The following is a 44598-nucleotide window of genomic DNA, read 5'->3' as shown; positions in this document are numbered from 1 at the left end:
AAGCGCTTCATACGCGCTCTGAAGCGTTACCGGCGCTGATCGTGGTAAATAATCGGGAAATCGCCACGCCTAGGAGCAATGGGCTGAAGCACGCAAGATAAGAAAGTGTTTTTACACACTCTGGGCCATCAGCGGACGCAGGGAGGACTTTCCGCAACCGGCCGTTCGATGCGGCACCGATGGCCTTCGCGCAGGGGTAGTGAATCCGCCAGGATTGACTTGCGCTGCCCTACCTCTCACTAGTGAGGGGCGGCAGCGCATCAAGCGGTGAGCGCACTCCGGCACCGCCAACTTTCAGCACATGCGTGTAAATCATCGTCGTAGAGACGTCGGAATGGCCGAGCAGATCCTGCACGGTTCGAATGTCGTAACCGCTGCGGAGCAAGGCCGTCGCGAACGAGTGGCGGAGGGTGTGCGGTGTGGCGGGCTTCGTGATGCCTGCTTGTTCTACGGCACGTTTGAAGGCGCGCTGAAAGGTCTGGTCATACATGTGATGGCGACGCACGACACCGCTCCGTGGATCGGTCGAATGCGTGTGCTGCGCAAAAACCCAGAACCACGGCCAGGAATGCCCGGCGCGCGGATACTTCCGCTCAAGGGCGTCGGGAAGCGCAACGCCGCTGCGGCCCTCGGCCTGGTCCTTCAGCCACCATGCCCGTGCACGCGACAGCTGCTCGCGCAGGCTGGGTGCCAAGCTCTCGGGTAACATCAAGGCCCGATCCTTGGAGCCCTTGCCCTCCCGCACGATGATCGTGCCGTGATCGAAATCCAGATCCTTGACCCGCAGTTGCAAACCCTCACTGATCCGCATGCCCGTTCCATACAGAAGCTGGGCGAACAAACGATGCTCGCCTTCCAGAAAACCGAGGATGCGAACCACTTCATCCGGGGTCAGCACCACCGGCAAGCGCCGCGACGGCCGAGGTCTTCCGATCTCCTGAAGCCAAGGCAGATCCACACACAGCACCTTGCCGTAGAAGAACAGCAAGGCCGCCAATGCCTGCCGATGCGTGGATGCCGAAACCTTACGCTCGTTTGCCAGCCAGGACAGAAATGCCTCGACTTCGCTGCTGCCCAAGGTTGCCGGGTGACGCACTCCGTGGAAACGGATGAAGGCACGAACCCAGTGGACATACGCCTGTTCGGTTCGTAAGCTGTAATGCAAGTAGCGTATGCGCTCGCGCAGTTGGTCCAGAACCTTGACCGAACGCAGCGGTGGTAACGGTGCAGTGCTGGTTTTCATGGCTTGTTATGACTGTTGTTTTGTACAGTCTATGCCTCGGGCATCCAAGCAGCAAGCGCGTTACGCCGTGGGTCGATGTGTGATATTATGGAGCAGTAACGATGTTACGCAGCTGGGCAGTCGCCCGAAAACAAAGTTAGACATTTAGAGCATTCCATCACATGAATAATCATTACTCATTTATTGGCGGCTCCGAGGGCTCTTGGCGAGTCACCAGTTGTGAAACACTCATTGGCATACCTCTTGAGATTGTGGAGAGGGTCAATGTAGTTAATATGCCCTCAACAAATTTGATCGAACGTGGCACCTGGGTGCTTCAAGGCTTTACAAGCAATGTTCGGTACGCCGAACGGCATGAGATCAATCAACTTCGCGCAAAACAGGAGGAATTAAACCGTCCTACGTCATCATGCGCTGCACTCATTCCCATAAAGAAAAGTCCAGAATGGTGGGCAATGTCACAAGAGGAACGGCGCGAAATTTTTGAAGCAAAGTCCCACCACACAGAAATTGGACTGGCTTATCTTCCAGAAATCGCAAGACAGCTACATCATTCTCGCGACCTCGGAGAGCCGTTTGACTTCTTAACCTGGTTCGAGTTTGCTCCGGAGCATACTGCAATATTCAACAAACTGTTGGCTCAGTTACGCTCATCAAAAGAGTGGGAATATGTCGAACGCGAGATAGATATCCGACTGGTGAAAAATGTCTAACAACAGGTTCAAATCGCTCGCTCCGCTCGCTGGGACGGGCTAAAGCCCGCCCCTTAACCAAACGTTGAACGACAGCTTTCCCAAAAGCTCTACGGCGGTTCAGGGTCGACACCGGTAATCGGATCGTTGCCGCACTGAACAGCGCCCCGTTCCAGGTCGCCTCCATTTATGCGGCTGAACCGAGGGAGAGCAGCTTTACGCCGTCTGGCCGCAGTTCGCCCTTGGGCGACACGTGCCGGTAGAGCGTCTGCCGGGTAATCCCGAGTTCTTCGCAGAGATCGCCCACCTTGGTTTCCGGTTGCCCCATGCTGGCCATCGCCAGGCGTAGCTTGGCGGCGGTCATCTTGAAGGGGCGCCCCCCTTTCCTGCCGCGAGCGCGCGCCGAGATAAGTCCAGCGACTGTTCGCTCGGAAATCAACTCACGCTCGAACTCGGCCAGCGCGGCAAAAATACCGAACACAAGCTTGCCGGCGGCAGTCGTCGTGTCGACCGCCGCACCGTGACCGGTCAGGACCTTCAGGCCCACGCTACGCGCAGTTAGGTCGTGCACGGTGTTGATCAGGTGGCGCAGATCACGGCCAAGCCGATCGAGCTTCCACACGATCAGCGTGTCCCCTTCACGAAGCGCCTTCAGGCAAGCAGCCAACCCTGGGCGATCATCGCGCCTGCCCGAGGCCAGATCCTCGTAAAGGTGCGCAAGGCTCACACCAGCGGCGATGAGCGCATCGCGTTGCAAATTGGTGGACTGGGATCCGTCCGCCTTCGATACCCGCATGTAGCCGATCAGCACCTTTTCACCCGTCACGTATACGTTCGATTATGTGACAGTGTGAGCCAGAAAGTTCTCGCCGTCAAAAACTGTCACTTAACCCGTCATTTAGTCTAAGACCTGCAAACGGCCATTCAGGCTCGTAATGTGACAAAAACTCCGGCGGGATGCCCTCCTTGGTGAACGTGGCGCGCAAACGTTCCAGGGATTCGGGGTCGCGTCGCCCGTAGGACGCCAGTGTGAACAGCAAGCGGGCCGTCTCCGGGTTGTGTCGCGCTTCAATGATGGCCTCATCGATGGCCTGGGCTGCTCGTTGCCAGTGGTTGATGGGTTCCGGCTTCGGCACCTTCGCCGGCAGGCCGTTGGTGAAACCAGTGTGCGGCTCCGTCTGAAACAGCGCGGCCTGTTCCCCGCGCGGGATCAGCGCCTTTGACTCGATCAGCGTGATGGCGGTGGCCGCCGCCTCCAGCATCTGCCACTGCACCGCCGGGGCCAGAATCTCGTAGGGACGCCACAGACTCTGCCCGGCGCGCAGCGGATGGCCGCAGCGCTCCCAGACATGGCGGATGCTCGCCGAGCAACTGCCGCAGTGCGAGAGCGGCGTGTTCAGCTCATCAAGCAGGGTGCGCAGCAGCCGGAACCACAAGCCGGCGTGGACACGCCGACGCGGCAGCTCCACAAAACCCGTCGTCAGCGCCTGCCAGGTGCGCCGGTCCATGCAGGCGATTGCGTCATCGGCAGGGCGCGGCGCAGCATCGGCGATTTCCCACTGAAGATACCGGCCGTGCATGCCCCAGTAGGACTCCAGCCAGCAGCCATGCTGCGGGCAGCTCAGCATCAAGGGGAGCTGCCAGACGAGTAGCACAGCTTGATTCGTTGGATCGTTCAGACACTGCGGACACGCCCGGCGAATCGTCTGGCTCGGTAGCCAGGCACGCCAGCGAGTGATGGACCGCACCTTGCGGGTGCGCTTGGGCAGGAGCACCGCGCATTGGAATGTATAGGTTTCCAAGGCTGCTGGTACCGAATCGTCGAGACTGTCGAGCAGCCACGGCACCCAGCCTGCAAGACTCATGCTGCGCAACCGCTCCAGCTCGACGCCACTGCGCTGGCAGAGCGCCGTCAGCAACGACAAGGATGGTGCGGTATCCAGGTCATCAAGTTGGCTGTGACCAAGATCGTGGGCCAGCAGCTCGTGCACGTCCATCTGGTAGCAGGCGGCGACCCGGTTGAGCCATGAGGACAGGGCTTCGCCTTCCTTGGGTGCCGGATGCAGCGGCCAGCGCGGCGCGGACTTCACATCAGTTCCCGCTCGAACTGTCGCCGCCGCTCACTGGGGCCGATGTAGTCGGCCATGCTGAGCGTGCGGTGGTTGATCGCTTCCTCGCCACTCTCCACGGCGGCGACGGCCGCCGCCACCAGCAGATGTGCAAGCTCGCCGATGGTGCCTTCGCTCCGGGTGAGCAGGTAGCTGTACCGGCTTGCAATCGAAAACGGCCGTGCTCGCAATCAGCGCAATTTCCGGCTCAGATTAACTGCGACTGACGGAGCCGTCTGGCTCAGATTATTTGCGAGCGAGCTTGCATTCAGCCGCGCCGGCTTGCATTCCATCGTTCCCTACTCACATTAACTGCAACTAGCCCCGTCTTTAGAGGTGGTAAAGATGCCGATGATGGCCATGGTGTTCTCCTTTCGGATTCATGGTCGCGCCCATCGCGTCCTTGTTGTGAGCCGATCGGCGGGTGAGGGCCGAACGCACTGCCAATGCAGCCGAAACGTAGAGAAGGACCTTGAGCTCCGAACAATTTGTTGCGCGAGAAAGCCGCTCGCCGGCGGGGAAAATGTTCGGTGGGAACGGTTGTGGGCCCAGGTCCGATCCCGCCAGGATTCACGACGACTCAAGGACGCATGGCTGACCGGCCGGACAGGAGTATTGGCCGACTCTAAACACCAGTCGTAGGCGCTGGAATCTCGCGACATGCGTAGCCCTTGCTTGGCGAAAAATATTCCCGATCGCCGAGCGCTCGATCTGACATTCGTCGTTCGGTATAGTAAAGAGTGCAGACCAGGCAGATAGGGGCGCCGGTAGCTTAAGGCCAAACCAGAGACGAGCCGCGCGAATGCTCGCCGAGGACCCGGTTTTCAAGCGCATGAGCTTATTTGACCGCGACGGAAACTTGGTCTCCTCAAGCCACGCGGATGAACCGCAAAAACTCCCTGCGGGTTGGCTGTCGCAACTGCGCGAACACACGGGTAGAAGTGCCCCGGCCAGGCGCGGAGGCTTCGATGAGCGCGGATCGGACATCTTGTCCTAACGGTCGACCCCGCCAGCGGGGGCTTCGTCAGCACCGCGCTGCAATTGCCGGCAGGGCTCTGGGACAACCATCTGCGTCTGGTCTGAAAGCGTTCAAGTATCGCAGCGGTACGCCGACATAAGGGGGCGAACGAACGGTCATTTGGCTGACCGCTCGCTCAATCTTGCGTATGACTCAAGCGCCCCCCTTTCGATACGAGACCGCCCAGATGCTCTTGAAAAAATCCCTGCGCGCTCAGCTGCTCACACTGATCGGCGGCAGCCTGTTGGTGATATTGCTGATCGCCTTCGCCAGTTTTTCCTTCTTGTCGGATGACATTTCCAAGTATCAACAACTACTCAAGGGTCCGATCGAAACGTCGCGCCTGATCGACGAAGCCAACGTGGAATTCAAAGTGCAGGTGCAGGAGTGGAAGAACGTCTTGCTGCGTGGCAAATCACCTGAAGCCTTGAGCAAGTACTGGCAAAGCTTCGAGAACCAGGAACGAAAGGTCCAGGACATCCTGGGCAGACTCGTTGAGCGAAGCGAGCACAACCCTGCCCTGTCAAAGCAGCTCCGCGACCTGCACGAGGAGCACCGGCGCCTCGGCGCCGCCTACCGCGCGGGCCGTGCGGCCTACATCGCCGGCGGAAACGATCCATTCGCCGGCGACGAGGCGGTTCAAGGCATCGACCGTGCCACCAGCGAACAGCTCAGTGGTTTGGTCATCCAGCAGCGCGATTCGGCGCTGCATCGTTCGGAAACCATCAGCGAAGCCGCAGATCGTAAAATAGTCGTCGGCTCGTTGGTAATGCTAGCCGCTGGCGTTTTCATCGCCTTGCTCAGCCTATGGTTGGTAAACCGCAATCTGATCGCCCCCATCCGTCACCTGATCGACCACATCGCCAAGCTCAGCCAGGGCGACTTTGCACAGCGCGTCGATGCGTCCCGTGCTGACGAATTGGGACGTCTGGCAGTTGCCGCGAATATCCTGCGTGACTTCCTTGCCGATACGTTCACCCTCCTGCAACGCAACACCTCGGACCTGGACAGCGCCAGTGGTGAATTGAGCGCCATCGCCGCACTGATGGGCCAAGGCACTCGCGAGCAGTTCTCGCGCACCGATCAGGTCGCTACCGCCATGCATGAAATGTCCGCTACGGCGCAGGAAGTCGCCCGTCACGCCGCCGAAGCCGCGCGTGCAGCGGATGCGGCCGATCATTCGGCGCAGCAGGGTGAGACCATGATGCGTTCGACTATCCAGACCATTACCCACATGCGCGGCGAGATCAGCAACACCGCCGAGGTAATACGCCGTCTGGAGACCGATAGCGGTCGCATTGGCAAGGTGCTGGAAGTTATTCGCGGCATCGCCGACCAGACCAATCTGCTGGCGCTAAACGCAGCCATCGAAGCCGCCCGCGCGGGCGATGCCGGACGCGGGTTTGCCGTCGTTGCCGACGAGGTGCGCACGCTGGCCAGGCGCACCGCCGACTCCACCGCTGAAATTCATCAGATTATCGACACGGTGCAGACCGGCGCGGTGGATGCGGTGCGTGCGATTGAAAATGGACAAACCCGCAGCAACGAAGGTGTCGAACAGGTTACGGAAGCGGGCAGCATGCTTCAGCGCATCACCCAAGAAGTCGAAGCGATCCGCGACATGAACCGTCAGATCGCTACCGCTGCCGAAGAGCAGACGTCCGTGGCGGAAGATATCTCGCGCAATCTGACCGAAATTACCGCCATCGCCACCACCAACCAGGACAATGTCGAGCGTACCGAGGCAGCCAGCCAGAACCTGCATACGCTGTCGGCCCAGCTCAGCGAAGTGACGCACCGCCTCGCGGGCTGACACAGGCTCTGCTCCGGCCCTAGATGATCGGTGTCACCACGTTGCTAGGTCCGACTCATCCGAGTTCGAGGGAGTTGGGGCAGGGCCGATCAACATGGCTTGTCTCGTGCTTGGTCGATTCGTTCCTGCATCGCCTGCATGACTTCTCGTGGGTGTACGACTTGGCGTTGGGGTCGTCGGCCTCACGGAGAGCTTCTTCGACCTCGCGGGTCATCCGCTCATATTCTTCTGGCCACAGCGCTTGCTCCATGCGCAGCGACGCCTGCCCCAGTAGGTGCAGACCGAACAGACGCATGTCATTGGTGGCGATGACGTGCTCTCGAATCCGCACCTGGATCACCTCATCGCCAGTTGATGCAGCTTCAACAGGTCGGTGCGCAGTTGCGGAGGCCCGCCGTCTGCGTTGTCACTCAATCGCCGCGCAGCTCGTCCACGGCATCGACTGCCCGCAGCAGTGCGGTGGTATCGAAACTCTCGGGAGTCAGTTCGTTCCAATCGTCGTCGGTGATGCTGATTGTCATGTAGCTTCTTTCCTTGTCCTGGGCAGACCCCGGCGTTACAGGCCAAGCTCGCTATGCGATCCGAGACGCACGAGTTGCAGCACGGCGTCATCCGGCTTGCGGTAAATCAACACCAGGTCGGGCTTGATGTGACAGTCCCGGTGGTCTTTCCAGTCGCCGGTGAGGGCGTGGTCACGGTGCTTCTCGGCCAGAGGCTGGTTATTCGCCAGGGCTGTGACGACGGCAATGAAATCGCTCGCCAGCGTCTGACGATGCGGGCCTTTGGCTTCGCGTTTATAATCGCGTTTGAACCGGCTGGTCTGTTCAATCGTCCGCATTCAGATCCGCCATCAGATCCTCGACGGAAGCGAACGACTTCAAGCCGCCACGGCGCGCTTCCTTCATCGCCTCGATGGTGGTGGCGTTCGGAATCAGCGGCTCGAACGGCAAGGCTTTCTCGCGGGCGACTCGGGTCAACATGATGCGGAAGGCGTCAGACACGGTGAGTCCCATCGCTGCCAGCACGACGGTCGCCTCTTCCTTGATGTGCTCGTCGATACGGGCACGGACTACAGCATTTGCGGACATGGTTTGATCCTCCAGATTGATGAGCTACATTGTAGCTCAATCCTTCCAGGAGTGCACCCAGCACACCTCGCCAGAGGCGTCTATCAAACGAAGGTTTATTGGACTGTCCGTACCATTGATGTTCACTTGTAGAAAGTGAGCCCATCGCGATGGAATACAGGATCGGTTGGTCAGGCTTTCAATGCCAGGATTCGGCGCGCACCGTTCAATACGATGAGGCCAACGACCGTACCAATCACCAAGTCTGGGTAGGGAGAGCCCGTCCACGCAACCAGCGCGCCGGCGACGATAACGCCAATGTTCGCGAGCACATCGTTGGCCGAAAAAATCCAGCTCGCTTTCATGTGTGCACCGCCTTCGCGATGGCCATAGATCATCAAGAGACAGCTGGCGTTTGCGACGAGTGCAACTAAGCCAATCCCCATCATCAGCATCGACTCAGGTTCGCTGCCATAGTGGAAGCGTCTAGCCACCTCCACGAGTACGCCCAGTGCCAACAGGATCTGAAAGAAACCCGCCAGGTGCGCAGCGCGAACTTGCAGCTGTGCACTGCGGCCGACGGCAAAGAGAGCCAAGCCATAGACGGCAGCATCCGCAAACATGTCCAGCGAGTCGGCAATAAGGCCCGTCGACTGAGCGATCAACCCTGCGCCCATCTCGATAACAAACATGGCAGCGTTGATGCCGAGCAAAATTTTCAGGGTGCTCGCCTCTTTCGACGCCGCTAATTCCTCATCAGCGCGATTGGTCGAGGCTGCTTCCTGACTAGCTGGTTGAGTCCCCAGTAGCGCTGCCCCTAGACCCAGGGACTCCAGCTTGGTAGTGATTGGGTCAACCGCCCCGTCATGGAAAGCGAGTACCTGCCTGCTGCTCAGATCAAAGGACAACGAACGAAGCTCAGGCAAGCTATTCAGCGCGAGCCGAATCATTCGCTCTTCCGAAGGGCAATCCATCTTGGGTACAGAAAAATGGCTGACCCAGGCTCCTTCGGTCGAGGGCGCGCTCGCTGCTTCAGCAGGCGCTGACACTGAACCGCAGCCACAGGATTTTTCACACGAGCTCATGATCCGCCTCTCCTATCAGGTTCAATTCTGGCAATTGAAAACCATATAGCAGGTATAGGGTCAAGCCTGGATATACTGGCTGTTTATCGAGGAGCAGCCTATGCGCATTGGTCAACTTGCACAGCTGACGGGAGCGGACATTCAGACCATTCGTTTCTATGAGCGCCAGGGCCTGCTTGCATCGCCCAATCGCCAGGCAAATGGCTACCGAGCCTACGAAGCGGATCATGTGGAGAAACTGCTGTTCATCCGCCGTTGCCGGTCCTTTGGCATGTCGTTGGACGAAATTGGTGTTTTGCAGAGCGTTCAAGCACAGCCGCAGCAACCGTGCGCGGCGGTCAATACGCTGCTTGATAGCCATATCGCCCAGGTCAGGGCCCAGATCGCATCCTTGCAAGCCCTGGAAAACCAGTTGGTGACGTTACGCAGCTGCTGCGATGACGAACGACAAAGCCTGGACTGCGGAATACTTTCGGGTCTAGTGGAGGGAGGCAAACGGCTTCCATAAGGCGCGCTAGAAAAGTGCCATTCGCTTCTGCTCAAAGCGTAGAGCTTGACCCTATAGCGGCTACAGGGTGTTCACTTGCACGATCGGCCCAGAATCATGGCCTTCCAACTGCTGCGCAAGTGAGTTCCAGATGAATACCGCCCTCCGCAATGCCATCGATGAAGCCTTTTTCCAGGCAAGGACAGCACTCCGTGAAAAGGCGCCAACCGAGGCATTCCCCTGGCTCGAGCGCGCCCACATCTTGAGCCAGCACATGCCCGTCCTGCATGCGCGGAGCCATTGGTTGATGCTAAGGGCTGGCTGGCAGTTGCGCGACTACCGGGAAATGTTCGGCCAAGCACCACGGATCATCGCTGCCGTGTTGTTCTCGAAGATCTGGGTACCGCTCGGCAATACCGGACGCGCGAGGATCAGTGCATTCGCGCCGATGCCCGTCTCACCCGGATTGCAGCGACTGTTTCAGGGAGCGAAACAATGAAATCGCCACTTGGAATGGCGCACCGTATCACTCCCGGGCTCTGGTGGACGCTATCGCTAGCCGTTGCCCTGGCCGACCAGGCGATCAAATATGTAATTGAGGGTTCGCTCTCGGTCGGCGCCGTGGTTCCTCTGACCCCAGTCTTCAATCTGGTCCATTTCTGGAATACCGGCGCAGCGTTCAGCTTCCTAGCTGACGCGGGCGGTTGGCAGCGCTACTTCTTCATTCTCCTCGCACTGGTTGTTTCGATTGGGCTCGCGTTGCTCTTGCGTAAGCCCAGGGCCAAGCTCGAAGCGCTGGGCTATAGCCTCATACTGGGAGGGGCAGTGGGGAATCTGATCGATCGCAGCTTCCGAGGCCATGTGATCGACTATCTGGATTTTTTCTGGCAATCCTGGCATTGGCCTGCATTCAACTTGGCGGACATCGGCATCGTGGGCGGTGCCGCCATGTTGCTCCTGAGCAGTGTGCTGAGTCCAAGCGCGGAACTGGACCGGGGCAGATAATGCGAAGCTCGGATGCCGCAGAAGTGGCTCGCTGGTCAGGCCATGCCTGGGTCGGCCCCGGTATCGGCGTCTTTCTCGGCCATGCCGCCCACCAGGATTGGCACCATCATCAAGCACATCAAATTGCAGTGGGGCTCGACGCCGCGATAACGGTTGAAACGCCGTTGGGTGGGCAATCTGGGGCTGCCATCTTGATTCCGGCAGGCTTGAAGCACCGGCTCAGTGCTGGGCATGTCCTGTCGATCTACCTGGATGTGCTGTCCGATGAGGCGCGTGCCTTGCGGGTGAGCGGAGCCGTGAGGCTGATGGAGATCGTAGCGGCCGATATTGCTGCGATGGTCGAGGCACTGAGGGCGTCGGGGCATTCGCCTGTCCAGTTGCAGGCGCAGGTACGTCGGCTGTTGCGGCTTGCCGATCCACCAATCCCTGATCCGCGCTTGACCAAGGTCACCGCAGCGCTGCGCGAAGGCCAAATGGGGCGTGAGGCAATGGCCGCGTTGGTGCATTTGTCACCCACGCGTTTTTCCCATTGGTTCGTGGAGCAAACCGGCCTGCCGTTGCGCAGCTATGTCAAATGGCTGCGCCTCACCCAAGCCCTGCAACACCTGGCCAAAGGGGGACGGCTGACCGAAGCCGCGCATGCGGCAGGTTTTTCCGACTCGGCGCATTTCTCCCGGACATTCAGGGCGCTGCTGGGCATCGATCCGTCCTCCGCCCTGGCTGCGGTCGATCTCCAGAAGTCATAGCTCTTTCGTTCAAGTCGAACGTCGTCCTCTGCACCTACCGTGAAGGCTCTCTACATAGGAGCTGAGCGATGTCCACTTCTCTTCGATTCGCCCTACGCTGGGGTTGTACGCCGGAATCCCAGAAATTTCCGTCAGCCCAGCTCCAGTCCCGCCACGAGCGCATCCAGGTCGATGAACTTGCCGTCAGTCTGGAAGGTGTAATGCCCGTTCAGCAGGATGTGCCGCCAGGCCGCTGGCGACATCTGCGTGATCAACGCCAGCGCCTTGGCATTGCCAGCTGCCTCGTACTTCGTCAGCAGCAGGGACAGGATCGCCGAGTTGTAGAAGATGATCGCGTTGCCGATCAGCCTGGCGCACTGGTTGCTGATCTCGATTTCGATGTCGGTGCGGCCGGTCAATTCCTTCTTCCCACCGACTTGGGCGATGGTCGAGCGTAGCTGGTGATAGGACTCAATGCGGTTCTGCGAGCGGTGAACATTACGCTCCAGTTGCGGGTCGCGCAGGTAGCGCAGTGTGTAGATACTGCGGATGAGCTTGTCGAACTCGAAGATTGCGCGCCGCGTCGGGTTCGGCGCCGTATAGGTGCACAGCTTGCGGATCAGCGTGCCCTGCGTCATTTCCTTCAGGCCCAGTGTGGCGACGATTCGGTCGATGTTCGCCTTCTCACCGACGATGAGTTGCCGGTCGATCTGGCCAGCCGGCCGGATCAGGCATTTCTCGTACAATGCCAGATCATCGGCGCAATACAGCTCCTGCAACTGGTCGTCGAGGTCGGTGAAGCGCGGCTCGAAACGAAGTCCGAACCAGTGCAGGATGGCGAAGTTGGCCTTGTTGATGCTGTGCATGTCGCCGGTGATCGCGCTCGGCACGATGTCCGACGTGTTGCGGTACCAGATGTCGAACACGTGGTGAGCCTCGTACTCGTGTGCGCCTATCAGGTAGCCGTTCAACGGCACGTGATTGCACAGCAGCGTGTAGGCGACGACGCCCTTGCCGCGGCCGAAATATTTGCGCGAGTAGCGCGCCTTCACAGTTGGTCGCTCGACGCCGAATTTCTGCCCATCAACGGCACCGTACAACGAATCGAGGTCGAACGAGTAATGCGGGAAGATCGGCAGTGCGGCGATGGCGTTGCTGATGCAATCGTTGGCCACATGTAGCGTCGCCTGGCGCAGGTACTGCTGGTAGGTACTCTCCAGGACGTGGTACGGGATGTCGCTGGTACGTGCCATAACCTGGTTGCCGTGGTTCATGGCTTGGGCAATGATCACCGCCATCAGACTGTCGGCGTCGGCTACCTTCTTCGCATAGCGTGGCTGCAATGGTGTCAGCGCCGACAGGAACTGGCACTGGCCGTTGACGAAGCGAAACACGTCGGCGACATCGCAGTATGGCAGTTGCTCGTAGAGAGCTTGCTCGCGCGCCTTCTGGTTCTCCCCCTTGGGCTTGCGCCAGGTCAGTCTCTGCGTGTCCTTGTCGTATTCCAGGTGCGTCAGCTTGCCCTGTTTCAGCTCGCGATTGAACGCCACCCATTGCGCACGCAACTCGGCCGCCAGTGCATCGAGCTGGGCACTGACCGGCTGCCGCAGGAAGGGGATGTCCATCTGCGCGAGCACGGCGGCTTTCTCGTCCATCGAAACCAACTCGTCGGACAAATGCCGGTGCTGCAAGCTGTCGTCAATGTAGAGCTCGCCCGCCTGGAAGCGTTTCCTGACCTGACGGTAAAGCCAGAATTCGTAACGATCGGCATGCAGGCCTGTCGGCGTGCCTTCGGCATCGAACATCAGCAGGTACGGACGCAAGCGTTTCGGCAGCGTTGCCGCCGGACATTCGTCGAGTGGCCGTTGTGATAGGCGCTGCTGCTTGGCGAACACGCTCTTGGCCCAAGTCAGCGCCGCGAGCCATGGGTTATCGGGGGCCGTGCCGGCGAAGTCGAGCGCGACGTACAGCGGCCGTAGATGGCGTCGAATGCGTTCGGCCAGGCCGTCCACCGCCTGCCAGTGCAGCGCCAGTTTGTTCAGTGGCTTGACGCTCATGCGCTGCGCCGTGTTTTGCAGCAATTCCCTGGACATGATTTTGTAGGCGCGTTGGCGCACCTCGCCGAACGGCGTCGGATCGGCCACGCTGTCGTCCACGTACAGCGACAGCAGGCGGCCAACCTGCGGCGTTTCCTGATGGCGTCGCAGCTGTTCGGCGACAAAGGACTGTTTCGCACCCGTGCGGCTCTCGTCCTCAAGTTTTTTCATGTGGAAGGCCATCGCGTCGACCAGGTTGTCGGTGAGCTGCCGGTAACGTACCCAGGCATAGCACAGCAGGTAGAGCCGGGTCTGCTCCGCCTTCAGGTGGCGCAGGTCATGGACGGTATAGAAGTTCGCCAGGCTCGCGTAGTACAGCAGGTTCTGCTGCGAGATGCCGAGCTTGGGCAGCAGCGCCTTGGCGATCCCGTGCAAGGACTTCAGCGTGGCGCGCTTCTCGCGCTCCCCTGCCATCTGACGCCAGCCGAAATCTTTAGCGTCCTGCTTGAGCGCTGCCAGTTGAGACAGGGTGTCGTCACGCACCAGGAGCTGGCCCAGCGCAGCTTTGGCCGATTCGTCCAACACTTCTGCCAGCAAGCCGCCCAAGCGCCTGCGTTCGGTGGACAGGGCTTCACTGACCAGCTCTTGTAAGGTGGTGTGGCCGGGCCGGATGATTTTGTGCTCGCTGAGCCAAACGATCAGTTCGGCGGCCACGAATCCTGGCATTACGTCGCGCCGCACGATCTGTTCAGCCTGCTGTGCCAGTTGCGGCAGGAAGCTAGCCGCCCACGACCGGTAGCCGAACAGTTCGGCGATCTGACCCCTCTGGCTGTAGTGCTCATGCTTGGTGATCGCCTTGCGTTCGAACGCTTCGCCGTGGAAATAGCGACTCAGCACGAAGGCGCAATCGTCCTCGACCTCATGCCAATCGAAGCGGAAGAAAGCATGCTTGGCCTTGAAGTAGCCGATCTGCAAGACGCAATAGACTTGGGCCTGCAGGCTAGGCCGGCTGCTGGCGAACGCCAGTTCAGATTCGGCCAACGCCAGGTATTCCAGCCGCTGAGCATCGTCGAAGTCCGGTAGGCGGTACAAGGCTTCCTGCTCTGCGTCAGAAAAGACGGTGAGTAGCTTATTCTTGTTGCTCATCGACCGTCCTTCCCGCACCACGCCAACCTGCTCGCGTCAATGTTTCGATCAACGTAGTGCGCTTGACATTGAAGTTGCGGCACACCGCCGCCTTAGACATGCCGCCATCGAGCGCGGCGACGATGGCGTCCAGCTTCTCACCAGTGATCGCCTGCGGCCGGCCGCCGATCCGGCCGCGTTTGCGTGCGGCGGCCAAGCCCGCGACGACGCGCTCCTGAATCAAGGCGCGCTCGTACTGCGCGAGCGCACCGAACACCTGGAACAGGAATTCGCCCGAGGGCGTCGTAGTGTCCAGGTTCTCTGTCAGCGAGCGGAACGCCACCCGCTTGTCCTTGAGCGAAGTCACAATGGCGAGCAGGTGCGACAGCGAGCGACCGAGCCGGTCGAGTTTCCACACCACCAGCACATCGCCGGCTCGAACGAACTCAAGCGCCCGCGCCAAGCCGGCACGGTCATCCTTCGCGCCAGAGGCACGATCCTCAAACAGGTGACGCGGATCGACGCCGGCGGCGAGCAGCGCGTCGCGCTGCAAGTCCGTGCTCTGGCGGTCGGAGTCCGACGACACGCGCATGTAGCCAACCAACATAGGCGGATAACCATCAAAAACAGGTTTCCGCATAATAGTGAATAGCGATAGAGTTTTCCGTACATTTTTGAGGGGGTGTTGCACAGGTAGCACAGCGGCGGCTGACAGCCTGTCGCAAAACAAATGTTTTACGACACCTCCTTGAGGTTGCCGCGTTTACATCATTACCTGAACAGGTATAAAATTCCGTCATGACAAACAAAGAAAAACCGCTCGAATGGATCGCGAGCAGCCACAAGGATTTGATGGCGTTGCCGTCCGACGTGCGTCGCCGTTTCGGTTACGCGCTCTCGTTGGCGCAGATAGGCGATCAGGATGACGCAGCAAAGGTGCTCAAGGGGTTCGGTGGTGCCGGCGTGCTGGAGGTCGTCGAAGACGATGCCGGCGGCACCTATCGAGCGGTATACACGGTCAAGTTTGCGGAAGCGGTGTTCGTCCTGCACTGCTTCCAGAAGAAGAGCAAGAGCGGAATCGCCACGCCAAAGGCCGACATGGACATCATCCGCGCTCGGCTGAAGGTGGCCGAGGTATTGGCACAGGAGCTACGAAATGCAAAAACGAATCATTGAAGGCGTCGAGGTTCAGCGCAGCTCGGGCAACGTCTTTGCCGACCTTGGACTGCCTGACGCTGAAAAGCTCAAGATCAAGACCGGCCTGGTGGTCGAGATCAGGAGGGCCATGCGCGCCCTTGGGCTGACTCAACAAGCGGCGGCCAAACGCATGGGCATCCCGCAACCGAAGGTGTCGGGCATGATGCGCGGCGACTTCACCAATCTATCCGAACGCAAGCTGATGGATTGTCTGAATCGCCTCGGCTACGACATCGAAATCAAGGTACGGCCAGCAGCCGAGCCGATCGGGCATCTAACGCTCGCAACCGCTTAATCGGAGCTCTCCTGATGGCAGCCCGCATCACCGACGACGAATGGGACGAACTGACTCCCGAGAATTTCGATACCACGGCACTGCTGCGTGCAGTCGATGCCGTGGACGTGCTGCGCGGCGATTTGAATGACAGCGCAGACGGCGCACCTCCGCAACTGCGCACCGACCTGTTGAAGCTGCATCAACTGGCAATGGCCGCGTTCAACGAGGGATCACGCAGCCGAGTGGCTGAGCTATTTGATCTCGCCGTGGATCTTCAGGATCAGGTTGATCATCTGATGACCTCGCTGGAACAAGTGCAAGAAACCCTGTCCCGGTTGACGGCGCTCTACCCAGAAAGCCTGTCCTGAATGTTCTTGGAGACAACCACATCATGAGCCGCAGCCGCCGCAAAACGCCCATCGTTGGGCACACGACCTGCCGTAGCGAGCGCGAGGACAAGAAACTCTGGCATCAGCGCTGGCGAACCCACGAGCGCACCGCGCTGGCCAGCGCGTCGCCGGAAGCTCTATGCGCCCATCTGCCTCTACTGGAAAACCAGGTCAGCAACGTCTGGTCGATGGGTAAGGATGGCCGCTCCTACTGGCCCATCAAGCGCCAGGCCGCCACGGCGGATCGCATTGCCAACCACAAGGGACGCAATCCGCAAGAGCGCGCCTCCCTGAAAAAGCGTCTGCTGCGCAAGTGGATGAGCAAATGAACCTGTCCACCATCGAGGCGCTGGCTATCGCTTGGGCGCGAATCGCTGAAGAAGCAGAACTCCCAGCCGGCTACGAGGGCACGGCGACGCCAGAGGCGCATCGGGCCTGCGAGGTGATCCAGGAGCGGATTCGAGAGCACGTCGTCGCCACCAATGACATGCGGCTGTTCGGCCTGCTGCACCTGCTTGGGCAGGCGTCGCTGCGCATGGAGCAAGCGCTGTGGCCGGAAGAATATGCGCGGATGACCCGCGAGGTCGAGGAAGCTCTCCGAGAGGCCGACGACCCCAACGCCAAGTCGTACACCCACGAAGAAGTCATGCAGGCGATGCAGGAACGCATCGACCGAGCGCGAGACAAAGCCATGTTGATCGGCTGACGGAAATTTCGGCGGTTCCGGCTGATCCAAGAATCTTGGCGTGACCTTACCTCCGCTCTACCGCTGGGTGCCAGCCTCGGCGCACGCCTAACCACCCAACTCAGAAAGGAAAATAAGTTGGTAAAACGCATTCCCGTATCCGAGCTTCGTCTCGGCATGTACATCCACAAGCTCGCCGGCTCTTGGGTTCGACACCCATTCTGGCGCGGCAGCTTCCTGCTGACCGAGCCTCAGGATCTCTCTGCCATTCGAGAATGTGGCGTCGGGGAGGTCTGGGTCGACTTGGCCAAAAGCCAAGTCGACCCAGAGAGCCCAGAGAGCCCAGAGCCCAGAGCCCAGAGCCCAGAGCCCAGAGCCCAGAGCCCAGAGAATTGTCGGAGGAGCAATCTCTGCCGTCTAGTCCACTAAGCAAGAAAAGTGACGGCGCAACCTCAATGGAGAGCGAAATGTGTTATGCACGGAAACTCTGTCTTGCGGCCAAGTCCCAAGTCATGGACATGTTCCAGGAAGCCCGGCTTGGCAAGGCCGTCGACCCAAGCACGACGTTGCCGCTGGTCGGAGAAATCGCTGCCTCGGTGCTGCGCCAACCTCATGCCCTCATCAGCGTCGCACGCATCAAAACGCACGACGATTACACCTACCTGCACTCGGTTGCCGTCTGCGCCCTGATGCTATCGCTGGCCCGGCATCTCGATCTAGACGAGGAGCAAACGCGCCTGGCTGGCATCGGCGGACTGATGCACGACCTAGGCAAGGCCGCGATGCCGCTGGAAGTGCTTAACAAACCAGGCAAGCTCACCGATGCCGAGTTCGCCATCATGAAGCGCCACCCTGTGGAGGGCGCAAAGATGCTGCGCGCAGGCGGGGCCGAGCCCGGGGTGGTGGACATTGCCCTGCACCATCACGAGAAGATCGACGGAACCGGCTACCCGGATCGCTTGGCCGGTGACGCCATTTCACTCCTGGCCCGCATGGGCGCAATCTGCGACGTCTATGATGCCGTGACGTCGGAGCGAGCCTACAAAAAGCCGTGGGACCCGTCCGCGGCGATGCGGCAGATGGCCAAGTGGGAGGGCCATTTCGACAAACGCATCTTCCACGCCTTCGTCAAGGCCGTGGGCATCTACCCCGTCGGCTCCTTGGTTCGCCTGTCCTCTCAGCGTCTGGCCGTTGTCGTTGAGCCGGGAATGGAATCACTGCTGACTCCCAAGGTTCGCGTGTTCTTCTCGCTACGCTCGAGAGAGCCGATCCCGATGCAGACCATCGACCTGGCGGCCACGAGTTGCAAGGACAGTATCACTGGCCCCGAAGACCCGACGCTCTGGAACTTCAAGAACCTCGACGACTTGTGGATGGAATAGCCCCCACAAAACGACGGCCCCGTGAGGGAGCCGTTGAACATCGTCGAGCGATGCCCGTCCAGGGAGGGATGGCCGAGCTCGATTCTCCAGAAGGTAGCTGGTGACACGAGTGTTGAGCCCACCCAACTAGGGTGACGGAAATTTCTGGGGTTCCGGCTTACATCCCCTGTTACAGTCATGGAGCAAAGTAGTCGGCAAGCGCACACGAGTGTAGCTCACGCAGAGGAAGCAGCTACAGCTCTTGATGGAATTGGCCAACGCGTTAACGAAATTACCGACATGAACGCGCAAATAGCGACTGCGGTCGAGCAGCAGGGAGCAGTAAGTGAAGACATAAACCGCAGTATTATCAATATACGCGATGCTGCTGATACCAATGTACAGACCGGGCAGAATAATTTGCAAAGTGCGAAATCTGTCGTTCAGTTAACTAGCGCTCTGAGCGAACTGGCAAAACAGTTTTGGGAAAAACGAGGATAACGCTTTTCAGTATCTCGACAGGGATAACTTACTTTACCATCGGTTATCCCTTTTAGCCGCACAAATTTTAGCCATGGCTTTTCAGGAAGTCAGGGCTATCAGAATGGCCTTAGAAAGCCTAGTCAAAGAGCTGTCACGAGAACACCGTTAGCTTAGCGTACGATTTTTTCCGAATTCTGCGGTTCCCCCTGATTGAGAACGGTGACGACATCCGGGCCCTGGCCGAAATCTGCCGGCAGACCGGCGTTTTCGAGCATAGCCACGCAAAGTTCGCCGAATTCAAGCAGCACCTGGAGGATTCAACACCTCCTGAAGAACGGCTCGTCAAATCGTGGGCGTGGCTGCTTGACCGGATTGTCCATTCGCCGACCACTCTGCACATGCGGGGAGCCGTTCGCCTATGCGTGCCACTGGTTGCGCTCTACCTACCCCCTGAATGACTTCAGGTCGAAACTCGCATAGCTAGGGAAATGAGGCGATTATTCGCGCCATTTTGAAGCGACTCGGGGAGGTTTGGGTTATTTCGAGATCGCGATACAAAGACTTCGAGCTGCGCTTTCAGTCGGTAAAAGCGTCTGAAATAACAACCCGCCAAGGAATACGGCAGGTACGATCTCCAACAAATCCAAGGAGAAATTTTCCGCCATGACTCATTCAGTGGTCAACATCGACCACCTCAAACAGCAGGTACTCCCTGAGTTGTTTGCTTTCCCGGCTCGCCTCGGCGAGTACGGGGGCGTAGCGGATAGCTCTGCCAAAATCGATCAACTATCAGATCTCATGGAGAGCGGGTCGGCGGCAGCGCTTGCGGCCAAAATCGCAGAAATCCTCTCGAAAATGGCCGACGCCTCGCCGGAGCAGATTACCCGGAAGCCGACCTGGTTCGAGAAGGTTCTGGGCGGAGCCGTGGAAAAGCAGGTTCGCTATCAAGTCGCCCGGTCAACACTGGAACAGCTACTGGCCGAAGCTGAAGGACACGCCCAAGGTGTACGCGATACGGTCAGTGCCATCAGCAGAATGATCGTTGCCCACGCCGAAGAGGCGGAAGCACTGAAAGTGTTCATCCAGGCCGGGCGCGAATTCCTCGAAGAGAACCCTCTCATCGGGACGGTAGCGGAGGGGGAGATCGAGTTTGATCGGCCGCGAGAGCGGCTGGCGCGAAAGCTCGCCAACTTGGCAACACTTCTGGCCTCACACGAACTGAGCGTTAGCCAGATGAAGCTGAGCCGCGCCCAAGCCCTCGACATGCTCGATCGCTTCCGAGAGACAGTCACCGTACTGGTTCCAGTATGGCGGCAACACACCCTTACCCTGATCACCACCAAACACATGAGCCCGGCGATGGTCGAGGCTGCCAGCAAGGCGCATCAGGCGCTGATGGCCAGCCTGTCTGAAAGCCTGAATGGCGTGAAGCACTGAGGAGCAAAACATGCAGCAGGAAATTACCGTGACAGATCTCGCCACTACCAACACCGAGCTTACCCCAGCTGGGCTTCAGGCTCTCGGTCTCCAGGAACAGGACATCCCCCAGATCAAGGCTGTAGCGGCACTGATCCAGGCAGAAAACCCGCTCTCGGTTTCTCAGTTCGGCAGGGAAGTGGCAGAACACACGTCCTCCTACGCCGACAGCTTGCTCGACCAGGTTCGTAACAGCGACCTGGACGATGCCGGCGCAAAGCTGAGCGAGGTGGTTGCCGTCGCGCAGTCGCTCAATGTCAGCGCGCTTTCCAATCGCCGTTCGCGCATCCCTGTCATCGGCCCGCTGATTGACAAAGTAACCCTGCGCGGCAAGTCCGTCATGGGTCAGTTCGACACCACGCGAGAGCAAATTGAAAAGCTCGTTGCTGAAGTCGACCAAACACAAGCGGGCATTTCTGCTCGGAATACCGGCCTCGAGTCCATGTTCGTTGCGGTACGCGAGGAGCATCGCCTGCTTGGCATCCACATTGCCGCCGGTAAGCAGCGCCTTGCGGAGCTACAGATGCAGGTTTCTCAGCTTCGGGCGAACATCGGGAACGACCCGGCCCGCTTGCAGCAAGTTGCGGATCTGGATGCACTGATCTCCAACCTCGACAAGCGTATTGGCGACCTCACGGCGCTCCAGCAGTCCGCGATGCAGAGCCTCCCGACGATTCGGATGATTCAAGCGAATAACCAGATGCTGGTGGACAAGTTCCACACCATCCGGGAAATCACTGTGCCGGCTTGGAAGCGCCAATTCATGCTGGCTTTGACGCTGAACGAGCAGCGGAACGCCGTCCAGCTGGCCACCAAAATCGACGACACCACCAACGATCTCCTCAAACGCAACGCCGAGCTGCTGCACCGCAACTCCGTAGAGACGGCCAAAGCTAACCAGCGGTTGGTAATCGACGTGGACACCTTGCAGAAGGTCCAGGCCACGCTGATCCAGACCGTCGAAGACGTAATCAAAATCCAGCGTGAGGGCGTAGCTCAACGCAAGGCCGCAGAGAAAGAGATCCAGGGCATGCGTCTCGATCTCCAGAAGCGCCTGGGCAGGACTGATGAAGTGAAGGAGCTTCACTGATGACCGAACCAGTCCAACTTTTCCGGTTGCGGGTCGACGGCCTCGTTTCGAAGGAAAACATTCCCTTAGCGCAGCTATCGAGTCTCTTGAATGACTATGGCGTCGTGGAGGACAGTACCTTGAATAGGCTGATGGCTGGCCAGACCGAGCGCGTTCTCGGTCAAGAGCTGGAACTGTCCAGGCAGACTCCAGAGGTTGACCCGCAGTTGTACACGCTGCTTGTTGATGGAAAAGTCGCCGCGAAGGACGTTCCTGATGCAGAGCTCGACAAGCTCCTCGCTAATTACGGTGCTCGTAGAAAGGAAATATCTCGTGGTCTCGTTGCAGGCAAGACACAGCGTGTGCTCGGTCAGGATCTGAAGCTATTACGGCAGCCGGTTGGGCAAACGGTACATGTCACCGCCAAGCACGAACAAGCCTCAAACGAAGCGAAAGCAGAGCCGACAGCGCAGAAGACACATCGAGCCCAACCCGAACCAGCTTTGCCGGCAAAAGCGCCGACGCCTTTTGACGCGCCCCTCCAGGAACTGATCTCGCGGGCGAAGAAGCTACGCAAAGGCACGCTCATCTACGGTGGTACCGCCCTGGGTTTGGCGGTATTCGGGGGCGTATTTTACGCGCTGGGTATCGCCGCAGAGCCAACAACGGCTATTGACCAGATCCTGGTTCCTGATGCGATCGCCAAGGCCTTCCAAGCATCGGGCCACGAGGGCGGCGGTATTGGCGGGTTGATGGGGGTCGAATCAGCCGTCGACTCGATCCTCAATAGCACAGCTCTCAAAATGATCAGCGCGGTTGCAATGATTGCGGGTGTAGGCCTTGCGGTTATTACCGGACGCTTGTTCAACATCGTTCCCGCCGTCATGGTCGGCATGATGCCGCACATCATGGGAGCGTTTCTGGGGATACTAGATCCGGGCACGGCAAGCACGGCAAGCAAGCCCAGCGAGTTTTATTCCGCGGTTGAGTCTAAGAACCTACCGACGCTTCAGCGTCTGCTCAGCTCCAGAGAGGATCTGGACGAGGTGGCCAGGGCGTATGTGCTAGCCCAAGCATCTGTTGCCGGCGGCAGCTCCTCGAAGTGGGTTGTTCTGACAGCGAAAAATCTGCGAGAGGGAAAAATTAAGGGCGACTTTTCCGTGCCGGCCGGCATTGCCTACGCCATCGAGGCAACTGCGCTTGGCCCAGAAAGCCCGTCTCTTTCTGATCGAGCCGAACAGCATCGCCAGAGTGCCTTGGCCGAGGCAAGCGACTGGAAGCGCAACAGCTTCTGGGCACTTCTCCTGGCAGGGTTGTTTGGTGTCATTGCCACGGGCCATGAATCGATCGCGCAAATTATCTTTCGCAGGGTTCGTCGCATTGGCGAGCTTCTTACCCCGCTGCGGTAGCTACTGCGAGCAGCGCTCAAACCCAAGCCTTGCTTGGGTTTTTTTTCCCCTGAATAGCCTGGAATCACCCTTGTTTTAAGGAAAAGACCGTGAAATCGATCCTCATGATGTTTTTGGCCATGCAGATGGCCACGTCTCACTTCGCTCTTGCCTCCGCACCTACGACCTTCGAGCAGGCCAAGGTTGAGCTACGCCAGAAGGTCTACTACGACCGCAACACCAGCGAAGCCGGCGATCTTTACTGTGGGTGCGACTGGAAGTGGGTAGGGCGATCCGGAGGCCGTGTGGACTTCGCCTCGTGCGGGTACGAAGTCCGCGCTCAGGAGAATCGCGCGCAGCGCATCGAATGGGAGCACGTCTTGCCAGCATACGCCTTCGGCAGCCAGCGGCAGTGTTGGCAGAACGGGGGGCGCAAGAACTGCATCGATACCGATCCGGTATTTCGCAAAATGGAAGCCGACATGCACAACCTTGCGGTGAGTGTTGGCGAGGTCAATGCTGACCGAAGCAATTTTCGCTATGGCGTTTTACCCTCAACACCGATGCAATACGGCGCTTGCCCGACCAGAACAGATTTTCAGCAGCGCGTGACTGAGCCTCGCGACCAGGTGAAGGGCGCGGTAGCCCGAATCTACTTCTACATGCACGACCGTTACGGGCTATCGATGTCCAGAGCACAACAGCAGTTGCTGATGGCCTGGGATCGTCAATACCCGGTGAGCGCGTGGGAACAGGAGCGTGACCGGCGGATCGCCAGAGTAATGGGGCATAGCAACCCATTCGTAACAGGTGAAAGATCCTGGAATCTCGGTATGCGAGTGAAGGGAGCGGGCACAATGGCACAGGCCATTCGGAGCGAACCAGTTCAGCACCAGGTATCTGGTGGATACGCCTCCAGCTCGCTTTCGCCGGTGATTGGCAACCGCAATAGCAATGTTTACCACCTGCCAGTGGGCTGTCCGAGCTATGAAAAAGTCGGAACGCGCAACCGGGTAGAGTTTGCGAGCGCTGCGGACGCCGAAGCTGCGGGTTTCAAACGGGCCGGAAACTGCCGATAAGGGCCGTTCGGAGGGGATATGCGGTTTTGTAGCCTTCAGGGCCAGGTTAACCCTTCCTGAGCCTCCAGGGCGCTGTGCGGTCGTTACAGCCCGTGCTGACGGGAAGCGTGAGGTGAGGGAGCGAGTTTTGCGTGCCTGGCCGGGTGTATCGTGAAGATCTCCCGGCCGGCCTCGATGATCAATCAACGGTCTGATGCTGTTTCGTTTTTGCAGTGTGCTGGGCCGGTACCGGACCAGAATGGGCTGGCGTAGTGGCCAAGGTGTGAGTAATCACCGAGCCGCTTTTGTTCGCCAGGTTCTTTGCCAGAGACTCGCGGACAACTTCCATCGTGAGTATTCGCGAGGTGGCAATCGCAGCTTTGAGGGGCTGGCCAGCTGCAACCAGTACCTCAACCATGTCCAGGGCCGTATTCACGCCGGCTTCAATTCGTTTCTCAACGCCATCAATCATCATCTTCTCGATCTCCATTTCAGGCAGCTGGCGGAATGCAAGCGGCCTCAGCAGAGCGTACGTGGTTCACCAGCTATTTGGGTAGAGCATCAAAGCGCGAGGCTAAAGGACGCATCCTAATTATTAGGCTGCTACCGAATTTAACATAACAAAGATTATAAGAAGTCTAAGCTGTTGTTTATAAAGGGTAAGTCTACTGATCAACGACGCCTTTTACTGACTCTCGGTACGTCGATAGCACCTCAGGTGTCTCTGGCGCGCCGGGCTCCTGAGCAACTGGGTCCGCAGTGGATGAGGCTACGAAAAAGCGCCCCCCAGGGAGTGCCGGCAACCGTTGCTTTACGTCTGGTCGTTTTGCTGATCGCGAGTCTCTATCGAAGTTCTTGAGGCCAACGATCCTTGCAGCGGGTTGCCCATCGAGTACGAAGAATGGAAGGTTGGCATGCAGCATTGCGTCATACCGGCTGCGCTCGGAAAACCACAGCATGGCCCGCGGATGCGGAGCGATGGGCTTTGGCACATCCAGCATATCGGTTTCAGCCATATTCGCAATGCTGCGCAGATCGATCCACTGGGGGCTATTCACCACCGGCTCGCCGGTGGCCATAGATTTTTCATGGGCCTCGGCGAGCAGCACCTCACGGACGTGGCCAACAGTGACACGCTCTTTTCCTGAGGTGTGACCGGCCCAGGTGAATGTGATCTGTCTTGGGGCAGCATCAAAAACCTGGATTGCGCGCTTCAGCTGGTTGAGGGAGAAATTTTTCCCCAGGGCCTGGCGCATGATGTGGGAACGGCGGCTGACGGCAACGTTGCGAAACACTCGCTCAGCCTCGATCGCATCCACCAGCTCGCTCTTGCAGCGGTTCACCGCCCTGCCCTCATCGAGTATCGATCCGGAGAGGATAAAGTACCCCGGCAAACGCAGCACGGTACCTGGAGCCTGGCCGAGATCGCGCTCAAACTCGCGTAACGCCTCTACAGCGGCCTTGATCGCGTCAGTTCCTGTCAGTACCTGGACGTTAATTCGAGATGGCGTCCTCTGTTCAGTGAGGAGCGGGATGCGCCATATCATCCCGCCGACAACCAATGCGGGCCACTTCTCATTGAAAGCCTCAACGGTTTCGACCAAGCGCTCGTAAGCGGAGACAATTGCGTCAGTCATCTAGGATTCCTCATAATACCACCCCTTCACTACGGCTATACCGTATGCCCTCCTCCCCCTCCGCTCCATGTTAACCAGGAGCGACGCCGAGGGTGCGAAAACGATCTCGCGATTGAAGGGGTGGTATTATCGAGTATCCCAAAATCCGCTCATAAAAAAACCCGTTCGAAACGGGCTTTTTTTGCTACGTGTCAGCTCAACGAATTTGGACTGCCTCAAGGGACAACAGATCCTCAATGTGATCGGCTGCATCGGCCCGCAAACGGCTCTCCAACCTTTCTCGACTGATGTGTTCAGTTTCGCTCGGCTCAACGAGCAAGACTACATAGCCTTGATCACGCAGCTGCTGAAGCAAAGCTGCCTGGCCTGTAGAAATTGGCATGAGAATATCTCCTGTGATTAGCGGGTTGGTTTCAAGAGTCGAAGCAGCCAACTGAAGACGCTTTTCCGCTTCGGTTTCCATGTCTGCCACACCCCGTTCATAGGGCCTGAAGCCGTCAAATCATCATGAAGCCGAAGTAGGAACCTGGTGATGCTCTTGCACTCCGCGCAGTGGCCACTCGCTTCTATCGTGAAACACCGCTGCGCCGGTCGGGTAACAGCTCCTCTCAGATGCTCATCCGGGATGGGCTGGTTGCAGCCGCGGCACTCGCCGACGAACTCATGCCAGGCTGTTTTATTCTCAAAGCAAACAGGTAGCTGGCTGGCAATGCTCGGCATCGCTAGCAGGTCCAGATCCCGCTGGGTTGGCTTTTTCTGACTCATCTACGCTCCATCGGCAACCTAATGGTCAAATCCGATCCTAGTACGAGCCCCGGATAACCCAATGATCGAGGAGCACTACGCGGCAGCAGCCTGTTTCTTTCTGAAAACCATCGGGGTATTTGGCTTGCGGCCGTCACGCCGGTCGACGAACTCTTTCATGATCTCCAACATCGTCGAGTTGACAGCCAGAACCCGCATAGCACGCGTACACGCGACGTAGAGGAGGTTCATTTCATCAATCCATGGTTCCTTTTCGTTGTCCGGATTGAATGGATCGAAGGTGAAGTCCTCAGCCAGTTGCACAGCATCCCATTCCAAGCCCTTCGAGCGATGCGCGGTGCTGAGAGTGATGGTGGCTTCAAGCTCATCGGTGACAGCATTGCGCCGCAGCTTGGCAAACAACTCCGGAAGATCCGCGCTGTACTGCTCGATGATCTTGATAGAACGGTTCATCTCGGGGTCTTGGCTTTCATCGGCAATCTGCTTGTAGAGATCGTAATCAGGATATTCCTGGAGGAGTTTTTTCCCCTTCACTCGGTCACGCCACCCCTTTGATAGAGCATGTAGGTCTTCAATATCCTGGAGGTTGTAACCATCGATCCCCCCAACCCAGTAGATCTTTGCACCGGCCTCTACATTGGCCAGCGCCGTCTCGATCACTCCAACTACCGTGCGGCAGAGTACGGTTCGATGTTCAAGGTCAGCTGGTAATGCCTTAGAAACACGAGTCTCGCCGCCAAGCCCAGCCAGTTGGCGGGATTCGCCCTTGAACGCGAGAACCATGTTGGCCACGTGCGCAACGGCAGACCCGAATCGAAACGACTGAGTGAGGTAATGGACTTCCGCTTTGTCGAGCCAGGTTGCATTGAGAGCATCTACAGCCCCCCTGAAACGGTAGAGCATCTGATGGCCATCACCACAGACGACTACACCCATACCGTATGCCGCCTGCTGCGCAAGCACACCAGCAATCACTGGATTGATGTCCTGTGCCTCATCTCCAAGCGCAATATCGTAACGGTCCCGCAAGTTCGGTTTCGACAGGGCCCAGAGCTTGAGGTACCCGTCGTGCGTAATATTCACAGCCTCGTTATGGATGTCGCACATTTGCAACCAAAGCTGCCTGGCTCCTTCTACGATGCTGCCGGCGGCGCGCTTCATTCGCTCCGTTTTGAGCTTGTTGACGGGGCAGTGACATAGCTCGATGTCGTCATCCGCGCTGGCCAAATAATTGTTCAGCGTCTCTTGCACGCTGCGCACCAATTCCCAGTTCTGAGAGCCGATAATCCTTGCGATGTCGGTCAGGCGCAGGTTGCTCGTAAGCTTGTGTCTGTACTTCGATCCGATCGACGCATAAGCCAAGCCGTGGGCTGTTTTGCACGTCACGTTCGGCGGAAATTTTTGCTTGGCAGCAATCTCGACGCTTTTGTTGTAGCAGAGGTAGAGCAGACGGCATTGAGGCCGAGCCTTGGCATAGCCAACAAGCGTAGTGGTCTTTCCTGTTCCAGCAAAAGCCACCAGCTTGACGATACGGGCCAACGAGTTAATCGCTGGCTCCTGTTCGTGGGTGAAGTTCATCCCTTGGATCTCCGTTCTGATATGGCTCCATGGTTGCATAGCCACGCACAAACCCAAGCGGGGGGCTGCTAGCTCTGTCCTCTTCAGGATTTGGGTTTTTCTGTAGAGCTGGCAATGTCTTCTCACACCCGGAATCAGAGCAGCAACCATGACTTACGACGAGACCCTTTCTTCCTATCAGCGTCATCTTGAAGCCAATCCAGGGAAAGCATTGCAAATCGGCGACGATTGCTACGCGGTGCTGATCAACGGAACCTTGAGAGGGGCATACCCCACCCTGGATGGGACTGTTGATCTCGGGACAACCTTCGACTTTAATCGCGAAGCTTGGGATGCCGAATGCGAGTGCTGGGACGGTGATGTTTCTGGCATGCAAACAGCATTCTGCGTAGCCACTCCCACCCTCGTTGATCTTCCGCCACCTCACGCCGGAAATAGGACGCCCTGCCTGGGAGGAAAAGAATGCTAGGGTTCGCCACCAATCTGATGCCGAACAAAGACAGGGGAGTTCCGTTTGGGATTTACGGGTCTGCTGGCAGGATGAGCGCATATCAAGGGAGCCGTAGCTTATGACAGCCATCCAACTTTTCCAGCAGCGCCAATCGGAGCCGGTCTGCACCGATCTGATTCAGATGATTCGTGAGGGCATGATTCGCCGGCTCAAGCGATTTGTTGTAGAGCCTTACGATGACGGTATCACCTGGGGAATTCAGACAGTCGCCATAGCAACACCAGATGCTGATGACGGCGACCAGTTTCCTGTTGTGATTGTCGACCTTCACGAAGATGACCAGGCTGCAATGTCGTTTGCTTTGAGCGTCTTCGACGCGCTCAAAACCGCTGGCCGAGCAACAGGCGAGGATGTATGCCAATGGCGGCGAAGCCTCTTCACGCTTGTGCCTAATTACTGAGCCCTGCACGCTCCAGACCGGGCTAAGAAAAACCCGCCATTAAGGCGGGTTTTTTGTGGGAGCGGCACTTAAAGGGCGGCAAATGACGACATGGGCGGGAAAAAGCACCGGCGACACTGCTCACAAAGGCACAAACGGTCGTAAGATGACGACGCATGCTAATCAGGTTGATCTTCTTCCTCCGCCGAAACAGCGAACAGCAGTCCAGCTTCCTGAGCTTCAGCCAACTCGCCCAGGGGCTTAGTGACCAGCCATTCGCTTTCTTCGGCAGGGTCATACTCAGGAAGCGGTGGAAGATCCTCAGGGTCAAGTTCCAGATTAAGCGGGAGCTGTGCGAGATCACAGAAGGTGAATTTGATAGCGATCACCTTCCGCCCTTCCCTTCTCAACTCGTAGCTGACATCCAGATTGCTCTTTGTCTTCAGCTCCTCAACTGCCGGATCTATGACCCTCTGGCGGAGGTTATTGAATCGTTGATAGGCATCCGACAAGCCAAGGGCTACCCGCAAGGCTTCAACCTCGATGTAGGCCCATCCAGTCTTCCGAAATTGCATCAACATCTCGAACAGCCGGAATGAATGGCTCGAGTCCAGGCAGGCTACCCGCCGTAGATCATAGCTAGTCACTTTGCTGTACAGCATCGTGAGATAGGGCATGACATGAATGGTGAACGACAACTCAACGCGACCTTCACCATCCAGGTATTTGGCCCGATCAACCCAGCGCTTCCGCTCCATGCCGGACCCGTCAAAGGTCTTGATGTCGCGCTCGTACAGCTCATCAGCTGCCACTTTCATCTGCTCATAGGCATGCCGGAGCTGGACGCCGTAGATATCCGAATAGTCCACGGCCGACACGGACACCTTTTTCGGCATGGGCCTTCGTGGATCGAGCTTGCTGATAGCCGCGAGGATCAACCGCTGCTCGTTGAGGGTCAGCCGGTACGACGCGGTAATCAGCGTATTGGATTTCGTGACCCGGAGCGGCTTAGGTTCCGGTTTGGTAGGTTTGGGTAAATTGGACATGTCTGGCCCTACGATTAATAACGGAACCCTACAGAGAGATTCCTCTGTAGTCGATACCCAGGAGTCGTCTAATCTCTAACCCCCCAGTAACCATGGGCCTTACAGCCAACCACCTATTCAGATAGCTCGACGGTACATGGATCTGTAGTCGATAGGTGGAAGCCGTAATCTGTAGTCGATTGGCCTCCCGTCCGGCGCGTACACAGCCGTAATCTGTAGTCGATGGTGCGCGATACCTTCGATCCGCAGCCGTAATCTGTAGTCGATAGCAAAGAATTGGATGCCACTGCTGCCTGGTAACGCCCGTCCAGGCATAGCCGTAATCTGTAGTCGTATCGGGCGGATGGCTGTTACAGCAGCCGTAATCTGTAGTCGATAGGTTCAGATGAGGACTGGGAAGACTATTTATTGGCGATTCAACGCGGGCATGGGGCAGCACAGGGATAAACGTCAAATAAACGACGAAATCATGCAAATATCTATTAAAATCAATGAGTTATAGTTTTTTTGGCGAAGCCTTAGCCCACGCTGGCAAATTCAGAGCACAAAATGGCTTGAAATCGAGCCATGAAAAATCAAACTCGTGCTACGTGGGCCACCCAACAGCCGGAATCTGTAGTCGTTAGGCGCAACCCAGGCCCTCCTATCCGGCCTGTGGATAACGGCCGGAATCTGTAGTCGCATCAGCCGGAATCTGTAGTCGCATCAGCCGGAATCCATAGTCGCAATGCCGGAATCTGTAGTCGCAATGCCGTAATTTGTAGTCGATGGTCCTCTGGAGGCCCCGTGGCACAAGGGCTCCAGCCTTCTAAAAACAAGAGAACAACAAGAGAAAAACAGTTAAAAGGCTTTTAAAACTGGAAAGCTAATTTTTCTGAAGGTTGAGAAGCAAAGGCCAAAACCGAAGCCAAAAGCAGACTCAGAATCCGAAGGCCGTTTTTCCGACGACAATTCGGTTCGAAAGCAGCACACCCACCAGGTCGGCGAGGAGAAAATGATCCCAACCGAACACGACCTGGAGGAACCCAATGAATACTGCCGCTTTCGCGGGCGTCGCAGCTTATCTGCTCAGCATGGCTGCTATAGCGCCGGAGCCGGTAAGCCTAGCTGTAGGCGTTACGACGATCGTAGACGTCCAGCAGCACTACACCATCATCGACAAGATTGGTACTTCCTACACCGGCGGGCCGGTACTGAACCTTTCAGAGTGGGAGGTCAATCTCGAGGGCGTCAGTGACATTCAACTGGCCTTTAATGCTGAAGGGGTCCTGGATGTAGCTACGGTAAAAGCTGACAAGCTCCATCTGGAGGAGGTGCTAAATGGCTTCAGGAACCAACTGCAAATCAGCACTGATGAATCCGGCCTTGGCTTTGAAAACGTGACCTTCTTATCTGGCTCCACCGAGGTGGTTGTCGAATCGCATCCACTGGACACTCAGTTCACTGTCAACTACATCAGCGCCGACTTCAAACGCGCACGCACCCAAGCTCAAAAACAGTACGCCTAACCAGATCACAGAACTGCCCTCCTCTCTTCATGCAAAATCCAGTTCGCGTCTAACCATAAAATCTAGCCCTAAACCCGAACTGATAGGCACAAAAACCAGCCTTCAGTTCGGGATAAGCAGCGTAAAAAACACCCCTACCATGATTTAGCCTTGAAAATACGGCTTTACGTATTATCATCCACCCTGTATTCAGCAAATGCAGGGATTGTCATGCAGCAGTCAAGCGAGCAGTTTGAAGAAGAAACGGTCAACTACACCGACTTCGACGCCCTCCTCTATCCCCCCCAGTTCGCGGCCGACTGCTTCGGCCTTACAACCCGGCGCCTCAAGGATATTGAAGACGAAAACGGCATCGAGATTCGGCGGGTTCCGCGAGGAACCGTCACATCCAGGGCTTACACGCTTCGCGACATTTTTGACATCGCCGCGCTTCGACGAGCGAAAGGCTACACAAAGGGATTGCCCCGGCAGATTGTTATCTCGACGTTCGTGCAGAAAGGCGGCACTGGAAAGACGACAACCTCGGTCAACTTTGCTGTATATCTTCAGCTCGCGGGTCTGCGGGTGCTTTGCGTTGATAACGATCCTCAAGGCGATTCGTCCAGCGTGTTTGGCTACGATCCAGATCTCGCACTATCAGATCTCGAGGCAATGGGAATACCTGCCGATCGCTATGTCGCCGGCCACTTTGGTAGCCTCCTGAGTCCCGATCTCCGGGTGAGATGTTTTGATCCGATGACTTTCGAGGAAGTGGTCAAGAAGCCATTCGGTGAAAACGGGCCACACCTGATTCCTGCCGATGCATACCTTGAAGACCTGGCCGTCGCACTCGATGCCGAAAATAACATGGACTTCTGGTACGCCGGGTGGCTTGAGCGGGCGCGTAGCGGAGAAATCCCAGGTGTCGATATCTCCTCTTATGATGTGATTCTGTTCGACAACGCGCCTACCGCCTCCAGGCTCACCAAGAACTCTATCGTTGCCAGCGACTTTGTGCTCTGCCCCGTGCGGATGGACAAATTTTCGTTCCGGGCTCTGATGCGGCTTAACGACTGGATGGTCCGATTTGCGAAAGCGTATCGCCGCTCTCCAGGAGTGCTCGCTATTCCTACGATGTTCATCCGCAACCGCAAACGCATCCTCAGTAACCTGGTTGTCCTGAATGATCTTTTCCCTGGTCGGGTATCAGAGGAAAAACTCTATTACTCCGAGGATTACGGAAAAGCACTTGATCAAGGCGTTCCCCTGCTTGTCTGGAAAGGTGCGTCTTCCAAAACGATTGACTCGATGCGCAGCGTGTTTGGTGAAGCGCTGAAACGAATACGCGATCTGGCCGCGCAGTGATTGAGGTGGTGCTCGGAGCACCAGGGTCGTTAGATTTGAGTGGTGCTCGGAGCACCACCAGCGAAAATCAGAAAATAATGGTGCTCGGAGCACCACTTAAATCTTGAGAATTGAGTGGTGCTCGGAGCACCACCACTAGGTTTCGGAGGAAATATGGCCAAGTCGGAGGATTACCCAGGTCAAAAAAAGACCCCCCCTCAATGGGTCACTGGAGTTCGCCCACCCGCGGAAATTGCTGAGCCTAATCTCAGGGTCTCCGTTGCAGACATGCTCGCCGCACAACGGGCAGAACAGGAGGTCAGTGCGCCAAGTCCGGCCGCAGTGTTAGCTCCAGCACCAGGTCATAATGATGAGGCTGTTGCCGCAAGTGACAGCGGCGTTCTTGCTGAGGTGAAGGTCGATTCGATTCGGGTATCTCCGTTTCAACCTCGTTTGACCTTCAGCGAAGCAGCTATTGAGGATCTAGCGAACTCGATCGCCTCTGTTGGACTGGTAAAGCCGTTGACGGTCCGCCCTGTCGGGGATGGAGTTTATGAGTTGATCGGCGGCGAGCGCCGTTGGCGTGCTCACAAGCTGCTGGGCAGGGAAACCGTGACCGCCTATGTACGCTCCGTTACGGATGCAATGGCGAAGATTCTGGCCCTAACCGACAACGAGGGACAGGAAGCTCTGACCGAGTATGAGCGCGGCCGTTCTTATGCCGCGATCATGCGAGCAGGGGAGGAAAGCTCGATTCGTGCTCTCGCGCGCAGGGTAGGGGTCAACCATTCGATAGTTAGCAGGTGTCTTCTCCTAATGGATCTGCCAGAGGAAGTGCGAGCAATACTCGACACGAATCCGGGGCTTATCGGCGGGAAATGGGCAAAGGACTTCATTGAATTCAGTCGTACCGAGCCGGCGCTGCTTCTGCAAGCAGTTACCTCTATGCGCGATCATCAATGGACGCAGGAGCATGCCCTACGATGGTTAGCGAAGGAGCTTGCCTCGCGTGATCAGCAGAAGACGCCGGGCAAGTTCACCGATAAAGAAATCAGTGGGATAGGCAAGGTTCGTGTAGATGGGAAAAAAGTCGAGTTTCGATGCGAGAAAACGGTAGATGCGAAGCGGCTGGCGGAACAATTTGAGGCTTTCTTGAAGACCATTGATCGCTCCCTGATTACAAGCGAATGATTATCAGTAGTGTCGTAATGAATTATTTCAGACGCGAAACTGGTTAGAAAACGCGAACACGAAGGCGAAATGCCATGACAGAATATGGTTTTCAGACTTCGAGATAGGGATATATGGCAACCGCAGTCGCGCAACCAGAGCTCAGGGTGCAACCGCAGACACGATTCACCACGCTCGCACAGCTGTCAAAGATTGAGCCTGAGCATTTGCTCGGCCTGAGCCGTATCGAGCTGTTTTCTGTGATTTCAGAGCACTGGCTGAAGTGTTCGGCCCCAGCGCGGATTCACATGTTGAGCAGCGAAGATCGGTTCATCCGAGGCGAGGCGCGGGCTCAAAACAAAGCACTAAGCGTCACGCAAATTTGCGCAGACCAAGCGCCAGGGGTTATCTATGAGCAATTCAACCAAACACCGTATCTCGCTGGCGTATGAGCACGAAGGTGAGGTGCGGCAGGCTTCAGCTGAGCTGAACCTAACGAAGACCAGCATCATCTTTAGCGGACTCCCGAGCATAAAATTCAAGGTCTCCCTGAGCGATCCTGAACAGGTCATATTGCAGTTGCCGACAGACCGCAAAGGAAAAAAACCAACGGTGTCTTGCGACATCTCCTCGATTCCTGAGCTGGAAGCGGCGATGGCAGAGGTGCGCAGGCAAGGCTGGCTCAGGCCGAAGGTGTCGGTGAGTGAGTGCGAATGAACCGTGGCCGATGCCTAGATCCGAGCTCGATCCGATCGGAGTCGATATTCAGGACGCGCACAAGCTCATTCGCTTCCCTGGTTGCTTGAGCGCGCGCGGAGAGTAGGGCGAGCGCCATGGGCTTAGCTCAGAAGCTCAAAGGTTGGCTATCCACGGGCCATCCCATACTCCGGACGGGAAATGATCTACATAGATCTCCGCGATAACCTATGCTTTTACCACCGCCAGTTCGCTTTCCTTCTGTAGGAACGGGTCGGCTTAGCGGCGCTCAGAAAAGCTCAAAAAACATCAAATTAATGAAACTTATCACGCCTTAAATGGTCTGTGATGGCCTAATGTTTGCTGTAGACATGGCCCTAGCTTATGCTGTGCTGTGAGACAACTTTTTATAGGTGTTGCCGTCCTGCAACCAGTTTACGAGCTGAAAAGATGACGAACCTTTGACGCCGTTTTTGTGTAGTGATGCAGGACTGTATATTTATACACTGATTAGCATGCAGCCTTTGCCTTGACAGAAAATACCGAGATTCAGCCATGATCACAAAGATGCCGCCTCATGTAGTCAGAAGCTTTCCCTACTGGGAGACGCCACCAGAGCCGGGCCAGGATTTACATGAATTGAAATGGGGTGTCATGGAAGTCCTTTCAGACAAGTCGCTTAGATTCGTTGACACAAAACCAGATCAGGAAGCTCTCGAGGAATTAATAAGCCAACTTCAAGAGAAGATTTAATATTGATTTAGATTTGTTTTACTGGCTTCTGTAGATCACAACCCCTGCTTAAACGGCAGGGTTTTTTTTGCGCGAATGTCGACGCCGGGCCAACAAGGTGGCCGCAAATTCAGACGCAAAAGCGACCTGAAAAGGCGTCATTTATTTATGTGTTTGACATATCGTTCCTTGATAAAACCTGGAGCGAGAAGCTGCTTATGCAAAGCTATGATTTGGAGTTTCACGACTACGCTCAGCTATTTCCGCTAATTATCGGTGATGACTACCAAGCCCTGCTTGAAGATATCGATACCAACGGACAGCGTGCCCCGATCGTTCTCCATGAAGGCAAGATCCTTGATGGGCGTAACCGATATCGCGTTTGCAAGGATCTGCTGATCGAACCCCAAACAGAGGAATACACTGGAGATGATGCGCTGGGTTACGTCCTCTCTCTGAACCTCTATCGCCGGCAGCTCACCGTGGCACAACGGGCTTTGATCGCTGCCGAGTTGTCCTCGCTGCGTGGGTGCAGCGCTATCACTGTTGACCTGGAGAAGGCAGCCGGGCAGGAGTTGGAAGCCGCAAAGATGGCTATTGAGGAGGCAGCCAAAGTCCTGGGTATCAGCCCACGCTCTGTGTCTTCTGCCTGCAAGGTTGTCCGGGACGGCACCCAAGAGCTGTTGGATGCTGTCAAATCTGGTGAAGTGAGCGTATCCGCAGCGGAACAGGTGGCTAAGCTCGAAAAAGAGGCTCAGCAAGAGTTGTGTAGCCGCGGGCCTAAGGCAATACGTAAGGCCGCGAAGGACATGAGAGAGGAGGGCAGAGCGAAACCTACGTTGTCCAATAAGTCACTTCCGCCCCCAGAAAAAAGCAGTGACCTGCCACCGCCGGTGCCGCTTGACGATGATGAAGATGCTGATTCAGCACACGAAGTGCCGGCTAACCAAATAGCCGCGATCGAGCAAGAGTCGGACATTTTCTATACCTCGGAGAGAAAGCCAGCGGCTCAGCTACTGTTCGAAATGGCTGATGCAGGAATGCAGTTCGGTCGAGAAGCTGAGGGCGTTGCCGACGACATCATGAATGAGGTTGAGGAAGGCCTCGATCTTCAGTTCCTTGCGTTTGTTGTGGACGTAGCAAAGAGGCTGGAGAATCGGGTGAAGGCAAAAATGCAGGCCAGATACGCTGAGGAGACGTGAGGGTTGGGATTTTTTGGAAGGGTGATTTCATAGGTTAAAGCCCGAACAGAAAAGGAGTACCCCACATGCAAACACCTCAGGAAGACACCGTAATGGATTTTGGCCCGAACCTCTTCGGTGGCGAGGGTGGCTCCGCGTCCAATTCTTCCGCTGATGATTCAGGTGCTACGAACGACGCTCCAGATGGGGCGGCGAGTATTTCTCAGCAGATGGCTAAAGGTTGCACCGAAGAGGAGACAGCCGAGGCCGCCGGCGGCCAGGCGGGAGGTGACGATGCTCCCTCGAGCAGCAATGGTGCATCTGGCGTGAATACTGAGAAGGCAGCCACTCAAACCAAGGCAGGGAAGTCCGAAGTAGGCACCAAAGCCTTGTCCAGTGCGAAAGCGGCCGTGAAGGTTTTCGAAAGCATCAATGGGTTCGACGAACAAAGCGCGACTCAGCGTACCGTTGTTCGCGATCTGATGCTGAAGCAGTCCGAAGCCATGGAACTCAAGCTCCAGGGCAAGAAACCCCCTGAGGGTGAAGACTTTGATGCCATTGCTAAGCAGCTCCGGCGCGAGAACAACCGCCTCGACTCCCTGCTTGAAGGAAAGGAATCACTGTTCGGCAAGGCCCGGAAAGCCGCCGAAATTGCGATCGAAAACATGCAGGGCGTAATTGCCGAAATCAACCGCTTGGAGGAGGAGGGTTAGCCCTCCTGGACGACATGAACAAGAAACTCTTCGCCAACATTCAGTTTTATGCCTTCTGGCCTTCCGCCGGATTCCTTGCAGGCTATGCATTCCTTGCAACGGCAGGCATGATTTAACCAGCAGCTCTAGCAAGCCTGGCGCATCTCGTCACGGCTCAGGCCATGAAACCAAAACCAAGGAGACAAGATGTCCCTCATCACCGAGTACCGAGCCACAGAGGAAGCCATCAAGGAGCTTCAGGACCGACTGGAGAAGCTGAGCGGAAATGAAGCCCTTTTGAAGGAGATGGAGTTCGAGGAAAAGCTACGATCCTTGATGTCTGAGTATGGCAAGAACCTGCGTGACATCATCGCGATTCTTGACCCGGACTATCGCAAGCAGGTTTCCCATCAGCCTGGCAAACCTCGTGCCCAACGAGCAGTCAAGATCTATCGGAACCCCAACACGGGTGAGATCGTTGAGACCAAGGGCGGCAACCAGAAGACGCTCAAGGAATGGAAGCAACAGCATGGAGCTGATGTAGTCGAGACATGGCGAACCCAGTGAGCCGGCGCTTGCGCTGAGCTTCCAGAATAGAAGGCCGGTGATCCCGGCCTTTTTTATGTGCGCCCAGCATGGGCGCAATCTTGTGGGTGAAAGTCCCGCCGTAAGCTGACCACAGCGAACGAAGTGAAGCGCAACTGCATGAGGGCGACCGAGTGTGGGGAGGAAGCGTGAATCGAAACCGCGAGCCGATGTACAAGAACCGGATACAAGGCGAAGCCGACCAGGGCGAGCGGGCATAAAACCGCGAAGCTCTTGTGGTCAAGGGTCAGGCAGCGTAAATCCGGCGGTTGTGCGGTGAAGGATTGCGTTCTTACCTGGGGAGATCTCGCCTTGTGCCTGAAAGGGCGACGGCGCGAGTCGGAGCGAGAAGTCAGCAGAGGCCGTAGTAGTCTTTTTTTTTTTGACGAAGGGCCGAACGAGAGAAAGCGTCATAGGCCATGTTGATGCGAAAGACCGGAAGTCAGATGCCTGCCAAACGCGGGGCGGACGGAGATAACGAGCGGTGAAACCGTGAGAAATCCTGTCAGCGACGAGGTCAATCGCCCGCAAAATGAACCCGATAACGCAGGACAAGGGCTGCTGGAACGGGCCTTTGCGAGAGAAAACCTGAAACGGGCGTGGAAACGGGTCAAGGCCAACAAAGGTGCAGCGGGAGTCGACGGTCTGGATATTGATCAGACGGCCGAGTACCTGCTGACCCAATGGGCGGGGATTCGTGAACAGCTTCTTTCAGGAGTCTACCGGCCCAGTCCGGTACGGCGTGTGGTCATTCCCAAACCTGACGGCGGTCAACGCGAGTTGGGTATCCCAACGGTCACCGACCGTTTGATCCAACAAGCGTTGCTGCAAGCCTTGCAGCCATTACTCGATCCGACCTTCAGTGAACACAGCTACGGCTTCCGTCCGGGACGCTGTGCGCAGGACGCCGTTTTAGCGGCTCAGCGCTATGTCTCTTCAGGACGTAAAGTGGTGGTGGATGTTGATCTGGAGAAGTTCTTCGACCGGGTCGATCACGACATCTTGATGGATCGTTTGCGCAAACGGATTACGGATCAGGCGGTTATCCGGCTGATTCGCGCCTATCTGGATGCGGGAACGCTGATCAATGGCGTGGTCGAGAAAAGCCGCTGCGGGGCGCCGCAAGGCGGCCCACTGTCGCCGTTGTTGGCGAACGTGCTGCTGGACGAAGTGGATCGGGAGCTTGAACGCCGAGGCCATTGTTTCGTGCGCTATGCCGACGATGCGAACGTGTATGTGCGCAGTCAGAAGGCGGGGCAGCGGGTAATGGCCCTGCTGAGGCGGCTGTACGAAAAGCTGCACTTGAGCGTCAACGAGAGCAAGAGTGCAGTGACGAGCGCGTTTGGTCGCAAGTTTCTGGGCTATGAGTTGTGGTCAGCCCGAAGTGAAGTCAAGCGCGCGGTCTCTTATAAGGCGCAGAAACAGTTCAAGCAGCGTATCCGCTGGCTTACCCGGCGCTCCTGCGGGCGTAGCTTGCAACAGGTCGCAGATAATCTTCGGCCTTATCTTTTGGGCTGGAAAGCCTACTTCACGTTGTCGCAAACACCGGCAGTCTGGCGCAAGCTGGACGAATGGATACGACATCGACTGAGAGCGATCCAGCTCAGGCAGTGGAAGCGTGGCCCTACGATCTATCGAGAGCTGCGGACACTGGGGGCGAGCCAGCAGGTGGCGCAGAGGGTGGCCAGTAACTCTCATCGCTGGTGGCGTAATAGCCGTTTTGAGTTGAATCGTGTACTGAATATTGCGTGGTTCGACAGGCTGGGATTGGCGCGCCTCTCATAACCTCAATCTCTCGAACCGCCCGGTGCGGACCCGCATGCCGGGTGATGTGGCAGGGGAGCGGCCTATGAAGGCCGTCCCCTATGCCGATGAGCTCGATTTGCCCACGGGAATTTGGGTTTTTCCAATTGAATGAGAACTTGAAATGGAGGTAAATAACTATCAACGGAGGATCAGATGGAAAGCACTGAAAACGTCGATGAGCGCCTGTTGGCCGCGGTTATGGATGAAGCGCAAACAGACTTCAGCATAGCCAGTATTGCAGTTGAGAAGATCCGTCAGGGAGCTGAAAGCATCGCTGCCGGCATGCACGGTCGCAACCATGTAAAGGCGTCATTCGAGCATTATGACGGTACACCGATGTCGCCTGAAGAAGCTTTGGCTCACCAGTGTGTTCATGCAGCAAGTATCGGAAAATCCCTCGGCCAGGAATTTCTTCTGAAGGCACCTGCTGCCCTCCTGGAGCAATTCTCCGCCGTTGCAGGGAACCGAAACGTTGCTGACAGTGGGGCAATGCTCGCCGGCCTGCTGCATGGGTTCATGATTGCCTTTGCCACGAGGGAGACGGAGGATAGAGCGCTGAAGGCACTACTGGAGGTAGCTCGGATCTGCGACGAGGCAAACAATATTCGAGGCACCACCTTCGGCCAAGCCAGCGAATAAGCTGGCTGTTACTCGGGCGCTCCTAGCAGAGCGCCCATCATCTCCTCCATCAGGCAGCCGGCTGGACCTTGGCCGGGTCAGACCCCGGATTAGGGGGCATCTCCGAAACTTCCGACACTTTACCCCTCACCTGGGGAGCATTGGCGGCAAGAAATCTACCCCAATCCTCCATCAGAGCGCGACGTTTATCCAGCAAGTCACCTCGGTTATATGCTGCTTCGACCTTACTGTTGAGGGTGTGTGCGAGAGCCATCTCGCAAACCTCTCGCTGGTGATCGGTTTCTTCCGCGGCCCACGTCCGAAAAGTAGATCTGAACCCATGCGGTACCACTCCATCGACCTTGAGCTGATCGAGCACCCTTGCCATTGCGTTGCCGGGAATCGGGCCTGTGCGCCAGGAGTTGAGAAATATCCATTTGGCATGCTTTCCGACCTGCTGCCGTAGCACCTCGATCATTTGGTCCGTAAGTGGTACCCGGTGAGCCTTGCCCGCTTTCATGCGTCCTGCCGGGATCAACCAGATTTTCTCCTCCCAATCTATTTCTGCCCACTGGGCCCCACTCACCTCCTGGTTACGTGTTGCTGTCAGAATTGCGAACTCAACAGCACGAGCTGCTGCACCATCCAGCGAGTCGAGCCTGGCCAGCAGCTCGGCCGTTCGTGAAGGTGTCGGAGACGGGAAGGGGACTACCGTATGCGATTGCTTGGGCAAGAGCTTGTCGAGGTGACCGCGCCACCGTGCGGGGTTTTCGCCTTGCCGAAGCTTCAGTGCCTTGGCTGCATCGAGCACGAGCTCAATGCGATTCCGGATGCGGTTCGCAGTAACCGGGATCTTGCTCCAGATCGGCGTCAGCACATCCAGGATATCGTCCGTGTCGACCTCGGCTATCCGAAATCCGCCTATGACAGGGTAGACATGCTTCGTGAGGGAATTCTGCCATTGCTGGTGATGCTTCTTGGACCAGCTCGAGGAATGCGTGCGTATGTACCTTTCTGCCGACGCCCGAAATGTGTGGCTCGTTGTGGCTCGCGATGCTTTGGCAGCTTTGGCCTTCGCGCGTTCAGCGGCTGGATCAACGCCGCGTGCGATATCGAGTCGGTACTTGTCAGCCTCCAGTCGTGCGTCTCTGAGGCTCAAGGCAGGAAACGTACCCAGGGCAAGATCGTGCCGTTGCTTCGCAAGCATATAGCGAAAGACCCAGCTCTTCCGCAGGGTAGCTGATACACGAAGAATCAACCCCCTTCCGTCCTGGTAGGAGCCGGGCTGGTCGACATCCTTGACGAACTTAGGGGTTAGTTTGCTCATGAGGTGCCCCCCCGGTCACCGGGCCGTTCCTTTCATCCGCCGGCACATCATCCTGAAAAGCGAGAGAAATGTTCTCCGGCCGAATGAGGTGAGGACACGCAAGCTCGTACCTACCATCTGAAACGAGGTGTAAACCTGAGCGATCGACGGCAAGAACGGAAATCGCTCCAGGCTCGTCATCGAGCGCTTCACCAAGCCAGTTACTGAGTGCGTCCTCTACTGCCAGCATCGACCCGAAGAAATAGACCATTTCCTTGGCCTCACCGAGTAGCGCGGAGCGAGGCCCAATCTGCGGCCGTAAGCCATCACGAAATATGGACTCGAGATGACGGGTTGGCGTGACGTGATAAATCTCACCAGAAATCGGCTCGCTTTGAGCGTGCTCATTCGAATCATGGGTTTTCACTACGGATTCCTCGCGGCTCGTTGGTTCGCAGGCGCTGATACTGCGATCGCGCCAGATCTCGCCGGAATGTAGGAGGATAAGGTATCCCCATACAAAACGGCTACAGGCCACAACCTATAAGGGATTCTAGAAAACCCAAATATTACGTCCCACACCATAGCCCACAGTTGCTATCGAGCAGAATGACCCTTCCAAGCAGGTGAGGCCGACCGACGAGAGCATCAGTATCTGGACCAGGTGAGGTTGGGGAGAGGAGAGGGGGAGTCGCCCACCCGGCAGCAGGTCTGAATCCTCGGCCGGGTTGTTGCCTGATCAGATTGAATGGATGGCTTCTGAGCCGCCAATTTCAACCATGGTCAATAGCCCGTTTTCAAAAACACCACCAGTATCAATATATCGAACATTCCCTAAATCAAGGACGGCAGCGACTTTCCGTGTGGCCTACAAAGATCCTGTCGATACCAGCAACGGGGATGGTTGTTTGATTTGCATGTCGAGACCTACGCCACATTGCTTCCGTGGCATGGTAGTTCCTATAAGAGTCGCCTAACTCACCTGTCAGAGCCTCTTCGAAGCGCGACCAACTTAGGCATGTGCATTCAGCATGAACAATTCCAAACTTTTCGCCGTTGCGGCCTTCGACCTGAATAGCGATGGGTAGACCATGTAAAGCAAGCCCTATGGACTTCTGCTCGTCAGAGGTAAGGGAATAAAACCATTCTCCACCGTACTTACGGTGTCCAACTGGTTCGGTATCTAGTCCGCCTTCAACACACCAGTAGTCATGATTCCCCATAACAGACTTGAACCAAGGCTTCTTCAACCAGTCATCAACTTGGTGTGATTCTGGCCCTCTATCAACTAAATCGCCTACCGAAAATAGTCTGTCTGAATATTCGTCAAATCCTACCGAAGATAACAGTTTCGATAGCTTGCTGAATTCACCATGAATATCGCCAACCACGAAATCACGCCCAAAAATATTTGCTCCATACTTCGCGTAATAGCCATTGGCGCTCACGCTGACCGGGGCATGAATTGCAGAAAGATGAGGGAATTTGGGCATCATAATAGGCTCGCGATACGCTGGAATTGTTGGCATACAGACCATTTTCGGAACGGATAGCGCCTAGATGGATAAAGGGTTCTTGCGTTGCTCAACGAAGTACGCAACCTCTTGAGATATTCGCTTTGTTTCAGCGTCATACTCATCGTTGATAGCAACAGCCCGATCCCCGCCAAGTTCGCTAATCAAGCGTTGAGCTTCTTGAGAAACCGCACTTTGCCTGTTCAGGAAGTTCGGGTCTATGACGTTCATATTGTAGGAACCGCCAATTCGCATAGCGACTTGAGCCCCTTGGGCCTCGCACATTACGAATCCGATCTTTTCATACGCCTCTACGAGTGTTGGAAAGCAGCTCAGCGCTATGTCGGTGAAGCGTGGTTTTAGGCTGGCAATCATCGCAGTCATAATTCCCTGATTGCGGTGGGCTGAATCGACACAAATATAATTGATGCCACAAGCAGTTGCGGAGTCGTTAGCACGGGTTAGGGTCATAAAACCTATAATAGTTGATGCGGAATTTACAGCGATTACTAATTCTGAATTGATCATCAGGCTAATTGCTGGGTCTAGTTGAAGTTGGATGTCAGTCAGCATCCACGCACGAACTACGCCGAACATCGGGTGGGTAGTGCTTATTGGTCGGTTGACCAAATCCTGGCTATAGCGATAGGCCATACGCAAGATTTCTTCTTTCTGCGAATCACCTAGGGAATCTCCGAACAAGTTTTCAAATGTGCTGAAATACGCCTGACCACCTGATCCGAGCCGCCTATGAGCCAGATGAGCTTTTCCGATTTCGAATACGCCGGCAAGCGCAAGCAGACACGCCGCGAACGCTTCCTCGCCGAGATGGATCAGGTCGTGCCCTGGACGGGTCTGCTGGGCCTGATCGAGCCGTTCTACCCCAAGGCCGGTGGCGGCAGAAAACCCTATCCTCTGGAAACCATGCTGCGTATTCATCTGTTGCAGAATTGGTTTTCCCTGAGCGATCCGACCATGGAAGAAGCGCTCTACGAAATCACGCCCATGCGCCAGTTTGCACGTTTGACCTTGAGCGCCCCGATACCTGAAGACACCACGATCATGAATTTCCGGCACTTATTGGAAAAGCATCAGCTTGCACCTGCAATCCTCGCGGTCATCAATGGTTATTTGCAGGACAAAGGCATGTCTCTGCGTCAGGGCACTATCGTCGATGCCACCATTATTCATGCTCCCAGTTCGACTAAAAACGAAGAGGGAAAGCGCGACCCCGAGATGCATCAGACCAAAAAAGGTAACCAGTATTTCTTCGGAATGAAGGCCCATATTGGCGCTGATGTCGAGTCCGGCTTGGTTCATCACGTCCACGGCACCGCCGCCAACGTCGCCGATGTCACACAGGTCGCCGAGCTTTTGCATGGCGAAGAAAATGCAGTGTATGCAGACGCCGGATACACCGGCGTTGAGAAGCGTGAAGAGCATGAAAATCGTGAAGTGATCTGGCAAATCGCGGCGCGCCGCAGCACCTATTCCAAGTTGAATAAACGCAGCGTGCTCTACAAGGCCAAGCGCAAGATTGAGTACTGCAAAGCCCAGACACGGGCCAAGGTCGAACATCCGTTTCGGGTGATCAAATGCCAATTTGGGTACGTGAAAGTGCGCTTTCGTGGGCTGATGTGTTGCCGCTGACCGAAAACTGACCCAGTAGAGGCTGTTCTGCCGACTGAAAACTGACCCAGGTGTTCAACTGCTTCTGCTCAATTTTTGAGCAGGAGAACACAGGGTGATCAGTATGGAAATGAT

General features: G+C 56.7%; 47 protein-coding genes and 2 pseudogenes. 29 read left to right on the top strand and 20 right to left on the bottom strand.

What is annotated here, in order from left to right:
• Positions 1–229: 229 nt before the first annotated feature.
• Positions 230–1243 (bottom strand): class 1 integron integrase IntI1, encoded by a 1014-nt coding sequence (gene intI1, locus FIV35_RS27150; protein ID WP_083377976.1) that lies wholly within the window; start codon positions 1241–1243, stop codon positions 230–232.
• Between the two features lie 161 nt (positions 1244–1404).
• Here intI1 and FIV35_RS27145 point away from each other — a divergent pair, with 161 nt between their 5' ends.
• Positions 1405–1956 carry a chlorite dismutase family protein gene (locus tag FIV35_RS27145; protein ID WP_073672967.1) on the top strand — a complete coding sequence of 184 codons (552 nt, stop codon included), beginning with the start codon at positions 1405–1407 and terminating at the stop codon, positions 1954–1956.
• A gap of 166 nt (positions 1957–2122) precedes the next feature.
• Here the strand turns inward: FIV35_RS27145 and FIV35_RS27140 are convergent, their stop codons facing one another.
• The 3 genes from FIV35_RS27140 to FIV35_RS27130 form a co-directional block, all read right to left on the bottom strand.
• On the bottom strand, positions 2123–2746 hold the full coding sequence (locus tag FIV35_RS27140; protein ID WP_003155741.1) for a recombinase family protein: 624 nt from the start codon (positions 2744–2746) through the stop codon (positions 2123–2125).
• 61 nt (positions 2747–2807) lie between these two features.
• Positions 2808–4025 carry a TniQ family protein gene (locus tag FIV35_RS27135; protein ID WP_054471483.1) on the bottom strand — a complete coding sequence of 406 codons (1218 nt, stop codon included), beginning with the start codon at positions 4023–4025 and terminating at the stop codon, positions 2808–2810.
• Positions 4022–4234, bottom strand: coding sequence for an NTP-binding protein (locus tag FIV35_RS27130; RefSeq protein ID WP_024015044.1), 213 nt, complete (start codon positions 4232–4234; stop codon positions 4022–4024). Before FIV35_RS27130 ends, FIV35_RS27135 begins: the two co-directional genes overlap by 4 nt.
• A gap of 1014 nt (positions 4235–5248) precedes the next feature.
• On the opposite strand from FIV35_RS27130, the gene FIV35_RS27125 reads away from it, so the two are divergent.
• Positions 5249–6874, top strand: coding sequence for a methyl-accepting chemotaxis protein (locus tag FIV35_RS27125; RefSeq protein ID WP_020301382.1), 1626 nt, complete (start codon positions 5249–5251; stop codon positions 6872–6874).
• Positions 6875–6929: 55 nt separating this feature from the next.
• Here FIV35_RS27125 and FIV35_RS27120 read toward each other — a convergent pair whose 3' ends face one another.
• The 4 genes from FIV35_RS27120 to FIV35_RS27100 form a co-directional block, all read right to left on the bottom strand.
• Positions 6930–7214, bottom strand: coding sequence for a hypothetical protein (locus FIV35_RS27120; protein ID WP_425311902.1), 285 nt, complete (start codon positions 7212–7214; stop codon positions 6930–6932).
• Between the two features lie 216 nt (positions 7215–7430).
• Positions 7431–7712: a type II toxin-antitoxin system YafQ family toxin gene (locus FIV35_RS27110; protein WP_011282522.1), complete on the bottom strand. Its 282-nt coding sequence runs from the start codon at positions 7710–7712 to the stop codon at positions 7431–7433.
• Positions 7699–7962 carry a type II toxin-antitoxin system RelB/DinJ family antitoxin gene (locus FIV35_RS27105; protein ID WP_020303033.1) on the bottom strand — a complete coding sequence of 88 codons (264 nt, stop codon included), beginning with the start codon at positions 7960–7962 and terminating at the stop codon, positions 7699–7701. Before FIV35_RS27105 ends, FIV35_RS27110 begins: the two co-directional genes overlap by 14 nt.
• 170 nt (positions 7963–8132) lie before the next feature.
• Entirely contained in the window at positions 8133–9026 is an 894-nt protein-coding gene (locus FIV35_RS27100; RefSeq protein WP_033902376.1) for a cation efflux transmembrane domain-containing protein, read from the bottom strand.
• A gap of 100 nt (positions 9027–9126) precedes the next feature.
• Between FIV35_RS27100 and cadR the strand changes: the two genes are divergently transcribed.
• From cadR to FIV35_RS27080, 4 genes are all read left to right on the top strand, one after another.
• Positions 9127–9534 carry a Cd(II)/Pb(II)-responsive transcriptional regulator gene (gene cadR / locus FIV35_RS27095; RefSeq protein WP_024015046.1) on the top strand — a complete coding sequence of 136 codons (408 nt, stop codon included), beginning with the start codon at positions 9127–9129 and terminating at the stop codon, positions 9532–9534.
• A 130-nt stretch (positions 9535–9664) separates the two neighbouring features.
• Positions 9665–10012, top strand: a complete 348-nt coding sequence (locus tag FIV35_RS27090) for a DUF3703 domain-containing protein (protein WP_024015047.1) — start codon at positions 9665–9667, stop codon at positions 10010–10012.
• Positions 10009–10518: a signal peptidase II gene (gene lspA / locus FIV35_RS27085; RefSeq protein ID WP_003452327.1), complete on the top strand. Its 510-nt coding sequence runs from the start codon at positions 10009–10011 to the stop codon at positions 10516–10518. The genes FIV35_RS27090 and lspA overlap by 4 nt, the downstream gene beginning before the upstream one ends.
• The gene (locus FIV35_RS27080; RefSeq protein WP_024015048.1) at positions 10518–11264 is read left to right on the top strand and encodes a helix-turn-helix transcriptional regulator; all 747 of its coding nucleotides are present in this window, start codon (positions 10518–10520) and stop codon (positions 11262–11264) included. Before lspA ends, FIV35_RS27080 begins: the two co-directional genes overlap by 1 nt.
• A gap of 131 nt (positions 11265–11395) precedes the next feature.
• On the opposite strand, the gene FIV35_RS27075 is transcribed toward FIV35_RS27080, so the two are convergent.
• Together FIV35_RS27075 and FIV35_RS27070 are read right to left on the bottom strand one after the other, a co-directional pair.
• Positions 11396–14425 (bottom strand): Tn3 family transposase, encoded by a 3030-nt coding sequence (locus FIV35_RS27075; RefSeq protein ID WP_010465834.1) that lies wholly within the window; start codon positions 14423–14425, stop codon positions 11396–11398.
• Positions 14409–15011: a recombinase family protein gene (locus FIV35_RS27070; RefSeq protein ID WP_010465829.1), complete on the bottom strand. Its 603-nt coding sequence runs from the start codon at positions 15009–15011 to the stop codon at positions 14409–14411. The genes FIV35_RS27075 and FIV35_RS27070 overlap by 17 nt, the downstream gene beginning before the upstream one ends.
• A 191-nt stretch (positions 15012–15202) precedes the next feature.
• Between FIV35_RS27070 and FIV35_RS27065 the strand changes: the two genes are divergently transcribed.
• From FIV35_RS27065 to FIV35_RS30035, 7 genes and pseudogenes are all read left to right on the top strand, one after another.
• Positions 15203–15580 carry a type II toxin-antitoxin system RelE/ParE family toxin gene (locus FIV35_RS27065; protein WP_003151133.1) on the top strand — a complete coding sequence of 126 codons (378 nt, stop codon included), beginning with the start codon at positions 15203–15205 and terminating at the stop codon, positions 15578–15580.
• The gene (locus FIV35_RS27060; RefSeq protein ID WP_001172026.1) at positions 15561–15896 is read left to right on the top strand and encodes a helix-turn-helix domain-containing protein; all 336 of its coding nucleotides are present in this window, start codon (positions 15561–15563) and stop codon (positions 15894–15896) included. The genes FIV35_RS27065 and FIV35_RS27060 overlap by 20 nt, the downstream gene beginning before the upstream one ends.
• Positions 15897–15910: 14 nt before the next feature.
• Positions 15911–16246, top strand: coding sequence for a hypothetical protein (locus FIV35_RS27055; RefSeq protein ID WP_000741275.1), 336 nt, complete (start codon positions 15911–15913; stop codon positions 16244–16246).
• A gap of 23 nt (positions 16247–16269) precedes the next feature.
• Entirely contained in the window at positions 16270–16596 is a 327-nt protein-coding gene (locus tag FIV35_RS27050) for a hypothetical protein (protein ID WP_000091614.1), read from the top strand.
• A complete protein-coding gene (locus tag FIV35_RS27045) occupies positions 16593–16973 on the top strand; it encodes a hypothetical protein (RefSeq protein WP_001054412.1) in 381 nt (126 codons plus the stop codon). Before FIV35_RS27050 ends, FIV35_RS27045 begins: the two co-directional genes overlap by 4 nt.
• A gap of 117 nt (positions 16974–17090) precedes the next feature.
• Positions 17091–18334, top strand: a pseudogene (locus FIV35_RS27035) (cyclic di-GMP phosphodiesterase).
• Positions 18335–18613: 279 nt separating this feature from the next.
• Complete coding sequence (locus tag FIV35_RS30035) at positions 18614–18814, top strand: methyl-accepting chemotaxis domain-containing protein (protein ID WP_231980893.1); 201 nt, start codon at positions 18614–18616, stop codon at positions 18812–18814.
• Between the two features lie 152 nt (positions 18815–18966).
• Here FIV35_RS30035 and FIV35_RS29735 read toward each other — a convergent pair whose 3' ends face one another.
• Entirely contained in the window at positions 18967–19104 is a 138-nt protein-coding gene (locus FIV35_RS29735; RefSeq protein ID WP_156796379.1) for a hypothetical protein, read from the bottom strand.
• Positions 19105–19459: 355 nt separating this feature from the next.
• Between FIV35_RS29735 and FIV35_RS27020 the strand changes: the two genes are divergently transcribed.
• From FIV35_RS27020 to FIV35_RS27005, 4 genes are all read left to right on the top strand, one after another.
• The gene (locus tag FIV35_RS27020; protein ID WP_011600753.1) at positions 19460–20233 is read left to right on the top strand and encodes a tellurite resistance protein; all 774 of its coding nucleotides are present in this window, start codon (positions 19460–19462) and stop codon (positions 20231–20233) included.
• A gap of 10 nt (positions 20234–20243) precedes the next feature.
• Complete coding sequence (locus tag FIV35_RS27015) at positions 20244–21362, top strand: toxic anion resistance protein (protein WP_011600754.1); 1119 nt, start codon at positions 20244–20246, stop codon at positions 21360–21362.
• Positions 21362–22750, top strand: coding sequence for a hypothetical protein (locus FIV35_RS27010; RefSeq protein ID WP_011600755.1), 1389 nt, complete (start codon positions 21362–21364; stop codon positions 22748–22750). The genes FIV35_RS27015 and FIV35_RS27010 overlap by 1 nt, the downstream gene beginning before the upstream one ends.
• A gap of 104 nt (positions 22751–22854) precedes the next feature.
• On the top strand, positions 22855–23808 hold the full coding sequence (locus FIV35_RS27005) for an endonuclease (protein ID WP_170962160.1): 954 nt from the start codon (positions 22855–22857) through the stop codon (positions 23806–23808).
• A gap of 178 nt (positions 23809–23986) precedes the next feature.
• Here the strand turns inward: FIV35_RS27005 and FIV35_RS27000 are convergent, their stop codons facing one another.
• The 4 genes from FIV35_RS27000 to FIV35_RS26985 form a co-directional block, all read right to left on the bottom strand.
• Positions 23987–24277 (bottom strand): hypothetical protein, encoded by a 291-nt coding sequence (locus FIV35_RS27000; RefSeq protein WP_011077912.1) that lies wholly within the window; start codon positions 24275–24277, stop codon positions 23987–23989.
• A gap of 175 nt (positions 24278–24452) precedes the next feature.
• Positions 24453–25424 carry a DNA replication terminus site-binding protein gene (locus FIV35_RS26995; protein WP_011077913.1) on the bottom strand — a complete coding sequence of 324 codons (972 nt, stop codon included), beginning with the start codon at positions 25422–25424 and terminating at the stop codon, positions 24453–24455.
• Positions 25425–25620: 196 nt separating this feature from the next.
• Positions 25621–25887 (bottom strand): hypothetical protein, encoded by a 267-nt coding sequence (locus FIV35_RS26990; protein WP_170245424.1) that lies wholly within the window; start codon positions 25885–25887, stop codon positions 25621–25623.
• A 377-nt stretch (positions 25888–26264) separates the two neighbouring features.
• A complete protein-coding gene (locus FIV35_RS26985; RefSeq protein ID WP_083377995.1) occupies positions 26265–27767 on the bottom strand; it encodes a UvrD-helicase domain-containing protein in 1503 nt (500 codons plus the stop codon).
• A gap of 148 nt (positions 27768–27915) precedes the next feature.
• Here FIV35_RS26985 and FIV35_RS26980 point away from each other — a divergent pair, with 148 nt between their 5' ends.
• Together FIV35_RS26980 and FIV35_RS26975 are read left to right on the top strand one after the other, a co-directional pair.
• Positions 27916–28236 carry a hypothetical protein gene (locus FIV35_RS26980; RefSeq protein ID WP_143479508.1) on the top strand — a complete coding sequence of 107 codons (321 nt, stop codon included), beginning with the start codon at positions 27916–27918 and terminating at the stop codon, positions 28234–28236.
• A 100-nt stretch (positions 28237–28336) separates the two neighbouring features.
• Positions 28337–28678, top strand: a complete 342-nt coding sequence (locus FIV35_RS26975) for a hypothetical protein (protein ID WP_083377972.1) — start codon at positions 28337–28339, stop codon at positions 28676–28678.
• Between the two features lie 158 nt (positions 28679–28836).
• Here FIV35_RS26975 and FIV35_RS26970 read toward each other — a convergent pair whose 3' ends face one another.
• Positions 28837–29703, bottom strand: coding sequence for a replication initiation protein (locus FIV35_RS26970; protein ID WP_083377971.1), 867 nt, complete (start codon positions 29701–29703; stop codon positions 28837–28839).
• A 1028-nt stretch (positions 29704–30731) separates the two neighbouring features.
• Between FIV35_RS26970 and FIV35_RS26965 the strand changes: the two genes are divergently transcribed.
• The 9 genes from FIV35_RS26965 (at position 30732) to FIV35_RS26910 (ending at position 40035) form a co-directional block, all read left to right on the top strand.
• Positions 30732–31211 carry a partitioning protein gene (locus FIV35_RS26965; RefSeq protein ID WP_083377970.1) on the top strand — a complete coding sequence of 160 codons (480 nt, stop codon included), beginning with the start codon at positions 30732–30734 and terminating at the stop codon, positions 31209–31211.
• A gap of 210 nt (positions 31212–31421) precedes the next feature.
• Complete coding sequence (locus FIV35_RS26960) at positions 31422–32555, top strand: ParA family protein (protein ID WP_083377969.1); 1134 nt, start codon at positions 31422–31424, stop codon at positions 32553–32555.
• A 153-nt stretch (positions 32556–32708) separates the two neighbouring features.
• Entirely contained in the window at positions 32709–33725 is a 1017-nt protein-coding gene (locus FIV35_RS26955) for a ParB/RepB/Spo0J family partition protein (RefSeq protein WP_031312470.1), read from the top strand.
• A gap of 390 nt (positions 33726–34115) precedes the next feature.
• Positions 34116–34421, top strand: coding sequence for a hypothetical protein (locus FIV35_RS26945; RefSeq protein WP_023049065.1), 306 nt, complete (start codon positions 34116–34118; stop codon positions 34419–34421).
• A 929-nt stretch (positions 34422–35350) separates the two neighbouring features.
• A complete protein-coding gene (locus tag FIV35_RS26935) occupies positions 35351–36334 on the top strand; it encodes a ParB/RepB/Spo0J family partition protein (RefSeq protein WP_031312472.1) in 984 nt (327 codons plus the stop codon).
• Between the two features lie 65 nt (positions 36335–36399).
• Positions 36400–37026: a hypothetical protein gene (locus tag FIV35_RS26930; protein ID WP_023049068.1), complete on the top strand. Its 627-nt coding sequence runs from the start codon at positions 36400–36402 to the stop codon at positions 37024–37026.
• Positions 37027–37212: 186 nt separating this feature from the next.
• The gene (locus tag FIV35_RS26925; protein ID WP_023049070.1) at positions 37213–37572 is read left to right on the top strand and encodes a histone-like nucleoid-structuring protein, MvaT/MvaU family; all 360 of its coding nucleotides are present in this window, start codon (positions 37213–37215) and stop codon (positions 37570–37572) included.
• Positions 37573–38082: 510 nt separating this feature from the next.
• Positions 38083–39375: a group II intron reverse transcriptase/maturase gene (ltrA, locus tag FIV35_RS26915; protein ID WP_041479960.1), complete on the top strand. Its 1293-nt coding sequence runs from the start codon at positions 38083–38085 to the stop codon at positions 39373–39375.
• 174 nt (positions 39376–39549) lie between these two features.
• A complete protein-coding gene (locus FIV35_RS26910; RefSeq protein ID WP_023049071.1) occupies positions 39550–40035 on the top strand; it encodes a hypothetical protein in 486 nt (161 codons plus the stop codon).
• Between the two features lie 49 nt (positions 40036–40084).
• Here the strand turns inward: FIV35_RS26910 and FIV35_RS26905 are convergent, their stop codons facing one another.
• The 4 genes from FIV35_RS26905 to FIV35_RS26890 form a co-directional block, all read right to left on the bottom strand.
• Complete coding sequence (locus FIV35_RS26905; protein ID WP_023049072.1) at positions 40085–41341, bottom strand: tyrosine-type recombinase/integrase; 1257 nt, start codon at positions 41339–41341, stop codon at positions 40085–40087.
• On the bottom strand, positions 41322–41747 hold the full coding sequence (locus FIV35_RS26900; RefSeq protein ID WP_023049073.1) for a hypothetical protein: 426 nt from the start codon (positions 41745–41747) through the stop codon (positions 41322–41324). Before FIV35_RS26900 ends, FIV35_RS26905 begins: the two co-directional genes overlap by 20 nt.
• Positions 41748–42159: 412 nt before the next feature.
• Positions 42160–42816: a metallophosphoesterase gene (locus FIV35_RS26895; RefSeq protein ID WP_170245423.1), complete on the bottom strand. Its 657-nt coding sequence runs from the start codon at positions 42814–42816 to the stop codon at positions 42160–42162.
• Positions 42817–42876: 60 nt separating this feature from the next.
• Positions 42877–43488: a GNAT family N-acetyltransferase gene (locus FIV35_RS26890; protein ID WP_170245422.1), complete on the bottom strand. Its 612-nt coding sequence runs from the start codon at positions 43486–43488 to the stop codon at positions 42877–42879.
• Between the two features lie 96 nt (positions 43489–43584).
• Between FIV35_RS26890 and FIV35_RS26885 the strand changes: the two are divergent.
• Positions 43585–44469 (top strand): annotated as a pseudogene (locus tag FIV35_RS26885) (IS5 family transposase); the annotation flags it as partial.
• Between the last annotated feature and the right edge of the window lie 129 nt (positions 44470–44598).

Origin of the sequence: Pseudomonas rhodesiae (assembly GCF_007858255.1) — a bacterium.
Lineage (GTDB): Bacteria > Pseudomonadota > Gammaproteobacteria > Pseudomonadales > Pseudomonadaceae > Aquipseudomonas > Aquipseudomonas rhodesiae.
This window is presented reverse-complemented; position numbering and strand designations above follow the sequence as displayed.

Bases quoted from the DNA above. Each gene is read 5' to 3' on its own strand.
- FIV35_RS26905 (WP_023049072.1), bottom strand. From the start codon at position 41,341: ATGAGCAAACTAACCCCTAAGTTCGTCAAGGATGTCGACCAGCCCGGC.
- FIV35_RS27075 (WP_010465834.1), bottom strand. From the start codon at position 14,425: ATGAGCAACAAGAATAAGCTACTCACCGTCTTTTCTGACGCAGAGCAG.
- FIV35_RS27010 (WP_011600755.1), top strand. From the start codon at position 21,362: ATGACCGAACCAGTCCAACTTTTCCGGTTGCGGGTCGACGGCCTCGTT.
- FIV35_RS27090 (WP_024015047.1), top strand. From the start codon at position 9,665: ATGAATACCGCCCTCCGCAATGCCATCGATGAAGCCTTTTTCCAGGCA.
- FIV35_RS26990 (WP_170245424.1), bottom strand. From the start codon at position 25,887: ATGGAAACCGAAGCGGAAAAGCGTCTTCAGTTGGCTGCTTCGACTCTT.
- FIV35_RS26935 (WP_031312472.1), top strand. From the start codon at position 35,351: ATGCAAAGCTATGATTTGGAGTTTCACGACTACGCTCAGCTATTTCCG.
- FIV35_RS26965 (WP_083377970.1), top strand. From the start codon at position 30,732: ATGAATACTGCCGCTTTCGCGGGCGTCGCAGCTTATCTGCTCAGCATG.
- FIV35_RS26910 (WP_023049071.1), top strand. From the start codon at position 39,550: ATGGAAAGCACTGAAAACGTCGATGAGCGCCTGTTGGCCGCGGTTATG.
- FIV35_RS26955 (WP_031312470.1), top strand. From the start codon at position 32,709: ATGGCCAAGTCGGAGGATTACCCAGGTCAAAAAAAGACCCCCCCTCAA.
- FIV35_RS27005 (WP_170962160.1), top strand. From the start codon at position 22,855: ATGATGTTTTTGGCCATGCAGATGGCCACGTCTCACTTCGCTCTTGCC.
- FIV35_RS26895 (WP_170245423.1), bottom strand. From the start codon at position 42,816: ATGATGCCCAAATTCCCTCATCTTTCTGCAATTCATGCCCCGGTCAGC.
- FIV35_RS26945 (WP_023049065.1), top strand. From the start codon at position 34,116: ATGAGCAATTCAACCAAACACCGTATCTCGCTGGCGTATGAGCACGAA.
- FIV35_RS27145 (WP_073672967.1), top strand. From the start codon at position 1,405: ATGAATAATCATTACTCATTTATTGGCGGCTCCGAGGGCTCTTGGCGA.
- cadR (WP_024015046.1), top strand. From the start codon at position 9,127: ATGCGCATTGGTCAACTTGCACAGCTGACGGGAGCGGACATTCAGACC.
- FIV35_RS26975 (WP_083377972.1), top strand. From the start codon at position 28,337: ATGACAGCCATCCAACTTTTCCAGCAGCGCCAATCGGAGCCGGTCTGC.
- intI1 (WP_083377976.1), bottom strand. From the start codon at position 1,243: ATGAAAACCAGCACTGCACCGTTACCACCGCTGCGTTCGGTCAAGGTT.
- FIV35_RS27000 (WP_011077912.1), bottom strand. From the start codon at position 24,277: ATGGAGATCGAGAAGATGATGATTGATGGCGTTGAGAAACGAATTGAA.
- FIV35_RS27055 (WP_000741275.1), top strand. From the start codon at position 15,911: ATGGCAGCCCGCATCACCGACGACGAATGGGACGAACTGACTCCCGAG.
- FIV35_RS27100 (WP_033902376.1), bottom strand. From the start codon at position 9,026: ATGAGCTCGTGTGAAAAATCCTGTGGCTGCGGTTCAGTGTCAGCGCCT.
- FIV35_RS27070 (WP_010465829.1), bottom strand. From the start codon at position 15,011: ATGTTGGTTGGCTACATGCGCGTGTCGTCGGACTCCGACCGCCAGAGC.
- FIV35_RS26930 (WP_023049068.1), top strand. From the start codon at position 36,400: ATGCAAACACCTCAGGAAGACACCGTAATGGATTTTGGCCCGAACCTC.
- FIV35_RS26970 (WP_083377971.1), bottom strand. From the start codon at position 29,703: ATGTCCAATTTACCCAAACCTACCAAACCGGAACCTAAGCCGCTCCGG.
- FIV35_RS27020 (WP_011600753.1), top strand. From the start codon at position 19,460: ATGACTCATTCAGTGGTCAACATCGACCACCTCAAACAGCAGGTACTC.
- FIV35_RS30035 (WP_231980893.1), top strand. From the start codon at position 18,614: ATGAACGCGCAAATAGCGACTGCGGTCGAGCAGCAGGGAGCAGTAAGT.
- FIV35_RS27110 (WP_011282522.1), bottom strand. From the start codon at position 7,712: ATGCGGACGATTGAACAGACCAGCCGGTTCAAACGCGATTATAAACGC.
- FIV35_RS26925 (WP_023049070.1), top strand. From the start codon at position 37,213: ATGTCCCTCATCACCGAGTACCGAGCCACAGAGGAAGCCATCAAGGAG.
- FIV35_RS27015 (WP_011600754.1), top strand. From the start codon at position 20,244: ATGCAGCAGGAAATTACCGTGACAGATCTCGCCACTACCAACACCGAG.
- FIV35_RS27125 (WP_020301382.1), top strand. From the start codon at position 5,249: ATGCTCTTGAAAAAATCCCTGCGCGCTCAGCTGCTCACACTGATCGGC.
- FIV35_RS27060 (WP_001172026.1), top strand. From the start codon at position 15,561: ATGCAAAAACGAATCATTGAAGGCGTCGAGGTTCAGCGCAGCTCGGGC.
- FIV35_RS26890 (WP_170245422.1), bottom strand. From the start codon at position 43,488: ATGGCCTATCGCTATAGCCAGGATTTGGTCAACCGACCAATAAGCACT.
- FIV35_RS26980 (WP_143479508.1), top strand. From the start codon at position 27,916: ATGACTTACGACGAGACCCTTTCTTCCTATCAGCGTCATCTTGAAGCC.
- FIV35_RS26995 (WP_011077913.1), bottom strand. From the start codon at position 25,424: ATGACTGACGCAATTGTCTCCGCTTACGAGCGCTTGGTCGAAACCGTT.
- FIV35_RS26985 (WP_083377995.1), bottom strand. From the start codon at position 27,767: ATGAACTTCACCCACGAACAGGAGCCAGCGATTAACTCGTTGGCCCGT.
- FIV35_RS27050 (WP_000091614.1), top strand. From the start codon at position 16,270: ATGAGCCGCAGCCGCCGCAAAACGCCCATCGTTGGGCACACGACCTGC.
- FIV35_RS27080 (WP_024015048.1), top strand. From the start codon at position 10,518: ATGCGAAGCTCGGATGCCGCAGAAGTGGCTCGCTGGTCAGGCCATGCC.
- FIV35_RS26960 (WP_083377969.1), top strand. From the start codon at position 31,422: ATGCAGCAGTCAAGCGAGCAGTTTGAAGAAGAAACGGTCAACTACACC.
- FIV35_RS27065 (WP_003151133.1), top strand. From the start codon at position 15,203: ATGACAAACAAAGAAAAACCGCTCGAATGGATCGCGAGCAGCCACAAG.
- lspA (WP_003452327.1), top strand. From the start codon at position 10,009: ATGAAATCGCCACTTGGAATGGCGCACCGTATCACTCCCGGGCTCTGG.
- FIV35_RS27045 (WP_001054412.1), top strand. From the start codon at position 16,593: ATGAACCTGTCCACCATCGAGGCGCTGGCTATCGCTTGGGCGCGAATC.
- FIV35_RS27105 (WP_020303033.1), bottom strand. From the start codon at position 7,962: ATGTCCGCAAATGCTGTAGTCCGTGCCCGTATCGACGAGCACATCAAG.